The following is a 56941-nucleotide window of genomic DNA, read 5'->3' as shown; positions in this document are numbered from 1 at the left end:
TTTAACTGCACCAAAAGCATGTGTTTTGCCTTTTACCCATTGGTCTGAAAAAGTCAGGGGCGTGTTTTCAGACGGCGTGAGTAAGGCATCGGCATGAACTTGCAAGCCGCTGCCCAATGCGCTGGTCAGTGCCGGACGGCTGAGATAAACAGGAGTATTCATGAATTAGTCTTCTGCAATCGGGCTGACCGTCCAGAAAGTTTGGTCGGGGAAGCCGATGAGGAATTGTTCGGAATGGTGGGCGACACACCACAAATCACGCTCGCGGTAGCTAAATACCGCGCCTTTGCCGTCAGGGCAGAAGCCTTGATGGGAGGTGTTTTGTTGGCGTACTTCAGGGTAAAGCGTGGCGGCGTGTTCGGCGGCCAAAAGCGGCAACAAGGCGGCAAACAGTCGGCGCGAAGCGGCATTGGGCATCACAAAGCCGTCATTTTTCCAGCCTTTGGTGCTGACCGATTGACGCGATACTGGCGCACCCAGTGCATCGGTTTGGACAAAGCGGATGCCATCTGAATGAGGCTCAACTGCCAAGAGATTGGTTTGAACGGTTTGCCCCGCCGCATTAGTCTGCTCAAGTTTGAACCATTGACCTTCTTTGGAAAGCGGCGGCAGCGTTTGCGGATGGGGGAGCGAGGTCGCACATGCGGAGAGCAGCAGTGCGGCAAGCAAAGGGATAAATCGCATAAGGTTTTATCTATCGGTCAAAATATTTAATGGTATGGATGAAGTTTCAGACGGCCTGTTCCGTTTTCAGTCTAGGCCGTCTGAAAGACATTCATCCTTATTCTACCTTCAAATCGCCCACCAATGCGGCAAGTGTGGACAAGCGTTGCTCGGATTTTTCCACGAATGGATTGTTCGTGTCCCAAGCGTAGCCTGCCAGAATAGATGAAATCATGCGGCTGATTTCAGGGCTGCGGTTAGGCGCGTAGATGGCATTTTGGAAGCGGAAATCGTACCAACCGTTTACATAAGTGCGGAATGCGTTCACGCCGATCATCAGTTGGTCGGCAAATTCGGTTTGCCAATCGACGGCTTCGCCTTTGAGCTGTTTGCCCAACAAATCGGCAGCCAGTTTGGCAGAGTGCAGGGCAATGGTCACGCCGGAGGAGAAGACGGGGTCGAGGAATTCGGCGGCGTTGCCCAAAAGGGCGAAATGTTTGCCGTATAAGGTTTTTACGTTGGCGGAGTAGCCTTGGATAGAGCGGAACGGGAAGTCGTTTTCCCAAACGGATTTATCCAAAATTTCCGCCAGCATCGGGCATTCGTACACAAATTTTTTCAACACGGCTTCTGATTCGCCGGCCAGTTTGTCGGGCGTGCCGACAACGCCGATGGAGCAGCGGTTGTCGCCGAAAGGAATCAGCCAAATCCAGACATCGCGATGTTCAGGATGCGTGTTGATCAGGATTTTGTTGCGGTCAAATTTCGGGCTGGTGATGTTGTCGTCGATATGCGTGAAGTGGGCTTGGCGCGGAGGCAGTTCGGACGGACTTTCCAAATCTAAAAGGCGGGGCAGGACACGACCGTAACCGCTGGCATCCAAAACAAATTTGGCAGTCAGTTCATAGTTTTTGCCTGTATCGGTCGCAACGCTCAAACGTGCCACATCGCCACTGTTGTCAAACGCGGTTACGCCATGTCCGAAGCGGACATCGACGCCTTGTTTTGCCGCTTCATCAATCAGGATTTTGTCGAAGATGCCGCGGCGCACTTGATAAATAGTACCGGGGCCGTCTGAAAATTTTTCAGTAAAGTTGAAATCTGTGTAACGGCTGCCCCATGAAAACGCAGCACCGTCTTTAAATTGAAAGCTGGGTTCGGCATGCACTGCATCGGCAAAACCGGCTTCTTCCAACATTTCCATGCAATGCGGCAACAGGCTTTCGCCGATGACAAAGCGCGGGAAATGTTGTTTTTCCAATACGCAAACTTTAAAGCCTTGTTTGTTCAGCAAAGCGGAAGCAACCGAACCTGAAGGGCCTGCGCCGATAACGGCAACGTCAAATTCTACGGACATTTGAAAATACCTTTGATTTTAATGATAAAAAAATGTTTAAACTAGCGTCTGAAGTTTTTCAGACGGCCTCTTACAACGTGACGATAGAAGTTGAAAAAAATATCGCTTCAACTTCAATCGCCTTCATCTTTTGTCTAATTTTTCAACAATGTGCCTGCCAGCCAAATATTGAATGCCACACCGATGGTAACCGTCATGCCGAACGCGGCAACAGCGGGCGTGCTGCTGATGGCGAGCAGGGCAAAGGAAATGGCTGTTGTCGCAGCAGCAAGCAGCATACCGCCTAATTTTGCCGGCGCGCTGTGGTGTGCGGTGGCGGCATAGACGGCATAGTCCACGCCGATGGCTGACACTAAAAGCAGGCCGAACATGGCAAACAGGCTGACGGGAATGCCGGCCAAACCGAGTACGGCAACGGTGCAGATGGCTGCGGCCAGCGGTACGGCAAGGATTTTGCTGCCGCGTTTGAAGCCAAACATTTTCCACAAAAGCAGCCATGCCAACGCATAGGAAGCCAGTTTCAACCATGCGGCCTGATTGCGCGTGTGGTGGAAAAGCTCGTTTAAGTGGGCGCGCTTGTCTGCCCAATGTACGCCGGAGATGTGTTGCGCCACGGCGCGTACGGCGGCTTCATCGGTCATGCCGTTTAAACGCACGACGGCAGCAAAACGGCCTGGTTCCACTTCGCCCAAATACAAGGAACGCCAAGCCTCTGCCAAATCGGTATTCAGGCCGTCTGAAAGCGATAATGGTTGTGTGTCGGCAGCTTGCAGCAGGGCATCGCGTACTGTTTTGCGCGGAATACCGATTTCTGTGAGTGGTTTCCAGCTATCAGGCAATTTGGTCAATTCACGCAGGCGGTTTTGCAGTTTTTGCTGCTCTGTTGTCGGCAGGATGAATTGGTCGGGCGATTGGATGCCGGACAGTTTGCCTTGCGCGATTAAGGGCTGCAGGGCGCGGCCGAGTTCGGCGGTTTTCTTCAACAGGGCATCTTCGCTTTGTGCTTCGGCCACCAAATATTTGCCGCCAAAATCCGTGCCGCTCAACTGGCCGATTTGTTGTACTTCGGCCAACATCGCGGTCGGCATATTGACCCATTGACGGATGTCGTCACGCCAGTCGCTGCGCCACAATCCGACTGCCAGCAAAATTCCGCCCACGATTAACCAGCCGCGTTTGTGCAGGCGGTTTTTCAGACGGCCTGACAAGGAATAGAGCTTTTCGGTTAATGCGGCAAAAGGCACGGTTTTGGCTCGATAGCGGCGAAACAGCGGTGGCAGCCATAAAACGGTGGCACCAAACGCACCAAATAAAGCGAATCCTGAAAATACCGCGGTTTGGCGCAATACAGGCAAAGGGGTGAACCACAGCAGCGCGTAGCCCAAGACAGTAATCGTCAGGCTGATAGCAAAGCTTGGCAAAACATGTTTTATTGCCGATTCAGCCTGCCAAACGGTCTTTTCAGACGGCCCGAATACCGACGGAGCCAGCCAGTGCAACGGGAAATCTACCAACATACCTACCAGGCTGGTGCCAATGACGATGGTCAGGATATGCACTTCGCCGAACACCAATAAAGCAACTGCCAATCCGGTCAACATACCGGCGGCCAGCGGCAAGGACAGCAAAAACACGCGGCCGCTGCGGAAGACCCACAACAGCAGCGCAAAGGTCAGTCCAAGTCCGACCATACTCATCAGCCGACTTTCTTTTTCTGCGGCTGCTTTGGATACGGCGGCGAACAATGCGCCACCTGCACTTAAGGTTTCCGCGCCGTTTTCCGAAGCGATTTGACGGCTTTGCGCCATCAGCGGCAAGAGGGCATCGTTGCCGGAAAATTGATCGCCACCGGCGAGCCGTCCGCGCAAGAACACCCAAGTTTTGCCTTTGTCTTCGGCAAACAGCATGCCGTTGTCCATGTCCCACTGCAAACGGCTTTGCGGATTGGCTTTGTCGGCAACAAAGCGTCCAAAGCCCAGCCAGTCTTGTTCTAAAGACAAAGGCGAGGGGGCGGCAAACGGATTGGCCGCGGCTTCTGCACGCGCTTGAAAATAGGCTTGCGGCTGCTCAAACAGCAGGCGTATTTCGTCTTGCGGCAAAACCGCCAAGCTCAGCTTTTGCATATCCGCCCGCACTTTGTCCAAATTCGGTGTCATGCTGCTGTCAACTTGTTCAAATACGCCGCTTTTGCGCCATGCGTCGGCAATTTGTGAGGCCGTCTGAAAAGCGGTTTCGGCATCGGTACTGCCTGCAAGCAAAATGACTTGCGAATTGAGCTGCGCTTCTGCGGCTTTATCCGCGGCCGTCAATAAGGCATCGGGTTGCTGCTCACTTGGCAACAACGCGGTCAAATCGGTTTGGATGCGCGCTTGTGGAGCAAAGGCATAAACCAAAAACAGGGTAAGAAACAGGATAAGGGCAGTATAGAGGCGGTTTAGGAGGCGAAGATTCATCGTTCAGACGGCCTTTTGCAAATGCTGCTGTTGGTGTGTGGAATAAGTAAAAGTCCAGTAAATTAAATCAGATTATTATTAGTTTGTCAGTTATTAGATAGTTTGCCGGTCGGTTAAATCATTGGATTTGAGCGAACCGAAAAACTGCCATTGCAGCGCGGGGGCTTTTCCCTTCCAAACGCAGGCAAGTACCATCGTATCCGCCAAAATTGCGCTTGAGCCGTACCAATCGGTTTGCTTTCCAGCGCGTAAACCGACGGGTTGCCCTGAATCGAAAACATAGCCGACCGATTTCATGTCCGACGGAAAATCCAAATTCGCCGCTTTAATCAATGCTTCTTTGAAACACCACAATCGGTAAAACGTTTCAGACGGCCAGTTTACTGTTTCTAAGTAGTTTTGTTCTTCTTGCGTGCAGACCAAAGCCGATAGCGCTTTAAAATCGCGCGGGCGGATAAATTCGACATCGACACCGGCTGTTAAGGGCTGAGGCGTACACAATAAAGCGGCAAAGCCTTGGCTGTGGCTCAGCGATACAGTCGGTAAATCGGTTTGCTGTTTTAACGCTCGGCTGACTTGCCAGTCTTGACGCTGCGCCAGTTGCGGCGTGGCAGCCAAACGTTGTGAATCAGCTGCGTTTAGAGAGGCATGGTCGTAGCAGGCGGCAAAAGACGGATCGGCTAGCAGGCAGTGAAGGGTTGTCGTATCCATAAAATAGAAAAATGCCAAACTTCATGTTGAAGTCCGGCATTTTTGACATTGCTTAGTGGAAGCTGCCTTTCAAAACCACACGGCTGTTGAATGTAGCGATGTGGCATTCGTACTCGTTACCGCCTTTGGTTACTTTGTCAAAGTAGCTAACCAGATGAACGGATTTGGCTTTTTTGCGTTGAGCAGTGCTTTGGAAGCGTTTAACTGCGCTCAGGAATGCGCGTTGGCAGGTTTCATCAGGGGTTTTGCCGACTGAGTTGGAGATTTGACGGGAAGTCAAAGTCGCTCCGGATGTGCTGCCGTAGTGAACGCGGATGCTAGGATCCAAAGCGGATTTGGCTTCGGCAGAGTTCAAAGCCACATCGACTTTACACATATAAATGTCGTTTTGACCTTTGCCATTGACTTTATGGCCTTCACCCATGCTGCGGCAGGCAGAGCCGGCGGCAGTTGTTTTTTGAGTAGAAGTTTGAGAGGAGGAAGTAGATGGTTGGGAATTGCCGGATTGTGAGCAGGCGGCAAGCATCAGGGCAGATACGGCAACCAAAGCAGAAAAACGTAACATACGAACTCCTTTGTAATAAGGGGTGTGAAAAAAGGTTTACAGAAAACAGAATCATTTTAACATATATGAAAGAAGTATAAAAATAGGATGATGTAAAAAATATTATATTTTTATTTAAATGATTTCATGGCGTTAAGAAAGTTTGAGGCGGTAATGCTTGACGAAGGAGGGCAGAAAGCGTATATTGCGGTCTTCCTTAGGAGTAATGGCTGAGAGGCTGAAGGCACTTCCCTGCTAAGGAAGCATGTGGGGTCAACCTGCATCGAGGGTTCGAATCCCTCTTACTCCGCCAAATATGAAAGACACCGTTTTATACGGTGTCTTTTTTATTATCCGGAATTTCTTGGAATCTAAGGCCGTCTGAAAGTGTGAAATGAACGATTTGATTATTCTAAACAAGCCTTATGGCGTGATTTGCCAGTTTTCTGCACATGAAAAACATCAGTGCCTTAAGGATTTTGTCGAGAAACCGGGATTTTATCCGGCCGGCCGTTTGGATACGGACAGCGAGGGTTTGCTGCTGCTGACCAATAATGGCCGTTTGCAGGCGCAGATTGCCGACCCGAAATTCAAGCAGGTCAAAACTTATTGGGCGCAGGTGGAGGGTTCTCCTGATGAAGCCAAATTGGATTTGTTGCGCCGTGGCGTAGATTTGGGCGATTTTGTCACCCGTCCGGCCGAGGTCAGGGTATTGGAAGAAGGCGAAGCGGATGTTTTATGGCCGCGCGTGCCGCCGATTCGTGTGCGCAAGTCCGTGCCTGATTTTTGGGTGGAAATCAAAATTTCGGAAGGGAAAAACCGCCAAGTGCGAAGGATGACGGCGAAAGCAGGCTTTCCGTGTTTGCGCTTGGTCCGTGTGGCAATAGGCCGTCTGAATCTGTTTGATTTGAATTTGGAATTGGGACAATGGCAGTTTGCGCCGCATCGTCCTTAAATAGGATGAATAAAGGCCGTCTGAAATATTCAGACGGCCTTTTGTTATGGAAAAATTAATGATGTGAATGGCCGATTTGGAAGGTCAAAGTGGTGTAGTTCGCCTGTTTTTGGCACACGCTTTGATCGGGGAAATCGGCTTTGTGTTCTACGCTGGCTTTCCAGAAACCTTGGCGCAGGGGAATGATGCTGACTTCTCCTTTGTCATCAGTGGTATCGGAGAAGGCTTGGGCTTCGGTTTTATGGGTTTTGCTGCGGTCGCTGGTGTCGAAGCCGTCAAATGTGGCGGTAACGGTGGCGTTAGGCAGCGGCTCGCCATTGAAGAGGACGCGGACTTTGAAGCGTTCGCCGACGTGGACGTTGGCAGGGTTGTCCAAAGGTACGATTTCCAAATGTTGGCCGACTTGCTTGGTGATGATGGCGGTGTCTGCGCTTTCGTGGCCGACATTGACGATGTTTTTACCGAACATACGGGTTTGCTCGCAATAGCTTGCATCAGGCATTTCTTTGATGCTTACCTGCTTCCAGCCCGCGCTGTTTTTTGACCAGAAAGTCGGTTGGTATTCGGCAGTTACCAAGTAGCTGCCGTCTTTGACCGGCAATTTGCTGCGGTATTGGTAATTGTATGTGCCTTTTTGAATCATGTTTTCTTTGCCTTTTTCAGTCACCAGTTGCATGGGTTTGCTGAAAATGTGCAGGCGGTCTTTTGCGATGGGTTCAAGCTCTGGGAATTCGCCATAGCCCAATTCGGCTTCAAGGTATTCGCCGCCATGTGTGTGGGCGGTTTCAACCCAAACGCGGTGGGCATGTGCGGCAGTGCTGAACAGGAAGGCGGATGCGATAAGCAAAGCAGTTTTTTTCAAGATTTCTCTCCGATTTTCGATGTGTAGAAAAGATAGAATAAAGCGTTCGTTATAATATAACAAAATTATTTAAATTTAAAGAGAGGCCGTCTGAAAACTTTCAGACGGCCTTTTAGATGATTGTTTTTTGAGTCGGATTATCGAAACGGTTTAGTCCCCGTCACGACAAACGTCAATCGCTTCCTGCAAACTGCTGACGCCGTAGATTTTCAGGTTTGGAAACTCTTTTGCATGGCGCGGCATATTGGCTTTGGGAACGATGGCACGTTTGAAGCCGAGTTTTTCCGCTTCTTTGAGCCGCTCTTGTCCGCGTGCAACAGGGCGGACTTCGCCGCTTAAGCCGATTTCGCCGAAAACCACGGTTTTTTCGGGTATGGGTCGGTTGCGGAAGCTGGAGAGCATGGCGAGGATGACGGCAAGGTCGGCGGCAGGTTCTCCGATTTTGACGCCACCGACGGCATTGAGGAACACGTCTTGGTCGAAGCAGGCAATGCCGCCGTGGCGGTTGAGGACGGCGAGCAGCATGGCGAGGCGGTTTTGTTCGAGGCCGACGGTAAGGCGTTTGGGGGTAAAACCGTGCGCGTCATCGACCAATGCCTGAATTTCGACCAAAAGCGGGCGGCTGCCTTCCTGTGTGACCAAAACGCACGAACCAGGCGTGTCGTCGCGGTAGCTGGCAAGGAAGATGGCGGACGGGTTGGATACGCCTTTCAAACCGTTTTCGGTCATGGCGAATACGCCCAGTTCGTTTGCCGCACCGAAACGATTTTTGATGGCACGTATCATGCGGTAGTTGGAGTGTTGGTCGCCCTCAAAATACAGCACAGTATCGACCATATGTTCCAATACGCGCGGGCCGGCAATCGCCCCGTCTTTGGTAACGTGTCCGACCAGTATCATGGCAATGCCCATTTGTTTCGCCATGCGCGTCAGTTGGGCGGCGCATTCGCGCACCTGCGACACGGAGCCGGGGGCGGAAGTGATTTGGTCGGAATACATGGTTTGGATGGAGTCGATGACGACGACTTCAGGCTGATGCTGTTTCAACGCTGCTTGAATCGCTTCCATGCGGATTTCGGCAAGCAGGTTCACGCCTTCGGTAGGCAGCTCCAAACGTTGTGCGCGTAGGGCGACTTGTTGGGCGGATTCCTCGCCGGAAACGTACAGCACTTTGCGGCTTTGCGCCATTTTGGCGATGGTTTGCAACAGCAACGTAGATTTGCCGATGCCGGGGTCGCCGCCGAGCAGGATGACCGCGCCATCGACCAAACCGCCGCCCAATACGCGATCAAGCTCGCCCATGCCGGTCGGATTGCGCGGCACTTCGGTAGCAGTGACGGCGGAGAGGGATTGGACGGTCGAGGTATCCGCCGCCCAAGATTGGAAGCGGGCATTTTTCGGCTCGGTCGCGGCAAGGCTTTCCTGAAGCGTGTTCCACTCGCCGCAATGCGGGCATTTGCCCTGCCATTTCGGGGAAGTACCGCCGCATTCGGAACATTGGTAGATGGTTTTGGGGGCTTTTGCCATGGTGTTTTCCCTGTGGAATATTTGATATGTGAAAAGGTCGTCTGAAAACAATCATATCGTTTTCAGACGACCTTGGGATTATGAATACTTTATTTATAATTTCAAGTATTCATCACTTGTTTAATGCAGCGGCATTTGCTGTTTTTTTGCGGCATAATAGGAAAAATTTACATGGAAGTTTTAGAAAAATGATTTTATTTCAAAATAACGATGGTAAGCTTGCCTTGCCTTGCCTTGCCTTGCCTTGCCTTGCCTTGCCTTGCCTTGCCTTGCCTTGCCTTGCCTTGCCTTGCCTTGCCTTGCCTTGCCTTGCCTTGCCTTGCCTTGCCTTGCCTTGCCTTGCCTAGTTCTCTATTAAAATCCCTTCAAGGGTTTTTATCAAATCTATGCATAGGAGTGAAATCCTATGCCATCTAAACAAATCGCAAATTTTAATCCATCTGACAATAAACCCAGAATTCTATCTCTATTTTCAGGATGTGGAGGTTTGGATTTGGGTTTTCACCAAGCTGGTTATGAAACTGTTTGGGCGAACGATTTTTCCCATTGGGCTTGCGAAAGTTTCCGTAAAAATATCGGAGATGTCATCGTAGAAGGTGATATTGAACAAATTGATCCGAATGATCCAACTATTCCCGATTGCGACATCATTTTAGGCGGGTTCCCTTGTCAAGATTTTTCCATGATTTGGAAACAGCCGGGCTTAGAGGGTGAACGTGGCAATCTTTATAAAAGCTTTTTACGTTTTGTAAATGCAAAAAAACCGAAAGTTTTTGTTGCTGAGAATGTGAAAGGTTTGTTGACTGCCAACAAGAAAAAAGCCATCCAGCAAATTATTACCGACTTTGAAAATTGCGGTTATTACGTTCAGGCGAAGCTGTATAACTTTGCTGAATTTGGCGTACCTCAATTTCGTGAACGTGTGCTGATTGTCGGAGTACGTTTGGATACAGGATTTGATTTTCGCCATCCGGAACCGACACACAATGAAACTGGCAAAAATGGCTTAAAACCATATGTAACTGCTGGTCAAGCAATATCTAATATTCCACAAAATGTTAGTAATAATGAATTGTTGAAAATTAGTGAGCAAACCCGTAAACGTTTAGAACTAATCCCAGAGGGAGGAAACTATAGTGATATTCCTAAAGAACATCCTTTATATGTAAAAAGTATGTTAAGCCTTGTTTATCGGCGAATGCACCGTGATAGACCTTCTACAACAATTATTGCTGCGGGTGGCGGTGGTACTTGGGGCTATCACTTCCCTGAACCGCGTGCTTTTACTAATAGAGAACGAGCAAGGCTTCAAAGTTTTCCTGATGATTTTGAGTTTGTCGGATCAACAACTGAAGTACGTCGCCAGATTGGTAATGCTGTTCCTCCTCAAGGTGTAGTTGAGCTAGCAAAGGCTATCTTACCAATTTTTTCAGGCAACTATAAAAAAGTAGATTTACATAAGAAATTGAAAGCAGAGAAGGATGTTTTATTTCATGACCGACTAAGCAAAATTCGAGGGGGAAAACGATGAATACTGTTTTTTCTAATATTGCTAATGCACGAATTACAGATAAGCCATTAAATAAAGTTTGGATGGATTTATTTATGTCCGCCAATGAAATTTTAATGGCAACAGGCTATGTTTCTAATGATGCAGTCAAAGAGTTACATAAAATTTTAGAAGATAGCGAACATAACCAGAAAATCAAATTATTGGTTGGTATGCATTATTTAGAAGGGTTTAGTCGTCCTCAATACAACAGTCTTTGTGAATTAAATTATTTTTTGCAAGATAAGCAACGTGGGGCAGTATACGTTTCTCCACGTGTGAAATTTCATGGAAAAATGTATTCGTTTAAGAATCAGAATGAAACTCATGGATTGATTGGTTCTGCTAATCTTACTTGCTTTTGGGATAATACTGAGCGAACCTATGAAACAATGGTTCATTTGAATGATGTTCAGACGGCATCTAAATTACATAAAAATATAGATCAGGTTATCCAGCAATTGGGTGTGGCTATTAATCAAGTAGCAAAACCAACTGATTTTAAAGAACATAATGTTCATTTGGAGAATTGTCTGGGAGTTGAAAAAGTAAATGATTCTATACTTGAGCAATTTTTTTCACAAATATCGACTTATCACTTTGATTTACCAGTTAAAACTTTCCCAGAAAGCAGTTTAAACCGATTTTTTGCCAAAGGCCGTAAAAATAAACGTGGATTTTATTTACCTAGGCCATGGTATGAAGCAGAGTTGATTGTATCAACAAAATTTTTAGGTGCAGAAGGATACCCAAAACAAAAAGAGTTTACTGTCATCACGGATGATGGTTGGAAATTTGAATGTAATACCACAGGACAAAATGGTAAAAATTTCAGTTCAAAAGGTGATCAAACCATATTTGGTAAATGGGTTAAAGGACGTTTAGAGGCGGCTGATTGTTTAAGAACAGGGGAACCTGTCACAGAAGAGACTCTACATAAATACGGTAACGATCATTTTGAGTTCCGTTCAACCGACAATCCTGATGTTTGGCTGCTCTCATTTAAGGGGAAAAACTAAATGTTGCAAACCTACTTGAATCAATTGACCCCGCCTGAATTAGCTGATTCTGTTAAAAATACCGTTGATGGTTTTATGGGGAAATTATCACAAACCGAACCGAAAATTGCTCAAAATGTTTTATTGCTGGGCAATGTTCAAAGTGGCAAAACGGCACAGGTTTTGGGTGTATTAAGTGCGTTGGCTGATGATGGCGACCACAAAGTTTTTTTGTATCTTACTACTGACAGCGTAGATTTACAGGAACAAACAGTCAGGCGTGCCGAAGCTAATCTGAAAAATTTTATTGTGTTGTCTGAAAATGATGACCGAAGTTTTATGCAGGTAATGAAGGCAAATAATCCCATCTTGGTTGTGATTAAAAAGAATGCCCGTGTATTGAAACGTTGGCGTAATTTGTTTGCCAGTCAAAGTAGCCTGAAAGGCTATCCTTTGGTTATTGTGGACGATGAAGCCGATGCAGCCAGCCTAAATACTAATGCTGATAAGCCGGATAAAGATGTCAGTACTATCAATAAACTGCTAAATGACATTAAGAATTCCTGTTGTCAAAGCTTATTTATTCAGTTGACCGCCACGCCTCAATCGCTTTTATTGCAACATGAAGAATCTGATTGGCAACCTGAATTTATCCATTTCTTTGAAGCTGGTGAAAAATACATCGGTGGCAACTTTGTCTTCTCTGATCCTCCAAGCTATATCGTTCGTTTTATTGACAGTGAATTGGACGATATGAAAGATGCGAGTGGTGAAATTGCCGAAGGGGTAAAACAGGCATTGCACAGTTTTTTGCTTACTTGTGCAGAGTTTGCTTTATGCGGTAAAACCAATTGTAATTTTGCTTTACATCCAAGTTATAAAATCCAAGACCATCAAGCCTTCTCTCAAAAAATCCAAGCCTTTTTGAATGATTTGGTACAAGCGATTAATAGCGGGGAGAATCTTGCAGACAGCTTTAAAGAAGACTATTTGGATTTACAAAAGACTAAGCCTGATATTCATCATTTTGAGGAAATTTATGAAAAACTAACAGAACTTTTAGAAAATAAGCAAATTTATACTCTCGTCGTTAACTCGCAGACAGAATCAGATTTTGATTTAGAAAGAGGCTTTAACATTATTATTGGTGGGAATGTGATTGGACGAGGCTTAACTATTCCAAAACTACAAACGGTTTATTATAGTCGCACTGCCAAAAAACCGAATGCAGATACTTTCTGGCAACATTCGCGTATTTTTGGATATGACCGTGATAAATCATTATTACGGCTTTATATTCCGTTTGATGTCTATTACTTCTTTGTACAACTCAATCAAGCAAATAATCTGATTATTGAGCAGGCAAAAAATTCAGACGGCAATATTCAGGTTATTTATCCGAAAAATATCAATCCGACTCGAAAAAATGTATTGAAATTCGACAGTATCAATCAAATTGTGGGTGGTGTGAATTATTTTCCACTTCACCCAAACGAGGATAATTTGTCGGAGATTAACAAGATTTTGCCTTCTATTTTGAAAGATGAAATTCAATCTGATTTATATCAAATGGATATAGAAGATTTATTCTTGGTTCTAGATAAATTGGGTCATTATGTCCCAGACGACTGGAATAAGGAAAAATTTATTGCTGGTGTAGAAGCATTAAAGGCACAACGTCCAAGTTTTAAAACTTACGTTTTGATCAAAACAGGACGTAAACTTTCTCGAGCAACTGGCACAATGCTTTCGGAAGACGACCGTAAATTAGGAGAAAAATATCCCAATGATTTATTTCTTACACTTTATCAAGTAGTAGGAAATAAAGACAAAGGTTGGCATGGAGAAGATTTTTGGTTGCCTAATATTAAGTTGCCATATAAGGGACTGGTGTATTGGGGAGTGAAATAACATAGAAAAGGTCGTCTGAAAACAATCATATCGTTTTCAGACGACCTTTTCTATTGAGAAATAACAGGTTTATTTTTTGCTGTCTTTATCCGCATCTTTTTTCGGTGCAGGTTTTTTCGCTGCCAAACCCAAAGATTTTTGCCATTCGGCTGGATTTTTCACCAAGTCCAAGGCTTTGCGGAGCTGATCGTCTTTGGCCGGATTGGGAATGCGGCGGCTGGAGATGTCTTCGTCTTTGTCTTTTTTAGACTTGTCTTTATCGGCTTTGGTTTCTGTGTTGGCAGGCGTTTCAGTGCTACTGTTGACGTCTTGGCCGCCCAACGGATTGCCGATATGGCCGACCAAATCGGCTTCGCGGCTTTCAAAGGCGCGGTCTTTGTCTTTGACTTCAACGTCAGGAACAATGCCTTGCGCTTGAATCGAGCGGTCGTTTGGCGTGTAGTAAAGGGCGGTGGTCAATTTGACTGCGCTGCCGCCGGAAAGCGGAATCAGGGTCTGTACTGAGCCTTTGCCGAAACTTTGTGTGCCGACGACGACGGCGCGTTTGTGGTCTTGCAATGCACCGGCAACGATTTCGGAAGCGGAGGCTGAGCCTGCGTTAATCAGGACGGTCATAGGAATGGTTTTCAGCTCGGCAGGCAATCCGGCCAACGGGTCTTTGCCGCTGGTGGTGATGTAGTCTTCGGCAGTTGCTTTGAGAACCATGCCTTCTTTTTTGTTACGGCCTTTGGTGCTGACAACGGTTACGTCAGGTTGCAGGAAGGCTGCGGATACGCCGACTGCGCCGTTGAGTAGGCCGCCCGGGTCGTCGCGCAAGTCGAGGATGATGCCTTTGAGCGGGCCTTTGTTTTCTTTGACAAGGGCTTGTGCGGCTTCGTTGAGCGCGGCAACGGTGCGCTCTTGGAATTGGGAGACGCGGATGTAGCCGTAGTCTTTTTCAAGCAGGTGATGGCGCACGCTTTTGACTTTGATGATGGCGCGGGTCAGGTTGACGACGATGGGTTTGTCGGCATTTTTGCGTGAAAGAGTCAGGGTGATTTTGGTACCCGGTTTGCCGCGCATTTTTTTGACGGCTTCGCTGACGGTCAGGCCGCGGGTAGAGGTATTGTCGATTTTGACGATGAAGTCGCCGCTTTTCACGCCGGCGCGTTCTGCCGGAGTGTCTTCAATCGGGGCAACGACTTTGACGAAGCCGTCTTCTTGTCCGATTTCCATGCCCAGGCCGCCGAATTCGCCGCTGGTGGATTCTTTCATTTCGGCATAGCCTTTTTTGTCCATATACTCGGAATGCGGATCGAGATCGGACACCATGCCTTTCATTGCGCCTTCAAAAAGCTCGGCATCTGGCTTGTCTTGGTAATAGTTGGCTTTGATTTGGCCGTACACTTCTGCCATGGTGCGGATGGTCTGCACGGGCAGGGCCTCGTTGTCTTTTTTGTCTTTTTCGGCGGCAAAACTTTGTACACTCAGACTGAGGGCGATGCCGCTAAATGCGCCGAGAGTGTAGATTGCAACTTTTTTCAAAGTGGATTTTGTTGACATTCGTTTGACTTTCTTTTTGTGTACAGTAAGCAAAGTGTTTTTTGTTTTCTCTGAACCCGTTGACTTTATGTGATTTAAACGCTTGGAACAATAAGTTTAAGGTAAAAGTTTGTTGTTTAATGTGCTGAACAGGCGTGAAAATCGTGTTTTATTGTAGTTTATGATGAAAATTCAGACGGCCTGAAGGGGAAAATTCACTCAGGCCGTCTGAAACATCAGTTAATCCATGAAAGCGGATTCATGACTTGTCCGTTGTAGCGGACTTCAAGGTAAAGGCCGGTTTCGCCCGACGGCAAAGTGCCGCTGGTGCCAATCTTGCTGCCGGCATTGACGGCGTAGTTTTGGGCGATGTCGATTTCGTTCAGGCCGGAGTAAATGCTGACATAGCCGTCGCCGTGGTCGAGGACGACCACTTTGCCGTAGCCTTCAAGCTCGCCGGCAAAAGTAACCGTGCCTGAGGCAATGCTGCTGACCGGAGCAGGAACGGTATTGTAGAACACGCCTTTCCAAACTTCGCCATCGCCGCGGTCTTGACCGAACAGACCTGCCAGTGTGCCGTTGACCGGTTTTTTCAGACGGCCTTGCATACGGCTGAAGCTGTTGGCGTTGCTGACGGTAAAGCCTTGGGTGTTCGGGGCTTGCAGTTTCATGTCTTCGTCAGTCAGCGTGGACATGGCGGCGCGTTCGGCTTCGGCTTTTTGTTGGGCGGCAGCTTGCTCTTTGCGGGCTTTTTCGGCGGCGGCCAAACGGGCTTCGGCGGCTTTTTTACGCGCTTCGGCTTCGGCTTTGCGTTGCTCGGCTTTGCGTTTTTCCAAATCTTTCAAGAGATTGTTGAGGCGCTGCTCGTTTTCTCTGTGGTTGATTTTCTTTTGCGCTTCTTTGGCCATTGCCGCGTTTTGACGGCGGCTTTCGGCTTGTTCGGCGGTATTGGTCACGCCTTGTTGACGCAACGAGGCTTGGATATTGGCTTGCAGTTTTTTCAGGTAAGCTAATTCATTGTTGATTTTTTGCTCTTGCGCCGCCAGCTCTTTTTGTTGTTTTTCCAAGTCTCTCATGACTTGGTCGTTGGCGTTGTTGATATAACGCGTGTAACGCAGGAAGCGGGTTTTTTGACCGGCATCGGCGTTTTTCAGGAAGAGGGCAACCGCGTTGGGCTGGCTGTTTTTATAGTTGCCGGACACAAAACGTGAAATTTGGGCGCGCGTGTTGGAAACTTCGGCTTTCAACTGGTTGGCATCGGCATTAAGTTTTTGGAATTTTTCCCAAGCGTCGCGTTGTTTGCGGTTGATGCCGGAGAGGTTGTTGCGCGTTTGTTGCAGCTGTTTGAGCGTGGCATTAACATGGATAATGAAACCCTCGTTGCGTTTGGCAAAGGATTTCTTGGTTTCAATATCGTTGGCGGCGGCAGTCACGGCTGCTTTGAAATCGTTGTCGGCTGAAGAGACGGCTTTAGGCTCAGCTTTAGGCTCGTCTTTTTTGTTTTGCTCTTTGGCTTTTATGTCTTTTTTAGCGTCTTTTTTGTCTTCAACAGCTTTTTTCGCAGGCTCTTTAGCTTTGGTTTCTTTGGCGTCAGCCTTTTTGTCTTCGACTGCTTTTTTTACTGGTTCTTTGGATTGACGGTCTTTTTTATCCTCAGCCGCTTTTTTAGCAGGCTCTTTGGTTTTGGTTTCTTTAGGTTCTGCTTTTTTTACGGGTTCTTTGGTTTTGCTGTCTTTTTTATCTTCAACAGGTTTTTTGTCTTGTTCTTTGGCTTTGCCGGGTTTTGCGGCTGCGGCTTTTTTGTCTTTGGCTGTTTCTTTAGGCTCTTCGGTTTTGCGGTTGGCCTTTTTATTGTCGGCCGCGGCTTCGGCGGCTTTAGCCGGTTTGTTTTTGGCTGAAGCGCGTTCGTTCTTGTCGGCGGTTTCCTTCTCTTTGGAGGCTTTGGCTTTAACCGCTTTTTTGTCTTCCTCTTTTTCTTTTACTGCTTGTTTTTTTGAGGTTTCTTTTTTTACATCTGCCTTAGCGGCTTCTTTCTCTTTTTTCACGGGCGCAGCCTTTTTGACGGCGGCCGCTTTTTCTTTCGGCGCGTCTTTGGCAGCATAGGTTGGCAGGGAGAAACTGAGCAACAGGGCGAGAATGAGGGGTTTGTAACGCATGGTTCGATCTTGCTATCAAAGTAGGAACAATAGGACGGATTATACTGTCTGTCAGGCCGTCTGAAAATAATATTGGGTTGCAATATGGACGAACGGTCTTATATAGTAACGATAGAGGAGGCGGACGGGGTTTAGTCTGCCTGGAAACTGACAGTCTGCATCGACGGGATATTATGAAAAAATATTTATTAGTAGTGTTGGGTGCCATGGTTTTGGCGGCTTGCGGTGACAATACCGATAAAATCGGACGCGCCAGTACGGTGTTTCATATGCTGGGTAAAAACGACCGTATTGAAGTGGAAGGTTTTGATGATCCTGATGTGCAGGGGGTTGCCTGCTATATTTCGTATGCGAAAAAAGGCGGTTTGAAAGAAACGGTCAATTTGGAAGAAGATGCCAGCGACGCATCGGTTTCCTGTGTACAAAGTGCGGAAGTCATCCGTTATAACGAGGCTGCGGTTTTGAAACCGCGACAAGTGTTCAAACGCAGTGCCAGCATAGCATTTAAGAGCCAACAGATTATCCGCTACTACGATCCGAAACGTAAGTCTTTTGCTTATTTGGTATACAGCGATAAAATCGTTCAAGGTTCGCCGAAAAACTCTTTGAGCGCGGTATCGTGTTTTGCCCATGCGAAAACCGATACGCCGGTACCGGCAGGCGGCGCGGTTTACGGTGCGTGCGTGGTGGACGCGCCGGTTAACGACGGACAAAAATAATAAAATCAGCTTAATAGATTAAGAAGAATATGAATTTAGCCAACCATTTCCTGATTGCCATGCCTCATATGGACGATCCGTTTTTTACGGATACGGTCATTTATGTATGCGAACACGATGAAGAAGGTGCGCTGGGCATCGTCATCAACAAGCCTTCGCCGATTACCATGGACATGATTTTCGCCGCCGCCGACCGCAATATCCCATTGCGCCTGCAACATGAAAACGTGATGATGGGTGGGCCGGTTCAGATTGAGCGCGGCTATGTCGTGCATACGCCGATCGGTCGCTGGCAAAACAGCATGGTGGTAACTGATAATGTGGCGTTGACTTCTTCGCGCGATGTAATTGAAAACTTGTCTAAAGAAGGTGCGGTGGACAAGGCTTTGATCAGTATTGGTTATTCAAAATGGGGCAAAGGGCAGTTGGAGCGCGAGCTGGCAGAAAATGTTTGGTTGACCGTCCCTGCGGACGAGCATATTCTTTTTGATGTGCCATACGAACTTCGTTATGCCGCCGCTTTTGAAAAATTGGGTATCAATCCGAACGCCTTGGTTTCAGGAGTCGGCCATGCCTGATACACCAAAGGGCACGGTTTTGGCCTTTGACTTCGGCGAGGCGCGTATTGGCGTGGCGCAGGGCGATGCCGAGTTGGGTATGACCCATCCACTGGCGACGATAACCGGCAACAGCAATGATGAAAAATTCGAAGCCATTGCCAAGCTGGTCAAAGAATGGCAACCCAAGTATTTTGTGGTCGGACTGCCGACGCATACCGATGGGACGGAGCATGAGCTGACCCGTTTGAGCCGTAAGTTTGGCCGCCGTTTGCACGGACGTTTTAATTTGCCGGTTTATTGGGTGGATGAAAGGATGTCTTCCTTATACGCGGAAAGCCTACTTGCGGAAGCCCAAGTATTTGGCCAAAAACAAAAATCCGTGCTTGACCGAGTAGCGGCGCAGGCGATTTTGCAAGGCTTTTTTGAAGGCGGAGCGGCCGAGTATTTCAATGGCCGCGAAGAATAGCACATGGTTCGTTATAGAGGCCGTCTGAAACTTGATTTCAGACGGCCTTGGTTTTATTACGGCTTTGAGATAAAAGAGGTTTAGTTTGGTTAAGCCTGATTTTTTCCAGCATAAATTTTGCTACACTCCGCTTTCTTTTTTTAGACATAAACACACACAAGGAAAAAGTCATGGCACTCATGGACAATCTTTTGAATGCGGCTACCCAAATGTTGGGTGGCAACAGCGGAAACGGCGCACAAGGTTCTCTGACCGATATGGCGATGGATTTGGTGAAACAGCAAGGCGGCGTAGGCAACCTGATCAACCAACTGCAACAAGGCGGTTTGGGCGATGCTCTGAGCAGCTGGGTTTCCAACCAATCCAGCAACCTGCCTGTGTCCGGCAGCGACCTGCAAAATGCTTTGGGCAGCGATACCGTGAACCAAATCGCGCAAAAATTCGGCGTGGATGCCGGCCAAGCAGGCGATTTGTTGGCAAAAGTATTGCCTGACTTGGTCGATAAAGCCACTCCTAACGGCACGGCTCAAGATGCGGATGGCTTCGGCTTGGACGACATCGCTTCTATGCTGCTGAAAAACTTTATGAAATAATGAGTTGAATCATTTGATAAGGCCGTCTGAATCCGTTCAGACGGCCTTATAACTTTTGGTTCGCGGTAAATAACCAATAAGTCTTTTTCTGATGGAGGAGGATGGCTTATGATGGGCACTTCATTTCACCAGATAAGAAGGTTATACACATGTCCCGCTTGACCATACACACAGTTGAAACCGCTCCTGAAGCTGCTAAACCACGCATTGAAGCCGTACTGAAAAACAACGGCTTTATTCCTAACCTGATCGGCGTTTTGGCCAATGCGCCTGAAGCTTTGGCGTTTTACCAAGAAGTTGGCAAGCTGAATGCGGCCAACAGCCTGACTGACGGCGAAGTTGAAGTTGTTCAAATTATCGCCGCCCGTACCAACGAATGCGGTTTCTGCGTTGCCGGCCACACCAAACTGGCTACCTTGAAAAAACTGCTGTCCGAACAATCCATTAAAGCCGCACGCGCATTGGCTGCAGGCGAGTTTGACGATGCCAAACTGGGTGCTTTGGCAACATTCACCCAAGCCGTTATGGCGAAAAAAGGCGCGGTATCCGACGATGAGTTGAAAGCTTTCTTTGATGCAGGCTACAACCAACAGCAAGCCGTTGAAGTCGTCATGGGCGTTGCTTTGGCAACCTTGTGCAACTACGTCAACAACCTTGCCAAAACTGAAATCAACCCTGAATTGCAGGCATTTGCCTAATCTCATCAAAGGCCGTCTGAAAATTCAGACGGCCTTTTAGTAAAAAGCAAGGATATCCTTGTTGCCAAGAATAATTCATGAGTAGAACCATCTACGCTTCAAACCTTATTCAGAGGAAAAAATCATGACACGCGAAGCTTTACTGAACAATGTTGCCGAACTCGTTAAAAGCAAATTAAAACCATTGGTGGACGACATCGACCGCAAAGGCCTGTACCCGAAAGAATTTATGCTGGAATTGGGCAAAATCGGCGGTTTTGCCGCGACCGGTACGGTTGAAGAAGGCGGTAACGGTTTGGGTTTGGCAACGCAAATCGCCGTATTGCGCGAAATCGGTAAAGAATGCGGCGCGACTTCGTTCAGCGCATGGTGTCAGGCGGCTTGCGCGTGGTATCTGCACCAATCCCCCAACCAAGCGGTTAAAGACAAATATTTGGCCGATATTCTGCAGGGCAAAGTTTGGGCCGGTACGGGTATGTCCAATACCGTCAAACACCTTGCCGGTATCGAAAAACACAATCTGCAAGCCGAACGCGTCGAGGGCGGCTACAAAGTCAACGGCGCTTTGCCTTGGGTATCCAATATCGGCGAAGACCATATTTGGGCGAATACTGCCCAAGTCGGCGACAGCTATGTGATGTTTATTACCGGCGGCCAGTGGGAAGGCGTGACCCTGCAAGATTGCCCTGAATTCTGCGGTTTGGAAGGCACGCGCACTTACAGCCTGAATTTTAAAGATGTGTTTATTCCCGATGAAGATGTGATTGCTTCGCCTGAGCAGTTCCAGTCTTATATCCCGACCATTAAAGCCGGTTTCATCTTGCTGCAAATGGGTATCGGCGCCGGTGTGATTGACGGTGCGCTCGGCATTATCCGCATGGCCAATGTAGTGAACGCTGAAGTGAACGCTTACCTCGACCACAGCTACGATGATTTGAAAGCCGCGTTGGACGGCGCATGGGCGGAAACCGAACGCCTTGCCGATAATGCATGGAACAATAAACCTGATACGCTGGCAACCTTGAAACTGCGTGAAGCCGCTGCTGTATTGGCACTGAACGCCACTCAATCTGCCGCATTGCATGCAGGCGCGAAAGGTTATCTGATGCGCAGTCCGGCGCAACGCCGCGTCCGCGAGGCCATGTTCGTCGCCATCGTAACACCGGCCATCAAACATCTGCGTAAAGAAATCGCCGCTTTGGAAGCAGCGCAATAAATTCAAAATATCAACAATAAAACACACGAAAGGCCGTCTGAAAATACGGTTTCAGACGGCCTTTTAAAATAGAAGGAACACAAAATGGCTCAATATATGTGCGGCCCTTGCGGCTGGATTTATGACGAAGACCTCGGAGACCCCGAGCACGGCCTGCCTGCCGGAACCAAGTTTGAGGATATTCCCGACGACTGGAAATGCCCTGAGTGTGGCGTAGGCAAAGAAGATTTTTATCTGTTGGATTTCGTGATATAACTTGATTGATTTAAAAAGGCCGTCTGAAATTTCAGACGGCCTTTATTTTATCAGCGGTATAAAGCAACCATGGTTTCAGCCGCTTTGACGCAGCTTTCCACATCGGCAACCAAAGCGATGCGGACGTAGCCTTCGCCCGGATTGCCTTGTTCGGTATCGCGGGCGAGGAAGCGGCCGGGCAACACTTGGATAGCGGCTTTCTGCCACAGGTTGCGCGTAAATGCCAAGTCGTCGCCGTCGGGAACTTTCAGCCAAATGTAGAACGACGCGTCAGGCAGTTTGACATCAAACGCCTGTTGCAAAATAGGGATGACGCGGTCGAATTTTTCTTGGTAGAGGCGGCGGTTGTCAATAACGTGTTCTTCATCGTTCCAAGCGGCAATGCTGGCGCGTTGGACGGGAATACTCATCGCGCTGCCGTGGTAGGTGCGGTAGAGCAGGAAGTTTTTGAGCAACTCGGCATCGCCTGCGACAAAACCGGAACGCAAACCGGGGACATTGGAGCGTTTGGACAGACTGGTGAACATCACGATGTTGTGCGTGCCGCGTCCTAATTGCGCCGCAGCCTGCAAGCCGCCGATCGGTTTGTTGCCGTCAAAATAGATTTCGGAATAGCATTCGTCAGAGGCAATAACGAAGCCGTATTTGTCTTGCAAATCAAAAATTTCTTTCCAATCTTCTAATTGCAGGACGCTGCCGCTCGGGTTGTTGGGCGAGCAGACAATCAGGACTTTGGTGCGCTGCCATACGTCTTCGGGCAGGCTGCTCCAATCAGGGTTGAAGCTGGGCGCAGGACAGTTGGCAAAATGGATTTCGCCGCCGCCCAAAATAGTCGCGCCTTCGTAAATTTGATAGAAAGGATTGGGGCTGATAACGACCGGTTTGGGGCCGTCTGAAGCCGGATTTAAAACGGTTTGGATAAAAGAGAACAAAGCTTCCCGGCTGCCCAATACGGGCAGGATTTCATTGTCGGGATTGAGGCTCAAACCATCATAACGGTGAGCAACCCATTCGGCACAGGCTTGGCGCAGTTCGGGCAGGCCTGCGGTCAGCGGATATTTTTCCAGTTCGTGCAGGGAGGCGGTCAGCGCGTCGGTGATGACTTTGGGCGTCGGGTGTTTCGGCTCGCCGATTTGCAGATGAATGGGCGTTACGCCTTCGGGTGCATCAATGCCTTGCATGGCTTCACGCAAGCGGGCGAAAGGATAGGGTTTGAGGTGGTTCAATAATGGATTCATGATGTTTCTGCTGGATAAATTCAGGCGATAATCTTAGCATTTTTTAGATGGATTGGGACAAAAAGGCCGTCTGAAAACAGGGTTTGAATGTTTTTCAGACGGCCTTTTGAGGTTGACGCGTTTATTTGGCAGGGACGGCAGGCAAGGAACCGTTCAAGAGATAATGAATGGTTTCTTGAACCGTACGGATGGCGTTGCCAAACGGCAGCGGGTCTTTACCACGGAAAAACAGGCCTTTATCGACTTCGCCGCGGAATGCCGCGGAAAGTTGGATGTCGATACAGAATTGACCGGCTTTGGCCAAACCGTCGCGCAAGCCGCAGCTGGTCAGGCAGTTCAGGCCTTGGGTGCAGCGGCGCGGATCGTTTTTGGCATTGGCTTGCAATTTGGCCTCGCGTTTGATGTAGTTGTCGAGGAATTTTGTGCGCACGCCGCGTGCAGGCAAACCGGCAACAGACATGAATTCAACCACTTTTTCGGTTTCCGCACCGGCCAGTGTTTTCTTGAAGTTGATGTGGGCATCGCCTTCTTCGGTCACGGCAAACGCGGTACCGATTTGGACGGCGGATGCGCCCCAGTTTTTCAAGGCTGTTTTGACTTTTTCAAAGTTTGCCATGCCGCCGGCGAGTACCAACGGGATTTTTTCGCTTTCCAAGCCCAAGTTTTTGAATACTTCAAATGTTTCTTCAATAACGCGTTTGAACTCGAATTTGGCATCGTTCACGCCGTCAACGGTTGCCGCACCCAAGTGGCCGGCTGCGTGGGCAGGGTGTTCGATAACGATGGCATCGGGCAAGATGCCTTTTTTCATCCAACGTTTCAAAACGATATTGATACCGCGTGACTCTGACAAAATAGGGAAAAGGGCGACATCTTTGTGGTAGCCCTCGGCCATTTCAGGCAGATCCAAAGGCAAACCTGCACCCATCACAATCGCGTCTGCGCCGGATTCGCAGGCCTGACGGACGTAGGCGGCATGGTCTTTTACGGCTTTCATGACGTTGACGGCAATCATGCCTTTGCCTTCTGAATCGGCTTTGGCTTTTTTGATTTCACGGTCAAGCGCGATGCAGTTGAGGCGGGTGTATTTTTCTTCGCTGGAATCGATTTTTGATTCGGCCAGCAAATCTTCGTGCAAGTGGCGCAAATCGACGCTGGCGATGGTACCCACGCCGTTTTCGCGCGCAACCGCGCTGGAGAGTTTTGATGCGGAAACGCCTACACCCATACCGCCTTGTACAACGGGAATCAGTGATTTGCCACGGATAATCAATGGGTCAAAGTTGTTTTGCATGGATGCTCCTTCATAGATTCTGGATGGTGCCGTCTGAAATCCTATGAAATGGATTGGATAACGGACTGATGTGTATATAAATAAGTGTGTTTTTCGCCGCCGTTTTTCAGACGGCATGAGGCGTGTTTTTAAAATTTTAGGAATTATACTCTAAGTTAATGTAAAAATTAGAGTATTAATACAGTTTTTTTGAAGGAAAAATTGAAAAGTCTTGTTAATAAAGGAATAAATTTTATGATGGATTGAATTGAGGAGGAGAAATTGCAAACAAAATCTACAAAGAAAAAGGCCGTCTGAAATTTCAGACGGCCTTAAGTATGGGAATCAGACGGATGTCGGATTACATTTGTTTTTTAGCGGCATCGATGGCGCGTTGGTCAGGGTTGATTAAGATTTCAACGCGGCGGTTTTGTGCACGGCCTTCAACAGTAGCGTTGGAAGCGATTGGTTGGCGGGAACCGTAACCGAAAGTGCTCAAACGGGTGCTGCTTACGCCGCGGGATTGCAGGAAGGTGGCAACAGATTCGGCGCGGTTGCGAGACAATGGCTCGTTGATGGCGTCGTTACCGGTATTGTCGGTGTGGCCGTTGATGGTCAAAGTCGTGTCAGGATATTGAACCAAAGTTTGCGCAGCGGCAGACAGGGCGCTTTGGGCTTGGCCGCTCAGGGCAGCGCTGCCGGTGGCGAAGGTTACGTTTTCAGGCATAACCAGTTTGATTTGGTTACCTTGACGTTCAACTTCGATGTTGGTGTTGGCTAGGCTTTGACGCAGTTTTTTCTCTTGGTAGTCCATGTAACCGCCGATACCGGCACCTACTGCACCACAAGCCAATGCGGAGTTACGCGCGCCTTTGCCGCCGTGGGTCAGCGCACCGACGATGCCGCAAACGGCCGCACCGCCCAAGCCGTACATGGCGGTTTTGCTGGCGGATTGTTGGCCGGTAACAGGATCGGTCACACAGCCGGTGAGCGCCAAAGGAATTGCAGTGGCAATAACGGTCAGGGGTTTCAAGAATTTCATGTCGTATCCTCTTTTTAGATGACGGTCCGGGCCGTCTGAAAAAAATCAATAAAAACCGCGTGGGTCATTACGGATTTATGATACCCAATATCCGAAACGTAAAAGAATGGGTTTAACCCGATATTACGCAAATATTTGCCAGTTAACATAATACTGAAACATTTCTGCATTTTTCTGACAGTTTGGCCGTTTTGCCGCCCGATGAAAAGCAGGTTTCTTTACGATTTCTTCCGTTTTTTCTTTTTACGGCGATACCAGCTGACAAATGCCCATTTCAATCTGACTTTGACATCGTATCCCACCGAGCCTGCGCCCAGTATGAACAAAACGGCGGAAACGGGCAGGGCGAAATGATGGCCGACCAGATGATAACCCCATGCGCCAACCACGCCGCCCAGCAAAAACGACAGCATCAAGCCGCTTAAAAGCCACATTTTCGGTTTGTTGACGCGGACGTGCGGCAGGCGCGGATGGTGTTGTTTGGAATAATAAAGTGCGCGTGAAATTTCAATGCCCAAGTCGGTCGCTGTACCGGTCATGTGGGTGGAGCGGATGGCGCCGCCGGAAAGAAGCGTGATAACCGTATTGTGCATGCCCATAATAAAACACAATAAAAACAATGCTAAAGACGGCATAATAAAATCAGAGCCGCCAAAATCCCATTCCATCGCGGCAATACCGAACCAACCGAATATCAACAGATAAACTGCTTCCAGCCACATGGAAAACCCAAAGCTGCCACGGAAACGCATCTGCTGCGTCCATAAAATCACCCAGCCCGAATGCGCGGCACCGGCAACAAAACACAACACGCTGATGAAAGTCACTGCGGCAGACCACCAGTCTTGGAGATACAGCACATCAGCCAAAAGAGACATGGAGCCGGTTACGTGGGAAATATAACGTGCAAAAGCAAAGAATCCCCCCGCATTAATCGCACCGGCAAGAAAGGCCATGATGTAGCCCAGCCGTCTGAAACGGGCATCGGAAATATTGTGTTCGTGCAGGTACGGACGGTCCGCCTGCCAAAACGGCGGCGTGTGTTGCCTGTGGTGGCGCAATCGGTAGGAGTGGGGCGGTTTGTCAGCGTTCATTGAGTGGGTTTGGAGTTAAACATTCATACAGGGTGTATTTTATATGCAACTGTCTGCTGATAAGAACAAATAATCTAAAGTGTCCCCAAGTTGCCACACTTGCCCATTACACAATGAGGGCGTACATTAATAGCCATACATGAGTATAAGGAAACATCCAATGAATCCTATCCGTCTGACCTTATTGTTTGGCGCCGTTGCATTGCTGGCCGCCTGCGCCACCACGCCCGAGCAAAAAGCCGCACGCGCCCAAGCGCAGAAACGCTATGAACAGGATCTTCAAGTACATCTTGCCGCCCAATGCGATCAGGAAACTGCCGCGCTGATCCGCCGCAAATTTGACGAAGAAGGCAAACTCGGTGCCGCAACTGCGGAACAAAAAGCCTTCCGCCTCAAATATATCGACAAAGTTTCCGATCCGATGTTCCAAGCCTGCTACAAAATGGCATGGCAAAACTATATTTCCCAAGAACAGCTGCGCGAAGCACGCTACTATCGCTATTACGACGATTGGGGCTATCCGTTTGGCCGTTATCCTTGGTGGTGGTAAGGTATTAACAAACTTTAGGGCCGTCTGAAAGCATATATTTATTGGTTTCAGACGGCCTAAGGTTTATTGAAACGGCAATAACGTTTACAATAGCCGCCTATTCAAACACAATACCCACCACCCATGAACATCTGGCTTGGACAGCGACACGCGCCCAAATTTCCGCAAGGAGCCGCCGTAACCATCGGCAACTTTGACGGCGTACACCTCGGGCACAAACATATTCTACAAAAACTCAAACGAGAGGCAGACCAGCGCGGTCTGCCTGTTGTCGTTGTTGTTTTTGAGCCTCAGCCCAAAGAATTTTTTGCGCGCAAAGCCGGGAAAAAGCTGCCTTACCGCATCAGCCCACTGCGTACCAAATTGCGCCTTTTGCGTGAAACCGGCTGTGTGGATGCCGTTTGGGTCTTGCGTTTTAACCAAGCTTTCTCCGATATGAGCGCGCAAGCGTTTATCGACCAGCTTTTGCGCCAAACGCTCAATACGCGTTATTTGTTGATTGGTGACGATTTCCGTTTTGGTGCCGGCCGTGAAGGTTGTTTTGAACTTTTGGCACAGCAGCCCAATATGCAAACCGAGCGCACGCCGTCCGTTATCGTTGAAGATATCCGTACCAGCAGTACCGCCGTCCGCCAAGCCCTTTCAGATGGCAAGTTGGAATACGCCAAAAAACTGTTGGGCCATGATTACGTGTTAAGCGGCAAGGTCAAACACGGGCAAAAACTTGGCCGCACCATCAACGCGCCTACCGCCAATGTTCAGCTTCCCCCGTATCATTATGCGTTAAGCGGCGTATTTGTCGTTGAGGCAGACGGCACATTCGGTACGCGCCGAGGTGTTGCCAGCTTTGGTTTTAACCCTACTGTCAGCAATAACCGCTCGCAAAAGCTGGAAGTCCATCTGTTCGATTTCAACGGCGATTTGTACGGACAACGTATCTTCGTCCGCTTCCTGCACAAACTGCGTGACGAGAAAAAATTTGAGAGTATCGAAGCATTGAAAACCCAAATTTTGCAAGATATGGAAGATGCGAGGGTTTGGGAAGCATAGAAACGCTTCTAGAAGCTTATAAAATCAAGACAATTGGGCTACAATAAGTTCTTTGAATTTTTTCAGACGGCCTGTTCTTTTCAAAATGAGCAATCAGGCCGTCTGAAACCGAAATACCGCAACAATAGAGATCAAAAAATGACCGATTACAGTAAAACCGTAAACCTGCTCGAGAGCCCGTTTCCAATGCGCGGCAATCTTGCCAAGCGCGAGCCTGCATGGCTGAAAAGCTGGTACGAGCAAAAACGCTACCAAAAACTGCGCGAAATCGCCAAAGGCCGTCCGAAATTCATCCTGCACGACGGTCCTCCGTATGCCAACGGCGACATCCACATCGGTCATGCCGTCAATAAAATCCTCAAAGACATCATTATCCGCAGCAAAACCCAAGCCGGTTTTGACGCGCCTTATGTACCGGGTTGGGACTGCCACGGTTTGCCTATCGAAGTGATGGTAGAAAAACTGCACGGCAAAGACATGCCTAAAGCCCGTTTCCGCGAATTGTGCCGCGAATACGCTGCCGAACAGATTGCCCGCCAGAAAAAAGACTTTATCCGCCTGGGCGTGTTGGGTGACTGGGACAATCCTTACCTGACCATGGATTTCAAAACCGAAGCCGATACCGTGCGTATGCTCGGCGAAATCTACAAATCCGGCTATCTCTACCGCGGCGCGAAACCGGTTCAATTCTGCTTGGACTGCGGCTCTTCCTTGGCTGAAGCCGAAGTGGAATATAAAGACAAAGTATCGCCTGCGATTGACGTTGCCTATCCGTTTAAAGACACTGCCGCGCTTGCCGCCGCATTCGGTTTGGCAAGTATCGAAGGCAAAGCGTTTGCCGTTATTTGGACAACCACGCCTTGGACTTTGCCTGCGAGCCAAGCTGTTTCAGCTGGTGCAGACGTGATGTATCAACTGATTGATACGCCTAAAGGCAAATTGGTGTTGGCCAAGGATTTGTCAGAAGATGCGCTCAAACGCTACGGTTTTGCTTCAGACGACCTGAATGTATTGGCAGAAACAACCGGCGACAAGCTGGAAAACCTGCACATGAATCATCCGTTCCTCGAACGCGATATTCCCATGCTCAACGGCGACCATGTGACCACCGATGCCGGTACCGGCTTGGTGCATACTGCGCCTGCGCATGGTCTGGAAGACTACGCCGTCTGCAATAAATACGGCATCGAGCTTTACAACCCTGTTAACGCCGAAGGCAAATACATCAGCGAAACGCCGCGCGTTGCCGGCATGAGCGTTTGGGAAGCCAATCCCGTTATCCTGCAATGGTTGGAAGAAACCGGCAACCTCTTGGCAAGCAGCAAAATCGAACACAGCTACGCACACTGCTGGCGTCACAAAACGCCGTTGATTTACCGTGCGACCGGCCAATGGTTTGTCGGTATGGACAAAGCCGGTGCCGACGGTAAAACCTTACGCGACAAAGCCATCAAGGCCGTTGATGACACCGAATTCTTCCCATCATGGGGTCGTGCGCGTTTGGAAGCCATGATTGAAGGCCGTCCTGACTGGGTGGTTTCACGCCAACGTTACTGGGGCACGCCGATGACTTTCTTTGTTCATAAAGAGACCGGTGAATTGCATCCAAACTCTGCCGAATTGTTGGAAAAAGTTACCCAAAAAATCGAAGGGAAAGGTATCGAAGCATGGTTCTCTCTTGATAAGAGCGAACTCTTGAGCGCGGAAGATTGTGAAAATTACGACAAACTTTCCGATACCATGGACGTATGGTTCGACTCCGGCTCGACCCATTATTCCGTCTTGAAACAACGCGAAGAATTGGAATGGCCGGCTGACTTGTACCTCGAAGGCAGCGACCAACACCGCGGCTGGTTCCAATCTTCCATGCTGACCGGTTGCGCCTCATCAATGGGTCGCGCGCCATACAAACAGCTGCTGACCCACGGTTTTGTGGTTGACCAAAACGGCCGCAAAATGTCGAAATCCATCGGCAACGTCGTTGCACCGCAAGAAGTCTATAATGAGTTCGGCGCCGACATCCTGCGCCTGTGGGCGGCATCCACCGATTACAGCGGCGAATTGGCGATTTCCAAAGAAATCCTCAAACGCGTTACCGAAAGCTACCGCCGTATCCGCAACACCTTGAGCTTCCTGTTTGCCAATCTCAGCGACTTCAATCCTATTGAAGATGCCGTGCAACAGGCAGACATGGTGGAAATCGACCGCTATGCCTTAGTGTTGGCACGTCAGCTGCAAGAGCGTCTGGCGGGCGACTTCTATCCTCGCTACGCCTTCCACTTTGCTGTAAAAGACATTGTTTCTTTCTGCTCGGAAGACTTGGGCGCGTTCTACCTCGACATCCTGAAAGACCGCCTCTATACCACCAAAGCCGACAGCCATGCACGCCGCAGCGCGCAAACTGCCCTGTATCACATCACACGCAGCCTGGTTCTCTTGATTGCACCGATTTTGTGCTTCACCGGCGAAGAAGCGTGGGACATCATCGGCGGCGGCGAAGAAGACAGCGTCCTCTTCCACACATGGCACGAGTTCCCGCCCATCAACGAAAAAGCCGAAGCCGAACTGGTGAAAAAATGGACGGCAATCCGCGAAGCACGCGAAGCAGTAACTGCCGCCATCGAGCCTTTGCGTACAGACAAAACCGTTGGTTCTTCATTGCAAGCAGAAGCCGAAATTACGGCTCCGGAAGAAATTGCCGACTATCTGAACACTTTGGGCGAAGAATTACGTTTTGCTTTGCTGGTGTCTAAAGCCGAAGTGAAAGTCGGTGATGAATTTGCCGTTACTGCCAAAGCCAGCGACGGCGAAAAATGCGAACGCTGCTGGCACTATACTCACGATGTGGGCGCAGTTGCAGGCCATGAAACCATCTGTAAACGTTGTGCAGACAACGTTGACGGTAAAGGCGAAGACAGACATTACGCTTAATGGTTTACTCTAAGATAAAGGCCGTCTGAAAACTTTGGTAATAGGTTTTCAGACGGCCTTTGTTTGACAAGAATGGAGATGAAGATGAAAAAAAGGATACTGCTTTTCACTATAAGCTTATTGTCTGCCTGCAATAATCAGCAACAGCAACCGGTTGAACCGTTACAGGAAACAATCCGAGTGAACAATATTCCGATTAACGTGATTACCCCTCAAAACGGCGTACCGATTGATTTGGAAAAAAAAGAATTTCAAGAAGTAAAAAAATTTTTCGACCAGATTCAGCAAGTAGGGAAGGTTGCGAGGGCATATTATATTTATCCCGAACCATCATGCAATACAAGGGGAAGCGGACGCTACTCTACGAAAGTATGTTCCCCGGGCTTGGTTGAAAAAACATGTTTTTTAGTGAGTATGGAATTACTCAATCCTTCTTTAATAAAACTTCCAAACGAACAGCGGTTATCGGGAAGCCTCAAATATATCGAACATCAGAAAAGAGAACTTAAGAAAAATGCCATGCCTATCGTAACATTCGATATTTTGGATGAAGGGGTAAATTATATTGTCTATGCAAAGAAATTTAGAAAATATGCCCATTCCAAACCAGAAGTTACCGCCAAGCTGGCTTTAAACGGATTATTGTTTGAAGGCGTATGTACGAACAACTCTCCCACGGCAAAATTTACCTCTTGGGAAAGCACCGCAACAGTCGATTGGGTACGGGAACTGATAAAAATTAACCAACAAGCACCCAAGCCCGACCAGTTATAAAATTAAAGGCCGTCTAAAAACCTGAAATCCGGGTTTCAGACGGCCTTTAGCTATTCTATTTTTAAGTAGAAATTAGCGGGCAGAGCAAGAAGTTTCTACTTTGTTGCCGTATGGGTCAGTGAAGCCGAAGAATGCTTCGCTGCCTTTTTGATGCCATTCAGCGCCTTTGCCGAACAGACCTTGGTTGGCAACATAGCGTTCGCCTGAACCTGCAACGGCAGAAGACAGGGTAGCAACTTTGTCATCCAGACGCAGTTCAACTTGGTTGGTGCTCAGGTTGCGGACTTGTACAGACAGGCCGTTTTCGCAGTTGAATGATTGAACACGGCCATGGTTGTGCATGTCATGATGTTGGTGGCCATGTTCGTGTGCATGATTGTGCTCATGACGTTGACCATGGTCATGGCGATGGGCTTCAGGTGCGGCACAGGCAGCGAGGCTCATGGCGGCGGCAATTGCAAGCAGGGCTTTTACTTTCATTTTTGACTCCTATGGTCAGTGTTGAAGGAAGAATGTAGCGGCATGTTATAAATATCTTTATGGCTTCACAATAGGGATAACCATTATTTACTTTTTCTTCCTGTTTTTGGGAGTATGGCAGGATTCGTTGTAGTTTTGATATGAATGATTAATGCCGTTTGAAAAAAAGCCGCACTTGCGCTAGAGGTAAACGAAAGTGCGGAAAATTCAGAGAGTTACATTGAAATATGGGTTGGGCCGCTTAACGTTGGCGTGCTTTAAAGCGGGGGTTGCTCTTGCAAATGACGTACACTTTGCCTTTTCGGCGGACAATTTGGCAGTCGCGGTGTCGTTTTTTTGCAGTTTTTAGGGATGAGAGAACTTGCATCATTTATCCTTTCTGAAGGAAGACATCATGGATTGGTAACGTTGGTTGAACTTGCTGGCGCGGCCTTCGATATTGACATTGCGTTGTTTGCCTGTGTACACGGGGTGGGACGCGGAAGAAGTATCAAGCGAAAAGAGGGGATACTCTATGCCGTCTTTCCAAACCATGGTTTTGCCGTGGGTATTGGCGCATGAACGGATGAGCCATCCTTGGTCTGCGCCGCTGTCGTAAAACAGGACGGTACGATAGTTGTCCGGGTGGATATTAGGTTTCATTTCTTTCTCCAGTAAATGTTATGGTATAACATTATACTCCTAGAAAAAGAGCAGGCAAGTGTTTTTTGTTTTTCTTTATCACGGGATTGTGGCATTTTGATAAAATATGCGGTTTCAGGCGGCCTTTTTTATGAGGCCGTCTGAAACATATTGTTTTCTGATGATAGGAATATGATGTATCTGCATAAGGGTTTCAGATTGGGCGGTGCGGTAAGCAAGGTGATGCCGATTGTCCATGTATTGTCCAAGCTGGGGCTGTTGTTTTCATTACTGTTGGCCGTGCCGACACTGATGTCGTATTTTTATCACGACAGCGCGTTTCTCGTGTTTGCCTATACGGCTTTGACCGTATTGCTGGTGTCGTGTGTAACTTGGGTGCTGACGCTGCGTTTCAACCGTGAATTGCGGCCGCGTGACGGATTTACCCTGGTATTGATGCTGTGGCTGGCCTTTGCCATTGTGGCGGCTATGCCGATTTATTTCTATATGCCGTCCATGAGTTTCACCGATGCGTTTTTTGAAGCGATGTCGGGGCTGACGACAACGGGGGCAACAGTGATTTCCGGCTTGGATACGCTGGATCCGTCGGTGAATTTTTGGCGGCACATGCTCAACTGGCTTGGCGGTATGGGTATTATCGTGCTGGCTGTGGCAATTTTGCCAATGTTGGGCGTGGGGGGAACGCAGCTCTTCAAAGCGGAAATTCCGGGTATGGATAAAGAAAGTAAGATGGCGCCCCGCATTTCGCAAGTGGCCAAACGGCTATGGTTTGCCTATGCGCTGACAACTGCTGCGGCTTTTGTATCCTTACATATTGCCGGTATGGGTTGGTTTGATGCCTTGTGCCATGCGATGTCGGCAGTGGCCTTGGGCGGTTTTTCAACACATGATGATAGCGTTGCCTATTTTGATTCTGTGGCAGTCGAATGGACGTTGATGTTTTTTACTGTCTGGGGCGGTATCAATTTTGCCAGCCACTTTACTGCGCTGGGCAACCGCTCTTGGCGGGTGTATTGGAAGGATGAAGAATGCCGCACCATGCTGCTGGTTTTGTCGGGCAGTATTTTGATTTCGGCATTGTATCTGTGGCAGCAGGACGTGTACCAAAGCCTTGGTGAAGCTTTGCGTTTTGTCAGCTTCAACTTTGTGTCCATCGGATTGGCCAGCGGTTTCTCCAATGCCGACTTTGCACAATGGCCGCTGATTGCGTCGTTGTGGATGTTTTTTCTCTCGAACGTATTGGCAAGTTCAGGCTCTATGGGGGGCGGTATTAAAAACGTGCGTGCGTTGGTGTTGTTTAAATTCAGCTTGCGCGAAATGTTGATTTTGCTGCATCCGCGTGCGGTTCGTACGGTAAAGGTCAACAATCGCTCCATTCCGGATCGTATGGCGCTGACCGTTATGTCGTTCATTTTTATTTACTTTATGACGGTCATCGTATTCAGCTTTTTACTGATGGCCGCAGGCTTGGACTTTTTATCCGCCTTTACGGCAGTCATTGCCTGTATTACCAATGCAGGGCCGGGTTTAGGTGCAGTTGGTCCGTCGCATAATTACGCTGCGCTGAGCGATGTACAGAAGTGGCTGTGTACGGCGGTGATGTTATTGGGACGTTTGGAGATTTTTACCGTTTTAATTTTGTTTACTCCGGCATATTGGAAGAAATAAGTGTAGAAAAAGGCCGTCTGAAATTTCAGACGGCCTTGTTATAATGGCTGTGCTTAAGCGTATTGTTTGATCAATTCTTTGAATTGTTCGCCAGTTTCAGGGTGTTTCAAACCATAAGCCACGGTTGCTTCAAGGTAACCCAATTTGCTGCCGCAGTCGTAGCGTTTGCCATCAAACGCATGAGCCAACACAAACTCATGGTCGAGCAGGCGCGCAATACCGTCTGTCAGTTGGATTTCGTTACCGGCGCCGCGGGGCAGGTTGGTCAACAAGTCAAAAATACGCGGAGTCAGGATGTAGCGGCCGACAACTGCGAGGTTTGAAGGTGCTTCTTCCGGTTTTGGTTTTTCAACAATATTGACTACACGTTGATAGCTTTTCAGTTTTTCAACTTCAACGATACCGTAAGAGCCTGTTTGGGAAGGATCGATGGTTTCAACGCCTAAAACGCTGTTGCCGCTTTGGTTGTACACATCAACCATCTGTTTCAACGCACCTTTAGGCGCATCAATCAAATCGTCTGCCAAAATAACGGCAAAAGGCTCGTTACCAACGGCAGCCTGCGCGCACAATACGGCATGACCCAAACCCAATGCTTCAGTTTGACGGATGTACATGCAGGTAATGTTGGAAGGCAGGATATCGCGAACGTGCGCCAACAGTTTGTCTTTTTGACGCAATTCCAATTCGGTTTCCAACTCGTATGCTTTGTCGAAGTGGTCTTCGATGCTGCGTTTGTTACGGCCGGTGATGAACACCATTTCAGTACAGCCGGCTTCAACCGCTTCTTCAACTGCATATTGAATCAGAGGTTTGTCCACGATAGGCAGCATTTCTTTGGGGCTGGCTTTGGTTGCAGGCAAGAAACGAGTGCCCATACCGGCAACGGGAAAGACGCATTTTTTAATGGGTTTCATATTATTATCCTATTTTAACTGTGGGTTTATACCCAAAAAGTGTAAAGATGTAGTCGTATGTAACAATAATACCACATGATAAAGTATCAGGTGGTTTGAAAAGGAGAATTGGTCATGGATACTGTCTTATCCCAGCAACGACAGTAATTCTTCTTCGGTTAATACGGCCACGCCCAAAGCTTGGGCTTTTTCCAATTTACTGCCTGCAGCTTCTCCGGCGACAACGTAGTCGGTTTTTTTGGATACGCTGCCGGAAACTTTACCGCCTGCAGCCTCAATCATGGCTTGGGCTTGGTCGCGTTTGAGTGTGGGTAAAGTCCCTGTTAATACAAAGGTTTTACCTGCTATGGCCTCATTAATACCGTCTGAAATAGTTTCATCTTGAAGCTTAGACAGCGTTTGAGCAAAGAAAGTTTTCATATTTTCAAGCAGGGCTGCATTTTGCGGTTTGCTGCGCCATGTCTGCCAATCGGCAGGCAACGCTTTGTCAGTTTGCAAACCTTCTATGCTTTGTCCGGCAAGCTCCCACAAGGCCAGTGCTTTGGTTTCGCTGATTTTAAAATCGGGCAGACGGGCAATCCAGCGTTGTGGTTCGGCATGGCGTAACGGCGGGATAGTGACAGCCTGGCTTTGCGGGGCAACACCTACAGCCAGTAGCTCGTCGATCATCGCCTGTTGTGCTTCTTGGGCAAAAAAGTGAGCGATGGAGCGGGCAACCACCGTGCCGATATCGGGCAGGCAGGCGAGGATGGGTTCGGGTGCATGGCGGACATGTTCGAGCGTACCGAATGCCTGTGCCAGTGTTTTGGCGGTGCGTTCGCCGACGTGACGGATGCCGATGGCAAAAAGGAAGCGCGCAAGTTCGGGCGTTTTGCTGGCTTCTATGCCTGCAAGGATGTTTTCCGCCCATTTGGTCGGCTGTTTTTTAATGTTTTTGGCAAGCAGGGTATTGCCGGTCTCGCTTTCAAAGTCTTCAATCTCACTGTTTGATGGTTCTTCCTCATTAGCTGACGCTTTATCCGCTGTTTCCTTCATTTTTTGTAGGGTTGGAATATCGAGGCGGTAGAGGTCGGCGAAATGACGAACCAAATCTTGTGCTACCAGTTGCTCGATTTGTTTTTGTCCAAGTCCGTCAATGTCCATGGCTTTGCGTGAGGCAAAGTGGATTAAACCTTGCACGCGTTGTGCTTGGCAAAGCATACCACCGCTGCATCGGGCAACCGCTTCGCCTTCTTCACGTTCGATTTCGCTGCGGCAGATAGGGCAATGGGTGGGCAGGCGGTAGGGTTTGTGAAGCGGTTCGGATCGGGTTTCAGAAGGTGTTTCGGCAAACAAATCGTCTTGCAGGCCGTCTGAAACGGAAATATTGGTCTCCTGCATTGGACGGCGTTCAAAAATTACGCGCACTACCTCTGGAATCACGTCTCCGGCGCGGCGTACGACAACTGTGTCGCCAACGCGCACGTCTTTTCGAGATACTTCGTCCTGATTGTGCAGGGTGGCATTGGTGACGGTAACGCCGCCGACGAATACAGGTTGCAGGCGGGCGACGGGGGTTACTGCGCCGGTGCGCCCGATTTGTACATCAATGGCTTCGACAATGGTCAATGCTTCTTCGGCAGGAAATTTGTGGGCAATGGCCCAGCGCGGCGCGCGTGAGATGAAACCCAGTTTTTCTTGTTGTGCCAGACTGTTGACTTTGACCACCATACCATCGATTTCGTAAGGCAAAGTAGGGCGTTTTTGCTGCATTTGTTCGTAAAACGCCAATACTTCTTCGATATTTGGGAAGCAGCCGAAATTACCATCAGGCAGGCTGAAGCCAAGCTCTTTACAGTAGCCCAGCTCTTGCAGGTGTTCTTCTGCGATAAAACCGCCTTGTTGTCGGGCGATAGAATAGGGGAAGAAATGCAGTTTGCGTTGTGCGGTAATGCGCGAATCGAGTTGGCGCAGACTGCCGGCGGCGGCATTACGCGGATTGGCGAAAGGTTTTTGTCCGTATTCAGCCTGTCGTTTGTTTAAGGCGGCAAAATCGGCTTTAAGCATCAGTACTTCGCCGCGGATTTCGATAAGCTCGGGAATGTTTTCTCCATGCAGGCGCAGGGGGATGTTGGATACGGTTTTGACGTTTTGGGTAACGTCTTCACCTGTTGTGCCGTCGCCACGGGTTGCCGCTTGAGTCAATACACCGTCGCGGTACAGCAGGCTGATGGCCAGACCGTCAAATTTAGGTTCGATAACGTATTCCGGTTTTTCTCCGTTTAATCCGCCACGAACGCGTTCATCAAAAGCATACATTTCGGCATGGTTGAACACGCCGTTTTCGTCTTGTGGAGAAAAGGCGTTGGTCAGCGACAGCATCGGTACTTCGTGGCGCACTTCGGCAAAGCCTGCCAAAGGCTCGCCACCGACGCGCTGTGTCGGGCTGTCGGGCAGTTTCAACTCAGGGTGATTCAGCTCCAATGCTTCAAGCTCGCGGAACAATTTGTCGTATTCGGCATCGGGTACGCTGGGCGCGTCTAGGGTGTAGTATTCGTAGGCGTAGCGGTTGAGGAGGTCGGTCAGGTATTTGATACGTTGTTCAGTCGGATTCATTGTGTAATCGGAATAGAGTTTTCAGACGGCCTGATGATAGAGAGGCCGTCTGAAAATTGATGAATATTGAAGATGAAGGGATTTTACCTGAAAAAAGCGGATATGCCGTCATTGCATATCCGCTTTTTGATTGGGGAAGTTTAAGAGAACAGGCGCAGGGCTTGTTTGCTGCCGGGTTTGATGCCGACTTTAAGCATTTCTTCCTGACGGGCCAAAACGTAGTTGCGTACGTCTTTGAGCCATTGGGTGGAAACTTCTTCCATTTGGTCGTTAACCAAATCCAAGCTGAGTTGGCCGGAGAGTTTGACTGCCAAGTCCATAAATTTGTCGAAAGTTTTTTCGCCGGCCGGAACATGCGGAATATCCAAAAGCATACTGAAACCGCGGTAGGCTTGGTTATCCAACAGAGGATTGGTAAACGGTTTGTTGTCCAAAGTATGGATGGAGAACAATTGGGGGTTGTTGTTGTCACCGAAGTGGAACGCGCCGTCTTCGCCCAATTTGAAACCGGTCTCTTCCACGGCGGCACGCAATTCTACGCCGCTGATGTTGGAATGGGAAACCAAGTGAATGGCGATGGTTTGGTCAACACGCGCACAGAATTGGTCGAGAGCTTGTGCGACTTCGGTGAACGCATCCAAGTCGGTATGCAAAACTTTGCCGTCCATCAGTTGGGCAAAGGCATCAACCTGTTGATCGAAGTGTTGCAGCTCTTCACGCGCGGCCAAACCGTTGCGGCTGACAGCTTGCAAGCCCATGACGAAGCCTTGGTAGTAAACACCCGGAATCGGCTCGGCAACGCGGAAATGGTCGTCCATGGTGCAACCGATGATTTGGAAGCGGTGTGTACTGGAAAGGCGCGGCAGGGCGTGCAATTCTTGGGCTTGTTTCAGGGAGATGTAGGCCATGTAGTCGAAGCGCGGGTCAAACCAAGGCAACTCGACTTGAGACAATTCATCCAAGCTGATCAATGGTACTTGTGCCACAGGCTCGGCTGTGGTTTCAACCGGAGCAGAAGCGGCTTCGGCTGGGCTTACGGTAATTTCGTTGTTCAAACCGATAACGGTGTGTTGGACTTTTTCTTCTGCGGAAAAGTCGTCTTCCACAGTCAGCTCAACATCGGTTTTAAGTTGGGCAGGGTGAGCCAGTTTGGCTTTTGCCGCGTAGATTTCATCTTGCTCTTGCAGGTTGCGCAATGCCTCTTCGTTTTTTTTGTTTTTCTTGATAAACAAACCTTGTCCGCCAGTTTCTTTGCTGTCGCGGACGTGTTTGGTTTTGCTGGTCAAAAGTGCATCCTTATCGGAATGGCCGAATTGTTCGCGCACTTGTTTGCGGTATTGGTTTTCCTGGTACATGTTGTAACCGATGACCGCCAAAAGGGCGGCGAGGGCTAAGACGATGAAAATCATGGAGTAATCACTTTTTAAAAAGGCAGCATTCCGTCTTTTTCAGGGTGCGGAATCTTGCTGCGTAGGAAGTTCGTTGGAGCCGGACTTTATGCGTCCGAATGAATAGCTGAATTATAACGAAAATAAACGGTTGTGACAGCATTATGTCTGCCAATCATTGTTCAGGCCATCTGAAAGTTATCCGCGCCGGATAGGGAAACCTGCTTTTTGAAGGCGAGGCCAATCGAAGAAATGCCCGGGATCGGTTTTCCTGTCCGGCGCGATGTCCTGATGACCGGTAACGGCCTGAATCGGGTAATGTTCGGAAATAGCGGTCAGCAAGGCTTGCAGGCTGGTGTATTGTGCTTCGGTAAAAGGCTCGAAATCGCAGCCTTCCAATTCGATACCGATGGAGAAGGCATTGCATTTTTCTCTGCCTTGAAACGACGATACGCCGGCATGATAGGCCATGTCGTCGCAGGAAACGAATTGGACGGTTTCGCCCTTACGGCTGATGAAAAAATGGCTGGAGACGCGCAAGGTGTGAATGATGCTGAAAAAAGGGTGCTCGTCAGGGTTGATTTGGTTGGTAAACAATTTTTCCACTGCCCCTGTGTTGTACTCAAAAGGAGGGAGGGAAATATTGTGGAGGACAACCAATGAGACGTTTTCATCCGGTTCGCGCGGGCTGAAATTGGGCGAATGAGTTTGGCGTGCATTCAGCCAACGGCCGTTTTGCCAAGTGTTTTTTGAAGAGGAATTCATGGTTTCAGACGGCCTTTCGGGGTAGGAAAACATACGTTTGGGAAGGTGGCAGGCTTAGTGCGCTTGTTTTCGGTTATACTGTCGCCCGACAAGTTCACAAACCAAGAATCCTACCATGCTGAAAAAATTGTTGAAATGGCTGGCCGTATTTTTGACGGCATTTGCCGCCGTGGTTGCCGCATTGTTATTTGTTCCGAAAGACAACGGCAAACCATACCGTATCACCATTACCAAAAACCAAGGTATTTCTTCCGTCAGCCGCAAACTGGCTCAAGACGGCATCGTTTATAACCGTTATGTGCTGGTAGCCGCCGCATATGTGATGGGCGTACACAACCAACTTAATGCCGGCTCTTACCGCCTATCTTCCAAAGTATCGGCTTGGGACATTTTAAAACGCATTAAAAAAGGCCGTCCTGACTCGGTCAGCGTGCAAATTTTGGAAGGCGCGCGTTTTGCCCAAATGCGCCGTATTATCGACAATACTGCCGATATTGCCCACGACACGCGCGGTTGGAGCGATGAGAAACTGATGGCCGAAGTGGCGCCCGATGCCTTGAGCAGTAATCCTGAAGGACAGTTTTTCCCGGATAGTTACGAAATTGATGCCGGTGGCAGCGATCTTCAAATTTACAAAATCGCCTACCGTAAAATGCGGGAAAACCTACAAGAAGCATGGGACGACCGTCAAAGCGGCCTGCCTTATAAAAATCCGTACGAAATGCTGATTATGGCGAGTTTGATTGAAAAAGAAACCGCACACGAAGACGACCGTGCCCATGTTGCCGCCGTATTCGTCAACCGCCTGAATATCGGCATGCGCCTGCAAACCGACCCGACCGTTATCTATGGCATGGGCGATGCGTATAAAGGCAGAATCCGCAAAGCCGACCTGCAACGCGATACGCCTTACAATACCTACACGCGCAGCGGTTTGACACCGACGCCGATTGCGCTTCCCGGCAAGGCAGCGCTTGAAGCGGCGGGTCATCCGTCTGATGAAAAATATCTGTATTTCGTCTCAAAAATGGATGGTACGGGCTTGAGCGAGTTCAGCCACAATCTTTCTGAACACAACGCTGCTGTACGCAAATATATTTTGAAGAAATAAACCGAATAGGCCGTCTGAAACATTTATAATCCCTGTTTCAGACGGCCTTTAAATTGACGATATCCATATGAAACCTAGATTTATCACCCTTGACGGCATAGACGGCGCAGGCAAGTCCACCAACCTCGCCGTAATGAAAGCATGGTTTGAAAAGCACAAACTACCCGTATTGTTTACGCGCGAACCGGGAGGCACTCCGGCCGGAGAAGCATTGCGTGAAATCCTGCTCAATCCTGCCACCCAAGTCAGCCTGCGTACCGAAACCCTGCTGATGTTTGCCGCCAGACAACAACACTTGGAAACAGTTATTCTGCCTGCCTTAAAAAACGGCACGCATGTCGTTTCCGACCGCTTTACCGATGCAACGTTTGCCTATCAAGGCGGCGGACGAGGCGTTCCCTTGCAAGATATTGCCACGCTTGAGCATTGGGTGCAGGGCGATTTTCGTCCAGATTTAACTTTGCTGTTGGATGTGCCTTTGGAAGTGTCAATGGCGCGCATCAACCAAACGCGTGAGAAGGACCGCTTTGAACAAGAAGAAGCCGAGTTTTTCAATCGGGTGCGCGAAGTGTATCTGCAACGTGCTAACGAACAGCCGGAACGCTATGCCGTCATCGACAGCAGCCAAAGTCTGGACGCGGTAAAAAATCAGATTGAAACCGCGCTAGACAGTCATTTTGGATTGAATGTTTAAGTTTAAATAAAATGCCGTCTGAAAGAAGGGTAGTGTGGCGAAGAAATATTATTACAGAAGTTTTTAGACATAAAACCAAATAAAACGAAATATCAAAACAAATGTAATAAATATCGGTATGCGCCACCAAAAGAACATGATAAAATTACGGTCCCTTACAAAGCCGGACTGTTAACAACCCGACTTTAGAAAATTTAAACGTCTGAAGCAGCCTGTTTCAGACTTGTTCGCTGTAAAATCTCTCTCGCAAACAGGATCGATAAATGGAAAATTCATTAAAAGAAGCCGCCCTGCAGTTCCACGAATTCCCCGTGCCGGGCAAAATCTCCGTTACCCCAACCAAATCTCTGGCCACTTCTAAAGATTTGGCGTTGGCGTACTCTCCGGGCGTAGCCGCTCCTTGTATGGAAATCCATGCCGATCCGCAAACTGCCTACAAATACACTGCCAAAGGCAATTTGGTTGCCGTGATTTCCAACGGTACCGCAGTGTTGGGTTTGGGCAACATCGGCGCATTGGCCGGTAAACCTGTAATGGAAGGCAAAGGCGTATTGTTCAAAAAATTCGCCGGCGTTGACGTATTCGATATCGAAATCGATGAAAAAGACCCACAAAAATTGGTGGACATCATCGCTTCTTTGGAACCGACTTTCGGCGGTATCAACCTCGAAGACATCAAAGCGCCTGAGTGCTTCTACATCGAACGCGAATTGCGCAAACGTTGCAAAATCCCTGTATTCCACGACGACCAACACGGTACTGCCATCATTACCGCTGCCGCTGTATTGAACGCTTTGCGTTATACAGGCCGCAAAATTGAGGAAGCGACTTTGGTGTGCTCCGGCGCAGGTGCCGCAGCGATTGCCTGCTTGAACCAATTGCTGGATTTGGGTTTGAAACGCGAAAACGTGACCGTTTGCGACTCCAAAGGCGTGATTTACAAAACTCGCGAAGACAAAGACCGTATGGACGAGTCCAAACAGTTCTACGCCATTGAAGATAACGGCCAACGCGTATTGGCCGATGCCGTTAAAGGTAAAGATATCTTCTTGGGTCTGTCCGGCGCAAATCTGCTGACGCCTGAAATGCTGAACACCATGAACGAAAAACCAATCGTGTTCGCCATGGCAAACCCGAATCCGGAAATCCTGCCTCCATTGGCAAAAGAAACCCGTCCGGATGTGGTCATCGGTACCGGCCGTTCAGACTTCCCGAACCAAGTAAACAACGTATTGTGCTTCCCATTCATCTTCCGTGGCGCATTGGATGTCGGCGCGACCACAATCAATGAAGAAATGAAACGCGCTTGCGTGTATGCACTGGCAGATTTGGCAATGGAAGAGGTAACTGAAGAAGTGGTTGCCGCTTACGGTAAGAAATTCGAATTCGGTGCGGAATACCTGATTCCTACCCCATTCGATTCCCGCCTGTTGCCTCGCGTTGCTACAGCTACTGCTAAAGCAGCAATGGAAAGCGGCGTGGCTACCCGTCCAATCGCCGATTTGGATGCGTATGCTGCTAAACTGGCCAGTTTGAAATTGTAATCCGGTAAGTAGTATTTGATTGAAAATGCCGTTTGAAAGTTGTATTTCAGACGGCATTTTTGTTTATTGGGTATTTTATAGAGAGTTTAATGAAACGGTTGGAATGATAAACATGGTAAGCTGCCGATTCAAAATGGGCGTGGAAATATGAATTGCTTTCTAAAATAGGTTTCTTATTTTTGAGCCGCTTTGATTTTGCAGAATTGGTATGGGTTTTAAATACAACATTTATGCCAGTCTTTAAAAAAACATCAGGCCGTCTGAAATTGGGTTTTCAGACGGCCTGAGTTAATGAAACAGTTTATTTTTGCCAATAGGTTTTGACGTTGACGAATTCGTACAGTCCGAATTCGGATAGTTCCCGTCCGTAGCCTGAATCTTTGACGCCGCCAAAGGGGAGGCGCAAGTCGCTGCTGGTGTGGCGGTTGATAAAGACAGAGCCTGCTTGGATTTTTTCAGCGTATTGCCATGCGTTTGCCGTGTCGGCTGTGTAGATACAGGCGCCGAGGCCGAAAGGTGTGTCATTGGCAAGCGCAACGGCGTGATCCGGATTGTCGGCGCGTAAGATCATGGCGACCGGGCCGAAGACTTCTTCGTGCCAAACGCGGCAGTTTGGATTGACTCGATCCAAGACGGTAGCCGGGTAAAACCAGCTTTGTCCATCAGGAATATAGCCGCCGCTCAAGCATTGCGCGCCGTGTGCAACTGCATCTTGAACCTGCTCGTGCACGTTTTGGCGCAGGTCTTGGCGGTGAAGTGGGGCAAGGGTGGTGTTCGGGTCTTTGGGGTTGCCGGTTTGCAGTTTGGCGCACTCAGCAAGGAAAAGCGGGATAAACTGTTCGGCAATATCTTGGGTAACGATGATGCGTTTGGCGGCATTGCAGGATTGTCCGGCATCACGGAAACGCGAATAGCAGGCATCGATGGCTGCACGTTGCAGATCGGCATCGGGCAGGATGATAAACGGATTGCTGCCGCCTAGTTCAAGGACAGTTTTTTTCAGATGTCTGCCTGCATGTGCGGCCAGCAAGCGGCCGGTATGGGTCGAACCGGTAAATGCCATGGCATCGGTATCTTCAATGGCTTTAAGCGTGTCTTCATGGCTTAACCATGCGCCGATAAGCGGCAAACCTTTTGGAACAAGACCGAAGAGGGTTTCGCTGACGCGGGCGACACTGGGCGCAGGTTTGACTGCACAAGCATTGCCTGCACAGAGGGCAGGGATGGCAAATCGTAAAATCTGCCAAACAGGATAGTTCCACGGCATGACTGCCAAAACAACGCCCAAAGGCTCGAAGCGGACTTGGCTGAGGCTGGCTTGGGTGGCGATGGTTTTATGGGCTAGCAGTTCGGGTGCGAGGTGGACGTAGTAGCGGATAAGCTCGATGGATTTGCTGATTTCGGCACGACATTCGTGCAGGCAACGGCCGACTTCTTCGCAAACCATTTCGGCGAGGCGTTCTTGGTTTTGGGCGAGGCTGTCGGCAAATTGCTGTAAGAGGGTAGTGCGCTCGGTAATGCTTGATTGGGCGAAGGTTTGCTGAAGGGTTTGGAGGCGGTTTAATTCGTCGGTAAATTCAGTGTAGCTTTGTGCTGGTCGGCGGCAAATGGTTTCACCGGTAAAGACATGGGTACTGTGAAACATGGTTGGCTCCTTTGTTTTTATGTTTTTATGAGGCCGTCTGAAAATGTTTCAGACGGCCTTTTGTTGTGATAATTGTACTTCAAGCGACCAGTTGGGGGAAAATGGATTTTAAGCCGGCAACAATAATCTCTACGGAAATGGCGGCAAGCATCATGCCCATAATGCGGTTGAGGATGGTCAGGCCGGTCGTGCCCAAGCGTTTGCTGATGCGTCCGGCAACGATCAGGATGAGATAGCAAATCAGGCTGACCAGAAAGCCGGAGATGATAATTAGGGCAATATCGCTGTAATTTTTGGCGGCAGAGGAGTAAATGATGACGGTAGAGATACCGCCGGGGCCGATGGTAATCGGAATGGCAATGGGTACGACGGCAATGGCTTTTTCATTGCGGCGGACTTGTTGCGCACTTTGATGTTCTTCTGAATGGGGATCAATTTGGGGTTTGGCAGGATTGTCGTTGCCGTTCATTAAGGATATGGCAATCAGCAAAACCAGAATACCGCCGCCGACTTGGAAGGAGCCGACGCTGATGCCGAGTACTTTCAACAAGATACCGCCGCCCAGTGCAAAGACGACAATCACGATGAAAACGGCTAGTGCGGCAGTACGCGCAATTCTGCGTTTTTCTTTGGTGCTGTGGTCTTGCGTCAGGTCAAGATAAATCGAGAGTGCGCTGAAGGGGTTGATCAGTACAAGAAGTGCAACGAGAAGTTTGCCGATTTCTACACCTAATTCCATATTATTCCTTGCTTGAAGTCAGGTCGTCGTTGTCTATATTACGACGACGGAGGTTTTTGTGTTCATTGGCAATACCCATCAACAGGGCGAGCACCACCATGATGGAAAGCGTAGCCGTACCGCCGTAGCTGACCAAGGGGAGGGGGACGCCGACAACGGGCAAAATACCGCTGACCATGCCCATGTTTACAAAGGCATAGCAGAAAAAGGTCATGGTCAACGCGCCTGCCAGAGTACGGCTGTAAAGGGATTGCGCTTGCGCGGCAATCCACAATCCGCGTGCCAAAATGATAAGGTAAACCAGCAGCAAAAGGATATTGCCGATCAGGCCGAACTCTTCGCCGAATACCGCGAAAATAAAGTCAGTCGTTGATTCGGGAATATAGTCCAAATGGGTTTGCGTACCGTTGAGCCAGCCTTTGCCCCATACACCGCCCGAGCCGATGGCAATCATGGATTGGATGATGTGGTAGCCTGCGCCCAACGGGTCTTTGGTTGGGTCGAGCAGGGTGAGAACACGGGTTTTCTGGTAGTCGTGCATGCCGTAGTTCCATAAGAGCGGCATGGCGGCCACAAAGGCAATAATAGCGGCAAAAATAGCTTTCCAAGGCAATCCGGCAAAGAAAATAACAAAAATGCCCGAAGCCATAATCAGCGCGGCTGTACCGAGGTCGGGCTGTTTCAAAATCAGGGCGACAGGAACAAGAATCAGCACGAGGGCGACAATATAATGTATCCATTTCAGACGGCCTTCATAGCGTTGGAAATACCACGCGACAGTCATGGGAATGCCGATTTTCATGATTTCGGAAGGCTGGATACGGGTAAAGCCGAGACTCAGCCAACGGGTCGAGCCGTTGACGGTAACGCCGGCGACTTCGACGCCAATCAACAGTAATACGCCGACAATGTAAACAGGTAGGGCAACTTTGGCAGCCGTTTGCGGCTTGAATACGGCGATAATCCATAACAGGGCAAAGCCCAAAACGGTATGGATGGTTTTGTTTTCCAATTGGCCGAACTCTTGCCCGTCTGCAGAATAGAGCAGGAACAGGCTCATGATGTAGATGGCGAGCATGGCAAAAAACAGCCAAGGGTCAATCGGGGCTGCAATGGTGGATTTGAAATTTTTCCACGCTGATGTGTTATTCATGATGAACCTCCGGCTGTGAGGCAGGGCTTGTCGGAGTCAGTCCGTAGGCAGATTGGAAAATGCTGGTAATAGGCTGATGCTTGTCCGTTGTTTCAGTTTTGGCCGAATCTGACTCAAGGCCGTCTGAAAACTGTTGCGGCTTGACGTGAAGCATATAAAAATCAGTCATTTCACGGGCCAATGGCGCGGCATACGCACCCCAGCCGCCGTTTTCCAAAATAACGGCAATGGCGATTTCAGGTTTTTCCAATGGCGCAAACGAGATAAACCATGCGTGGTCGCGGTGTTGTTCGCGCAGGGCTGCGGCATTGTAGCGGCCGCCTTGTTTAATTTGTACGACTTGGGCCGTACCGGTTTTGCCGCCCATTGTGTAAGAGAGTCCGCCACCGATACGGTGCGCCGTACCGCCCGGTTTTAATACCTTCTCCATTGCGCGTTTGACGTATTCGAAGTTGTCGGCTTTGAACGGAATTTGACGTTCGGGATTAGGATTGATACGGGTAATTTTGCGCGCGCCGAAATCCAATATTTCTTTGACCAAATGCGGCTGATGGACAACACCGTTGTTGGCTAAAGATGCTGTCGCATGTGCCATTTGCAAAGGCGTATAGGCATTGTAGCCTTGGCCGATACTGACGGAAACCATTTCGCCGGCGCGCCATTCTTTGGCAGTCGGGTCGGAAGATTTGGCAAAGCGTTTGGCTTTCCATTCGCGGCTGGGCAAAACGCCTGTGTATTCGCTGGGCAGATCAATGCCGGTTTTCTGGCCGAAACCGAATTGCGCCAGATACGGAGAGGTTTTATCGATACCCATTTCATAGCCGAGACGATAGAAGAAAGTATCTGAGGATACTTGAATGGCTTTGCTCAAGTTGGCCGAGCCGTGACCGCTGCGGACGGAGTCGCGGAAGATATGGCGGCTGCCGGGTATGCTCCATGCGCCGGGAGCGGGGACGATGGTGTTTTGAGTGATTTTGCCGCTTTCCAACAAGGCCATGCCCATAAAGGGTTTGAATGTAGAACCCGGCGGATAAAGGCCTTGGGTAACGCGGTTGATCAAAGGCTTTTTCCAATCGTCATTCAGCATTTTCCAAGTATCACTGTCGATGCCGTCAATAAAGAGGTTGGGATCAAAAGAAGGTTTGGAAACAAATGCCAAAACAGTGCCGTCTTGCGGATTGATGGCCACCAATGCGCCACGGCGGTCGCCTAAAATGCGGTCGGCTTCCTGCTGCATACGAATATCCATGCCCAGGCGCAAGGTTTGCCCCATTTTGGACGGGACATTTTTCAATACGCGGACGATATTGCCGTAAGCGTCTTTTTCGACTTCCTGATAGCCTGGAATGCCATGAAGCTGGTGTTCGTAATATTTTTCCAAGCCGGATTTGCCGATGTGCGTACTGCCGCGGTAGAGGGCGGTCAGGCCTTCTTCTTCCAGCATTTCTTTGTCTTTGTCGCTAATACGGCCGATGTAGCCTAAGAAATGGGAGGTCAGTTTGCCGTAAGGATATTCGCGGAATGTGCGTGAGTTGACCTCTACGCCTTTGAATTCACGCAAATGTACGGACAAACGGGCTGCCTCTTCATCGGTCAGCCTGAGCTTGAGCGGAATATTTTCAAATTTTCGATAGCTTTCGCGGTATTTTTTAAAGCGTTTTAAATCTGTCGGCGTGATATCGACGTATTTTTTCAATGCTTCAATGACATCTTCCATCTTGCCTTCAATGCGGCTGGGAATAACTTCGAGTGAAAAGACAGGATAGTTTTTGGCCAAAGGAACGCCGTTGATATCGACAATTTCGCCGCGTACGGGCGGCGTTGGAATCAGGGTAATGCGGTTGCTTGATGCTTGACCGGAAAATTCATTGTGTTGAGTTACTTGCAGGTAAAAGAACCGCGCCAGCAAAATGGAAAAGAAGATGACAATCAGGATAAAGGCAACGAGCAGGCGCAACAAAGCATCGGCTTGTGCTGCCTGAGCAGAAGGTTTTTTGGTATGTTGACCACCGGAAAGACGGCGTGGAAGAATCGGTTTCATCTTTTCAGTGGGAGCGGTAAATACGGGTCACAATCAGCATCAGTTGGCTGAGTATCGGCCAAAGCAGTACGCCGACAAATGGGGCAACAAAGCCTTGCAAAGTGATGACCTGATGATTAAGGAACAAACGGGCAACAGTTAAGACGGCCTGATTGAGAAGCAGCGCAGCCAAGACAGCGGCCAATTGCATAATGTGGCCGTAAAGCATGATCTGGCGGCGGCGGTTTAAAATGAAATAAGTCATCACGACGTAAGACAGGGCATGTAAACCCAAAGTCGCGGCGGTTGCTGCATCGACAATCAGACCGATGGCAAAAGCCAGTCCCATGCCTGCGCGTTGCGGTTGGTGCAATGTCCAATACAGCAACATCAGTGCCGTCATTTCAGGCAGCCAGAAGAATCCGTCAAAGGAAAACGGCATAAAGTCCAGTATCATCATCACAATGAGACTGGCCGCCATGATGTGCAGCGGTACTGCACGGTAAGAATCGTCAAAATCGTTCATGAAATCAGCGTGGGGAAGAAGGGCCGGAAGAAAGTACCAAGACAAAACGGCTGCTGCGTAAAGCGGCCAAAGGCGTCAGTTGCGTATCGTAATAAGGTGTTCCCGATGCGCGGACAACCTTGCTGACGGTTGCAACGGGAATCCCCGCCGGATAAGTACCATCCAGGCCGGAAGTCAGCAGAATATCGCCGGGTTTCAAGTCTGAGCCGGTTGGAAAATAGCGCAAATCCAAACCGTTGCCATTGCCGTATGCCAAATTGCGTTCACCGGTGCGGCTGACGGCTACGGGGACAATGCTTTGTCCACTTGAGATCAGTTCAATTTCCGCGCTTTGTGTGTGAACTTGTGTCAACAGGCCGATCAAACCGCTTTGATCGATGACTGCATCGCCAACTTTCAAACCGTCTTGGCTGCCCTTGCCGATAATCAGTCTTTCGGAAAGCGGATCTTTGCCATTGGAAATGACTTCCGCACCGATAACGTTGTGAATGCCTTTTTGTTGCAAACCGTATAGTTTTTTTAATTCGCGCAATTCATCAGTATTGACTTTATCTCGCTGCAAATCAATTTTCAGACGGCCATTTTCTTCCAGAAGTTGGCGGTTTTGTTCCAAGAGCTCGGATTTGGACTGGGAGAGGTCGGCAAAATATTGATAAAGTTGAACAGGTTGATTTGCCAGCCATTGAACAGGATAGAGCATGGGCATTACTGCAGCACGTACAGGCTGCATCAATGAAAAGCGGTAATCTGCCACCATCAGGCCGGCAGCCAGAGCGATATAAACGACAAAACGAGGCAACAGCTTAGAGCCTTTTGCCTCGTCAAAGCGCAAAGAAGAGCGTTCCATAACCATCTACCTTATGGGTTTTCCGTAAACACGGTATCCCATTTGCCAATATAGTCCAAAGCCTTACCGGCACCATAGGCGACGCAGTTCAGAGGCTGGTCGGCAATACCGACGGGCAGGCCGGTTGCGTCGGCCAAGACGGTATCGATACCGTGCAGAAGCGCGCCGCCGCCGGTCAGCATAATACCGCGGTCGGCGATGTCGCCGGCCAGTTCGGGCGGAGCCTGTTCCAAAGCCAGACGGACGGCACGGATGATTTGATTCACCGTTTCACTCAATGCTTCACGGATTTCATCTGAAGTAACTGCCAAGGATTTAGGCGTACCTTCGGCCAGATCGCGGCCTTTAATACGCATGGCTGTTTCGGTTTCAAAGCCCGAGGCAGAGCCGATTTGTTTCTTCAATTCTTCGGCTGTAGCTTCGCCAATTAAGACACCGCGATGGCGGCGCAGGTAATGGATGATGCTTTTATCGAATTCATCGCCGGCTGCGCGGACAGAAGCAGAATAGGCCATACCGCCCAGTGAAAGAATACCGATTTCAGTCGTACCGCCGCCAATATCGACAATCATCGAACCTGCCGCATCTTCAATCGGCAAGCCCGCGCCCAAAGCGGCGGCCATCGGTTCTTCAATCAAATGCACGCTTGCCGCGCCGGCAGCAAACGCTGAATCCAAAATCGCTTTACGTTCCACTTGGGTAGAGCCGCCCGGAACACAGATAACCACACGAGGCGGAACCAAAGACCGTCCTTCGGTGGCTTTTTTAATCAACATACCCAGCATACGCTCGGTAATCACAAAATCAGCAATCACGCCGTCCCTCATCGGGCGGACGATTTCAATATTGCGCGGCGCACGGCCCTGCATTTTTTTTGCTTCCGTGCCCACGGCCATAATTTTACTTTTATTGCCTGCGCCGGATTGAATCGCAACCATGGACGGCTCATCCAAAACAATCCCTTTGCCGCGTACAAAAATCAGCGTGTTGGCCGTGCCCAAGTCGATGGCAATATCATTGGAGAGGAAACGAGATAAAAGACGAAACATTAGGATTCCTGAAATTCCGGCCCAGCCCGGATGTGTTTAGCGTTATTTAAAATAAGAAAAACAGGTACACGGTTTTAGACGGATAAATGCGACTTTAAAAGGCCGTCTGAATTAAAACACCATGCCAACCTGTTTGGTTTTCGGTTATAATTCTTCGCTTCATAGAAGACGAAATGCAATGATACCCCAAACCTAAGAGGCATTGCTATCAGACAAGGATTTTTTATGGCTTTAAGCTTAAATGATGTGGAAAAAATCGCAAAACTCTCGCGCCTCACTTTAACGGACGAAGAAAAAAACAAAATGCTTGCCGAGTTGAACGACATTTTCGCCATGGTTGAAAACATGCAAAGCGTCAATACCGACGGCATCGAACCCATGGCGCATCCGCACGAAGCCGCTTTGCGCCTGCGCGAAGATAAAGTGACTGAAACCGATCACGCTGCCGAATATCAAGCTGTTGCCCCCGAAGTGCGCAACCGCCTGTATATCGTTCCTCAAGTAATTGAAGAATAAGGTTTCAGACGGCCTTTGCTTATCGGCAAGCCCCTATTGCAAGGCCGTCTGAAAGGATACTTTGTTCAGACGGCCCGATTTATTGATTTAAACGGATGTTTTCAATATCTGTTTTGAAAGCAAAAACTGTTTTATAGAAAGTACGGCACAATGACCGCTTACACGCTCAAACAAGCCAGCAGCCTGCTGCAATCCAAACAAATTTCCGCAGTCGAATTGGCGACCGAATATTTGGCCGCTATTGCTGCGAAAAACCCTGCCATCAACGGCTACGTTACCATCGATCAAGATAAGACCCTTGCTGAAGCCAAAGCAGCCGATGCGCGTATCGCGGCCGGTAATGCAACGGCTTTGACCGGTGTGCCAGTTGCTTACAAAGATATTTTCTGCCAAACAGGTTGGCGCAGTGCATGCAGCTCCAAAATGTTGGATAACTTTGTTTCTCCTTATACTGCCACTGTGGTGCAAAACCTGTTGGATGCCGGCATGGTTACTCTTGGCCGTACCAATATGGATGAATTTGCCATGGGTTCGACCAATGAGACTTCATTCTACGGCGCAACCAAAAACCCGTGGAATCTTGAACATGTTCCCGGCGGTTCGTCAGGCGGTTCGGCTGCCGTGATTGCGGCGCGTTTGGCACCGGTTGCGTTGGGTTCGGATACCGGCGGTTCTATCCGTCAGCCTGCATCGCATTGCGGTATTACCGGCATTAAGCCGACTTACGGTACGGTTTCACGCTTCGGTATGGTTGCCTATGCTTCCAGCTTTGACCAAGCCGGCCCTATGGCGCAAACGGCCGAAGACTGCGCGATTTTGTTGAACGCCATGGCCAGCTTTGACGAGCGCGATTCCACCAGTTTGGAACGCGACAAAGAAGACTATACCCGTGATTTGGACAAGCCGCTCAAAGGTTTGAAAATCGGTTTGCCTAAAGAATATTTCGGCGAAGGCGCGGATGCCGATGTTCAGACGGCCTTGCAAAGCGTTATTGATTTGCTCAAAGCACAAGGCGCGGAGACTGTTGAGGTTTCCCTGCCGCAAACATCATTGTCGATTCCTGCTTATTACGTTCTCGCCTCTGCTGAAGCAAGTACCAACTTATCCCGTTTCGACGGCGTACGTTATGGCCACCGTGCAGCGCAATTTGGCGATTTGGAAGAAATGTACAGCAACACTCGTGCCGAAGGTTTCGGCAGCGAGGTCAAACGCCGTATCATGATCGGTACTTATGTATTGAGCCATGGTTACTACGATGCTTACTACCTGAAAGCGCAAAAATTGCGCCGTCTGGTTGCCAATGATTTTCAGACGGCCTTTGGTCAATGTGATTTCATTTTGGCGCCGACTGCGCCGACTGCCGCGCCGAAACTTGGCAGCGACATCCACGACCCTGTCCAAATGTACTTGTCCGATATTTACACCATCGCCGTGAACCTTGCCGGTTTGCCTGCACTGACTCTGCCTGCCGGTTTCGGCGCAAACGGCCTGCCGATTGGTGTGCAATTTATCGGCAACTATTTCTCCGAAGCCAAAATTTTTGGTGCCGCACATCAAGTTCAGCTGAGCAGCGATTGGCATACTAAAGCACCGGAGTAAGTGCAGGGAGTCTATATGCCTGAAAAGTTTTCTTTTCCAGGATTTAAAACTGTTTATCAGAATGCGCCAAAGTTTAAAACGCAGCATTTAAAATTTACATTGAGGACATTGTGGTATCGTAAAGAAATTAAGGCATTTGAGCAGTTTGTAAATACTTCGAAAATATGCCAAAGTTTTTTTAGTCAAATGCCTCAAGATGCCTATCCTTTGATACATGAATTTGTTGATAAACAATTTAGTGGTGCCGATAGATTAAAAATTATGCAGTCAGATTTTGAGGCTGCAGAAAAGCTTTTTGGAAAAGAAAGAGTAATGGGTATGAAAACCCGTTCCTTTCATATTGTTTTGGCAAAACCTTCAGACGGCCTTGAGATTTGGCTTAACCGAAATGACAATTGTGTCGATGAGGGAATGTGGTCTCTTTCTTTGCGGGAAGACGGTGGAAAACGGCTGTATATGGCAACTTTTGCCTTTGTAAATAATATGCTGCTTGCCGCCTCTCTTCAGGGGCCTGCAGGAGAAGAGGCGAAAGATATAGTCCGGAGCTTAACTAAGAGGCTGCATGGATTGCGTCCTCAGCAACTGATGGTGCATGCATTGCAATATTTTGCTATTGCACTAAAGCTGGATGGTGTGATTGGTATTACACAAGATAGGCAAGTTAAGCTACGTTGGCGCTTAAAGAAACGTGTCAAAATGAATTATGACCAATTTTGGCAAGAGCATGGTGCCCAAAAAGGTGTTGATGGATTATGGCATCTGCCAAAAGAGCCGATACGTAAGGACTTTGAGGAAATTGAAAGCAAAAAACGGTCTATGTATCGTAAGCGTTATCAGATGTTAGATGAAATAGAAATGCAAATAAGAAATGTTTTAGCATCTACAAATTAAACTATCATCTGACGAGTAATACATGTTATGAATACAACCGACTTCATCCAAATCATTGGGACAGCCGCATTTGCTATTTCCGGCTATTTGGTCGGCTACAACAAGCGATTGGATGTGCTCGGTGTCGTCATTACCGCGTTACTGACGGCTGTCGGCGGCGGCATGATACGCGATGGTTTGGTCGGCCGGATTCCGCAAGTGTTTTTGCAAACCGATGCGCTGATAGTCGTGTTTGCCACGCTTGCCATTGCATGGTTGATAAGGGTGCAACGTTATCGCAGCACCTATTTGGCCGCTGCTTTTATTATTGCCGATGCTATCGGTTTGGCAGCGTTCAGCATTACCGGTGCACAAATCGGTATGGCCTTGCAGCTCAATCTGTTCGGCGTTATTTCTTTGGCTTTTGTGACTGCCGTCGGCGGCGGTATTGCGCGCGATATTTTGGTTAATGATGTGCCGATGATTTTGCGCACCGACCTTTACGGCAGCGTAGCCATTTTGATTGGCGGGCTGATTTATCTGTTCGGGCATTTGGGCTGGATTAATATTTTTACGTTAAACCTGCTCTTTGCCGGCGGATTGTTGTTTCGCTTGACTGCATACCGTTTCCATTGGCAACTGCCTGGTTTCCAACGCCGCAGGAAATAAACTTATCTTGTCAGACGGCCTGTTATGGTTTCTTATTCAGGCCGTCTGAAAAACGAATCACTCATTTAACCGATTAACTTTTTTTCGACAGAAAGACCCTTATGACTTGGGAAACCGTAATCGGACTGGAAATCCACGTCCAACTCAACACCCAATCCAAAATCTTCAGCGGCGCATCCACTGCATTCGGTGCCGAGCCTAATGCCCACGCCAGCGTGGTTGAGTGTGCGTTGCCGGGCGTATTGCCGGTAATGAACCGCGAAGTCGTCGAAAAAGCCATCAAACTCGGTTTGGCTTTGGATGCGAAAATCAATCAGAAAAACGTGTTCGACCGTAAAAACTATTTTTATCCTGATTTGCCGAAAGGCTATCAAATCAGCCAGTTGGATTTGCCGATTGTTGAACACGGCAAACTGGAAATCGTGGTGGGCGATGAGGTTAAAACCATCAATGTTACCCGTGCGCACATGGAAGAAGATGCGGGTAAATCCGTGCACGAGGGTTTAAACGGTGCCACCGGTATTGACTTGAACCGTGCCGGTACGCCTTTGTTGGAAGTTGTCTCCGAGCCTGAAATGCGTTCTGCAGCCGAAGCCGTGGCATACGCTAAAGCGTTGCACGGTTTGGTGACTTGGCTGGATATTTGTGACGGTAATATGGCGGAAGGCTCGTTCCGTGTTGATGCCAACGTTTCTGTACGTCCAAAAGGCCAGGCCGAGTTCGGTACACGCCGTGAAATCAAAAACCTCAACTCTTTCCGCTTCTTGGAACAAGCCATCAATTATGAAGTGGAAGCGCAAATCGAAATCTTGGAAGATGGCGGTAAAGTACAGCAGGCAACCATGTTGTTTGACCCTGAAAAAGGTGAAACCCGTGTGATGCGTTTGAAAGAAGATGCGCACGATTACCGCTATTTCCCAGATCCAGATTTGCTGCCGGTCATTATTTCAGACGGCCAGTTGCAAAAAGCCAAAGAGCAAATGCCTGAATTGCCGCATGAAATGGCGGCGCGTTTTGTTGCCGACTACGGTGTGTCTGACTATGATGCGCGCCTGTTAACTGCCAGCCGTGCTCAAGCTGCCTATTTTGAAGAAGCGGCCAAAGCCTGCAGCCAAGGTAAATTGACGGCGAACTGGATGAACGGCGAGCTTGCCGCCACCTTGAATAAAGAAGGTTTGGAATTGGCTGAAAGCCCGATTACAGCTCCACGCCTTGCTGAGTTGGTTGCTAAAGTTGCAGATGGAACATTAAGCAGCAAATTGGCGAAAAAAGCTTTTGAAGCAATGTGGGCCGAGCCTGAAGCAGGTATTGCTGAAATCATCGAAAAACATGGTTTGCAACAAATTACCGACACTGGCGCAATTGAAGCGATGGTGGATGAAGTGTTGGCAAATAATGCGAAAGCCATTGAGCAATTCCGTTCCGGTAATGAGAAAGCCCTGAATGCGATTGTCGGTCAAGTGATGAAAGCAAGTAAAGGCAAGGCCAATCCGGCTCAGGTTCAAGAGCTAATTAAAGCTAAATTAGCTTGATAGATAGGACAGGCCGTCTGAAAAATAGGTCTTATTTTTCAGACGGCCTTTGTTTTTGATAATAAATTTATTCTAAATACCATGACACATACCATTACCTTACCAGATCAAACTACATTTACGGCGAATGAGGACGAAACTGTTCTTGCTGCCGCAACCCGTCAGAATTTAAATTTGCCTCATTCTTGCAAAAGCGGTGCTTGCGGGCAGTGTAAGGCCGAGTTGATTAGTGGCGAATTTGAAATGGGCAAGCATATTGATAAAGCCATCAGTGAAGAAGAAAAAGCGCAGGGTAAAGTGTTATTG

At 48.8% G+C, this 56941-nt stretch carries 54 protein-coding genes and 1 tRNA gene (2 of these 55 running past the window's edge); 27 read left to right on the top strand and 28 right to left on the bottom strand.

Translation table 11 applies throughout. The features are described from left to right. The 6 genes from ACTHTY_RS06955 to ACTHTY_RS06930 form a co-directional block, all read right to left on the bottom strand. Positions 1-162, bottom strand: partial view of a beta-ketoacyl-ACP synthase gene (locus ACTHTY_RS06955; protein WP_440366975.1) — the beginning only. Its footprint begins 1041 nt before the window's first position; only the first 162 of its 1203 coding nucleotides appear in the window; it begins with the start codon at positions 160-162; its stop codon lies beyond the left edge, outside the window. A gap of 3 nt (positions 163-165) precedes the next feature. Next, a complete protein-coding gene (locus ACTHTY_RS06950) occupies positions 166-684 on the bottom strand; it encodes a hypothetical protein (RefSeq protein ID WP_440366974.1) in 519 nt (172 codons plus the stop codon). Between the two features lie 97 nt (positions 685-781). Further along, positions 782-2020, bottom strand: coding sequence for an NAD(P)/FAD-dependent oxidoreductase (locus ACTHTY_RS06945; protein WP_440366972.1), 1239 nt, complete (start codon positions 2018-2020; stop codon positions 782-784). A 134-nt stretch (positions 2021-2154) separates the two neighbouring features. Beyond that, positions 2155-4473 carry an MMPL family transporter gene (locus ACTHTY_RS06940; RefSeq protein ID WP_440366971.1) on the bottom strand — a complete coding sequence of 773 codons (2319 nt, stop codon included), beginning with the start codon at positions 4471-4473 and terminating at the stop codon, positions 2155-2157. Between the two features lie 93 nt (positions 4474-4566). Then, a complete protein-coding gene (locus ACTHTY_RS06935) occupies positions 4567-5184 on the bottom strand; it encodes a 4'-phosphopantetheinyl transferase family protein (RefSeq protein ID WP_440366969.1) in 618 nt (205 codons plus the stop codon). Between the two features lie 52 nt (positions 5185-5236). After that, positions 5237-5749, bottom strand: coding sequence for a hypothetical protein (locus ACTHTY_RS06930; protein WP_254324686.1), 513 nt, complete (start codon positions 5747-5749; stop codon positions 5237-5239). 199 nt (positions 5750-5948) lie between these two features. On the opposite strand from ACTHTY_RS06930, the gene ACTHTY_RS06925 reads away from it, so the two are divergent. Together ACTHTY_RS06925 and ACTHTY_RS06920 are read left to right on the top strand one after the other, a co-directional pair. Continuing rightward, positions 5949-6041, top strand: a tRNA-Ser gene (locus ACTHTY_RS06925). A gap of 81 nt (positions 6042-6122) precedes the next feature. Then, the gene (locus tag ACTHTY_RS06920; RefSeq protein WP_049332414.1) at positions 6123-6683 is read left to right on the top strand and encodes a pseudouridine synthase; all 561 of its coding nucleotides are present in this window, start codon (positions 6123-6125) and stop codon (positions 6681-6683) included. 55 nt (positions 6684-6738) lie between these two features. Here the strand turns inward: ACTHTY_RS06920 and ACTHTY_RS06915 are convergent, their stop codons facing one another. Continuing rightward, positions 6739-7545 (bottom strand): DUF4198 domain-containing protein, encoded by an 807-nt coding sequence (locus tag ACTHTY_RS06915; protein WP_440366967.1) that lies wholly within the window; start codon positions 7543-7545, stop codon positions 6739-6741. Positions 7546-7695: 150 nt separating this feature from the next. After that, positions 7696-9072 (bottom strand): DNA repair protein RadA, encoded by a 1377-nt coding sequence (radA, locus tag ACTHTY_RS06910; RefSeq protein WP_440366966.1) that lies wholly within the window; start codon positions 9070-9072, stop codon positions 7696-7698. 80 nt (positions 9073-9152) lie between these two features. On the opposite strand from radA, the gene ACTHTY_RS06905 reads away from it, so the two are divergent. The 4 genes from ACTHTY_RS06905 to ACTHTY_RS06890 are packed head-to-tail and all read left to right on the top strand — an operon-like array spanning position 9153 to position 13530. After that, positions 9153-9419 (top strand): hypothetical protein, encoded by a 267-nt coding sequence (locus ACTHTY_RS06905; protein ID WP_440366965.1) that lies wholly within the window; start codon positions 9153-9155, stop codon positions 9417-9419. A 59-nt stretch (positions 9420-9478) separates the two neighbouring features. Beyond that, entirely contained in the window at positions 9479-10603 is a 1125-nt protein-coding gene (locus tag ACTHTY_RS06900; protein ID WP_440366964.1) for a DNA cytosine methyltransferase, read from the top strand. Beyond that, positions 10600-11640 (top strand): restriction endonuclease PLD domain-containing protein, encoded by a 1041-nt coding sequence (locus tag ACTHTY_RS06895; protein ID WP_440366963.1) that lies wholly within the window; start codon positions 10600-10602, stop codon positions 11638-11640. The genes ACTHTY_RS06900 and ACTHTY_RS06895 overlap by 4 nt, the downstream gene beginning before the upstream one ends. Next, positions 11641-13530 (top strand): Z1 domain-containing protein, encoded by a 1890-nt coding sequence (locus ACTHTY_RS06890; protein WP_440366962.1) that lies wholly within the window; start codon positions 11641-11643, stop codon positions 13528-13530. A gap of 69 nt (positions 13531-13599) precedes the next feature. On the opposite strand, the gene ACTHTY_RS06885 is transcribed toward ACTHTY_RS06890, so the two are convergent. Continuing rightward, a complete protein-coding gene (locus ACTHTY_RS06885; RefSeq protein ID WP_049351441.1) occupies positions 13600-15072 on the bottom strand; it encodes a S41 family peptidase in 1473 nt (490 codons plus the stop codon). 215 nt (positions 15073-15287) lie between these two features. Next, positions 15288-17207, bottom strand: a complete 1920-nt coding sequence (locus tag ACTHTY_RS06880; protein ID WP_440366960.1) for a peptidoglycan DD-metalloendopeptidase family protein — start codon at positions 17205-17207, stop codon at positions 15288-15290. Positions 17208-17380: 173 nt separating this feature from the next. On the opposite strand from ACTHTY_RS06880, the gene ACTHTY_RS06875 reads away from it, so the two are divergent. The 7 genes from ACTHTY_RS06875 to ACTHTY_RS06845 all read left to right on the top strand — a co-directional run bounded on the left by ACTHTY_RS06875 (position 17381) and on the right by ACTHTY_RS06845 (position 21714). After that, complete coding sequence (locus tag ACTHTY_RS06875; RefSeq protein ID WP_440366959.1) at positions 17381-17926, top strand: CreA family protein; 546 nt, start codon at positions 17381-17383, stop codon at positions 17924-17926. A 29-nt stretch (positions 17927-17955) separates the two neighbouring features. After that, complete coding sequence (locus ACTHTY_RS06870; RefSeq protein ID WP_250589732.1) at positions 17956-18504, top strand: YqgE/AlgH family protein; 549 nt, start codon at positions 17956-17958, stop codon at positions 18502-18504. Beyond that, positions 18497-18952, top strand: coding sequence for a Holliday junction resolvase RuvX (ruvX, locus tag ACTHTY_RS06865; RefSeq protein ID WP_440366957.1), 456 nt, complete (start codon positions 18497-18499; stop codon positions 18950-18952). The genes ACTHTY_RS06870 and ruvX overlap by 8 nt, the downstream gene beginning before the upstream one ends. 170 nt (positions 18953-19122) lie before the next feature. After that, the gene (locus ACTHTY_RS06860; protein WP_049343994.1) at positions 19123-19545 is read left to right on the top strand and encodes a YidB family protein; all 423 of its coding nucleotides are present in this window, start codon (positions 19123-19125) and stop codon (positions 19543-19545) included. 149 nt (positions 19546-19694) lie between these two features. Beyond that, positions 19695-20243, top strand: coding sequence for a carboxymuconolactone decarboxylase family protein (locus tag ACTHTY_RS06855; RefSeq protein ID WP_003685141.1), 549 nt, complete (start codon positions 19695-19697; stop codon positions 20241-20243). 124 nt (positions 20244-20367) lie between these two features. After that, positions 20368-21459 (top strand): acyl-CoA dehydrogenase family protein, encoded by a 1092-nt coding sequence (locus ACTHTY_RS06850; RefSeq protein ID WP_440366955.1) that lies wholly within the window; start codon positions 20368-20370, stop codon positions 21457-21459. Between the two features lie 84 nt (positions 21460-21543). Further along, positions 21544-21714 carry a rubredoxin gene (locus tag ACTHTY_RS06845; RefSeq protein WP_003680460.1) on the top strand — a complete coding sequence of 57 codons (171 nt, stop codon included), beginning with the start codon at positions 21544-21546 and terminating at the stop codon, positions 21712-21714. A gap of 50 nt (positions 21715-21764) precedes the next feature. On the opposite strand, the gene dapC is transcribed toward ACTHTY_RS06845, so the two are convergent. The 4 genes from dapC to ACTHTY_RS06825 all read right to left on the bottom strand — a co-directional run bounded on the left by dapC (position 21765) and on the right by ACTHTY_RS06825 (position 26361). Continuing rightward, positions 21765-22952: a succinyldiaminopimelate transaminase gene (gene dapC / locus ACTHTY_RS06840; protein WP_440366954.1), complete on the bottom strand. Its 1188-nt coding sequence runs from the start codon at positions 22950-22952 to the stop codon at positions 21765-21767. Between the two features lie 121 nt (positions 22953-23073). Further along, positions 23074-24246, bottom strand: a complete 1173-nt coding sequence (locus ACTHTY_RS06835) for an NAD(P)H-dependent flavin oxidoreductase (protein WP_070590780.1) — start codon at positions 24244-24246, stop codon at positions 23074-23076. A 340-nt stretch (positions 24247-24586) separates the two neighbouring features. Further along, positions 24587-25267, bottom strand: coding sequence for an OmpA family protein (locus tag ACTHTY_RS06830; protein ID WP_003747310.1), 681 nt, complete (start codon positions 25265-25267; stop codon positions 24587-24589). Positions 25268-25485: 218 nt separating this feature from the next. Beyond that, positions 25486-26361: a YoaK family protein gene (locus ACTHTY_RS06825; protein ID WP_440366953.1), complete on the bottom strand. Its 876-nt coding sequence runs from the start codon at positions 26359-26361 to the stop codon at positions 25486-25488. Between the two features lie 160 nt (positions 26362-26521). Here ACTHTY_RS06825 and ACTHTY_RS06820 point away from each other — a divergent pair, with 160 nt between their 5' ends. From ACTHTY_RS06820 to ACTHTY_RS06805, 4 genes are all read left to right on the top strand, one after another. Then, positions 26522-26911 (top strand): hypothetical protein, encoded by a 390-nt coding sequence (locus ACTHTY_RS06820; RefSeq protein ID WP_107737619.1) that lies wholly within the window; start codon positions 26522-26524, stop codon positions 26909-26911. Between the two features lie 123 nt (positions 26912-27034). After that, positions 27035-27961, top strand: coding sequence for a bifunctional riboflavin kinase/FAD synthetase (gene ribF / locus ACTHTY_RS06815; protein WP_440366951.1), 927 nt, complete (start codon positions 27035-27037; stop codon positions 27959-27961). Positions 27962-28099: 138 nt separating this feature from the next. Next, the gene (ileS, locus tag ACTHTY_RS06810) at positions 28100-30892 is read left to right on the top strand and encodes an isoleucine--tRNA ligase (RefSeq protein WP_440366950.1); all 2793 of its coding nucleotides are present in this window, start codon (positions 28100-28102) and stop codon (positions 30890-30892) included. 78 nt (positions 30893-30970) lie between these two features. Beyond that, the gene (locus ACTHTY_RS06805) at positions 30971-31666 is read left to right on the top strand and encodes a hypothetical protein (protein WP_440366948.1); all 696 of its coding nucleotides are present in this window, start codon (positions 30971-30973) and stop codon (positions 31664-31666) included. A gap of 72 nt (positions 31667-31738) precedes the next feature. Here ACTHTY_RS06805 and ACTHTY_RS06800 read toward each other — a convergent pair whose 3' ends face one another. The 3 genes from ACTHTY_RS06800 to ACTHTY_RS06790 form a co-directional block, all read right to left on the bottom strand. Next, positions 31739-32146 carry an MliC family protein gene (locus tag ACTHTY_RS06800; RefSeq protein WP_063068834.1) on the bottom strand — a complete coding sequence of 136 codons (408 nt, stop codon included), beginning with the start codon at positions 32144-32146 and terminating at the stop codon, positions 31739-31741. Between the two features lie 241 nt (positions 32147-32387). Then, positions 32388-32513 (bottom strand): type B 50S ribosomal protein L36, encoded by a 126-nt coding sequence (gene ykgO, locus ACTHTY_RS06795; RefSeq protein WP_003685279.1) that lies wholly within the window; start codon positions 32511-32513, stop codon positions 32388-32390. Further along, positions 32513-32788 carry a type B 50S ribosomal protein L31 gene (locus ACTHTY_RS06790; RefSeq protein WP_128581140.1) on the bottom strand — a complete coding sequence of 92 codons (276 nt, stop codon included), beginning with the start codon at positions 32786-32788 and terminating at the stop codon, positions 32513-32515. Before ACTHTY_RS06790 ends, ykgO begins: the two co-directional genes overlap by 1 nt. 171 nt (positions 32789-32959) lie before the next feature. On the opposite strand from ACTHTY_RS06790, the gene ACTHTY_RS06785 reads away from it, so the two are divergent. Beyond that, positions 32960-34456: a TrkH family potassium uptake protein gene (locus tag ACTHTY_RS06785; protein ID WP_440366945.1), complete on the top strand. Its 1497-nt coding sequence runs from the start codon at positions 32960-32962 to the stop codon at positions 34454-34456. 53 nt (positions 34457-34509) lie between these two features. Here ACTHTY_RS06785 and galU read toward each other — a convergent pair whose 3' ends face one another. The 4 genes from galU to ampD form a co-directional block, all read right to left on the bottom strand. Beyond that, positions 34510-35373: a UTP--glucose-1-phosphate uridylyltransferase GalU gene (galU, locus tag ACTHTY_RS06780; RefSeq protein WP_070608142.1), complete on the bottom strand. Its 864-nt coding sequence runs from the start codon at positions 35371-35373 to the stop codon at positions 34510-34512. Between the two features lie 126 nt (positions 35374-35499). After that, positions 35500-37968 carry an NAD-dependent DNA ligase LigA gene (gene ligA / locus ACTHTY_RS06775; protein WP_440366943.1) on the bottom strand — a complete coding sequence of 823 codons (2469 nt, stop codon included), beginning with the start codon at positions 37966-37968 and terminating at the stop codon, positions 35500-35502. A 140-nt stretch (positions 37969-38108) separates the two neighbouring features. Then, positions 38109-39377 (bottom strand): cell division protein ZipA C-terminal FtsZ-binding domain-containing protein, encoded by a 1269-nt coding sequence (locus tag ACTHTY_RS06770; RefSeq protein ID WP_440366941.1) that lies wholly within the window; start codon positions 39375-39377, stop codon positions 38109-38111. A gap of 177 nt (positions 39378-39554) precedes the next feature. Beyond that, positions 39555-40121, bottom strand: coding sequence for a 1,6-anhydro-N-acetylmuramyl-L-alanine amidase AmpD (gene ampD / locus ACTHTY_RS06765; RefSeq protein ID WP_440366939.1), 567 nt, complete (start codon positions 40119-40121; stop codon positions 39555-39557). Positions 40122-40236: 115 nt separating this feature from the next. Between ampD and mltG the strand changes: the two genes are divergently transcribed. From mltG to ACTHTY_RS06750, 3 genes are all read left to right on the top strand, one after another. Further along, on the top strand, positions 40237-41232 hold the full coding sequence (gene mltG, locus ACTHTY_RS06760) for an endolytic transglycosylase MltG (protein ID WP_293192752.1): 996 nt from the start codon (positions 40237-40239) through the stop codon (positions 41230-41232). Positions 41233-41299: 67 nt separating this feature from the next. Continuing rightward, on the top strand, positions 41300-41926 hold the full coding sequence (gene tmk / locus ACTHTY_RS06755; protein ID WP_311475708.1) for a dTMP kinase: 627 nt from the start codon (positions 41300-41302) through the stop codon (positions 41924-41926). Positions 41927-42189: 263 nt separating this feature from the next. Continuing rightward, entirely contained in the window at positions 42190-43470 is a 1281-nt protein-coding gene (locus ACTHTY_RS06750) for a malic enzyme-like NAD(P)-binding protein (RefSeq protein WP_440366937.1), read from the top strand. A gap of 301 nt (positions 43471-43771) precedes the next feature. Here the strand turns inward: ACTHTY_RS06750 and ACTHTY_RS06745 are convergent, their stop codons facing one another. The 7 genes from ACTHTY_RS06745 to ACTHTY_RS06715 all read right to left on the bottom strand — a co-directional run bounded on the left by ACTHTY_RS06745 (position 43772) and on the right by ACTHTY_RS06715 (position 51449). Next, the gene (locus ACTHTY_RS06745; RefSeq protein ID WP_440366935.1) at positions 43772-45115 is read right to left on the bottom strand and encodes an aldehyde dehydrogenase family protein; all 1344 of its coding nucleotides are present in this window, start codon (positions 45113-45115) and stop codon (positions 43772-43774) included. Positions 45116-45194: 79 nt separating this feature from the next. Further along, complete coding sequence (locus tag ACTHTY_RS06740) at positions 45195-45854, bottom strand: MarC family protein (RefSeq protein WP_440366933.1); 660 nt, start codon at positions 45852-45854, stop codon at positions 45195-45197. Between the two features lies 1 nt (position 45855). Next, positions 45856-47007 carry a rod shape-determining protein RodA gene (rodA, locus tag ACTHTY_RS06735; protein ID WP_440366931.1) on the bottom strand — a complete coding sequence of 384 codons (1152 nt, stop codon included), beginning with the start codon at positions 47005-47007 and terminating at the stop codon, positions 45856-45858. Next, positions 47000-49048 (bottom strand): penicillin-binding protein 2, encoded by a 2049-nt coding sequence (gene mrdA, locus ACTHTY_RS06730; RefSeq protein WP_440366930.1) that lies wholly within the window; start codon positions 49046-49048, stop codon positions 47000-47002. The genes rodA and mrdA overlap by 8 nt, the downstream gene beginning before the upstream one ends. A gap of 4 nt (positions 49049-49052) precedes the next feature. Then, positions 49053-49553, bottom strand: a complete 501-nt coding sequence (gene mreD, locus ACTHTY_RS06725) for a rod shape-determining protein MreD (RefSeq protein WP_188209836.1) — start codon at positions 49551-49553, stop codon at positions 49053-49055. 4 nt (positions 49554-49557) lie between these two features. Next, positions 49558-50400: a rod shape-determining protein MreC gene (gene mreC / locus ACTHTY_RS06720; RefSeq protein ID WP_440366927.1), complete on the bottom strand. Its 843-nt coding sequence runs from the start codon at positions 50398-50400 to the stop codon at positions 49558-49560. Between the two features lie 11 nt (positions 50401-50411). Next, positions 50412-51449 (bottom strand): rod shape-determining protein, encoded by a 1038-nt coding sequence (locus ACTHTY_RS06715; RefSeq protein ID WP_070459838.1) that lies wholly within the window; start codon positions 51447-51449, stop codon positions 50412-50414. A 225-nt stretch (positions 51450-51674) separates the two neighbouring features. On the opposite strand from ACTHTY_RS06715, the gene gatC reads away from it, so the two are divergent. The 6 genes from gatC to ACTHTY_RS06685 all read left to right on the top strand — a co-directional run. Next, positions 51675-51965: an Asp-tRNA(Asn)/Glu-tRNA(Gln) amidotransferase subunit GatC gene (gene gatC, locus ACTHTY_RS06710; RefSeq protein WP_070646789.1), complete on the top strand. Its 291-nt coding sequence runs from the start codon at positions 51675-51677 to the stop codon at positions 51963-51965. Between the two features lie 150 nt (positions 51966-52115). Next, entirely contained in the window at positions 52116-53564 is a 1449-nt protein-coding gene (gatA, locus tag ACTHTY_RS06705) for an Asp-tRNA(Asn)/Glu-tRNA(Gln) amidotransferase subunit GatA (RefSeq protein WP_440366925.1), read from the top strand. Positions 53565-53579: 15 nt separating this feature from the next. Further along, positions 53580-54455 (top strand): VirK/YbjX family protein, encoded by an 876-nt coding sequence (locus ACTHTY_RS06700; protein ID WP_440366923.1) that lies wholly within the window; start codon positions 53580-53582, stop codon positions 54453-54455. Positions 54456-54482: 27 nt separating this feature from the next. Beyond that, the gene (locus tag ACTHTY_RS06695) at positions 54483-55103 is read left to right on the top strand and encodes a trimeric intracellular cation channel family protein (protein WP_128581776.1); all 621 of its coding nucleotides are present in this window, start codon (positions 54483-54485) and stop codon (positions 55101-55103) included. 101 nt (positions 55104-55204) lie between these two features. Then, positions 55205-56635, top strand: a complete 1431-nt coding sequence (gatB, locus tag ACTHTY_RS06690) for an Asp-tRNA(Asn)/Glu-tRNA(Gln) amidotransferase subunit GatB (RefSeq protein WP_440366920.1) — start codon at positions 55205-55207, stop codon at positions 56633-56635. 81 nt (positions 56636-56716) lie between these two features. Continuing rightward, positions 56717-56941, top strand: partial view of an FAD-binding oxidoreductase gene (locus ACTHTY_RS06685; protein WP_440366918.1) — the start only. It continues 780 nt past the right edge of the window; the window shows 225 of its 1005 coding nt (coding positions 1-225); it begins with the start codon at positions 56717-56719; the stop codon falls past the right edge of the window.

It is taken from the genome of Neisseria sp. P0019.S002 (assembly GCF_051957155.1).
In the GTDB taxonomy this organism is placed as follows: Bacteria; Pseudomonadota; Gammaproteobacteria; order Burkholderiales; family Neisseriaceae; genus Neisseria; species Neisseria perflava.
The sequence above is the reverse complement of the archived record's forward strand: the minus strand, read 5'-3'. Positions and strand labels throughout refer to the sequence as shown.

Bases quoted from the DNA above. Each gene is read 5' to 3' on its own strand.
- ACTHTY_RS06950 (WP_440366974.1), bottom strand. From the start codon at position 684: ATGCGATTTATCCCTTTGCTTGCCGCACTGCTGCTCTCCGCATGTGCG.
- ACTHTY_RS06945 (WP_440366972.1), bottom strand. From the start codon at position 2,020: ATGTCCGTAGAATTTGACGTTGCCGTTATCGGCGCAGGCCCTTCAGGT.
- ACTHTY_RS06940 (WP_440366971.1), bottom strand. From the start codon at position 4,473: ATGAATCTTCGCCTCCTAAACCGCCTCTATACTGCCCTTATCCTGTTT.
- ACTHTY_RS06935 (WP_440366969.1), bottom strand. From the start codon at position 5,184: ATGGATACGACAACCCTTCACTGCCTGCTAGCCGATCCGTCTTTTGCC.
- ACTHTY_RS06930 (WP_254324686.1), bottom strand. From the start codon at position 5,749: ATGTTACGTTTTTCTGCTTTGGTTGCCGTATCTGCCCTGATGCTTGCC.
- ACTHTY_RS06920 (WP_049332414.1), top strand. From the start codon at position 6,123: ATGAACGATTTGATTATTCTAAACAAGCCTTATGGCGTGATTTGCCAG.
- radA (WP_440366966.1), bottom strand. From the start codon at position 9,072: ATGGCAAAAGCCCCCAAAACCATCTACCAATGTTCCGAATGCGGCGGT.
- ACTHTY_RS06905 (WP_440366965.1), top strand. From the start codon at position 9,153: ATGAATACTTTATTTATAATTTCAAGTATTCATCACTTGTTTAATGCA.
- ACTHTY_RS06900 (WP_440366964.1), top strand. From the start codon at position 9,479: ATGCCATCTAAACAAATCGCAAATTTTAATCCATCTGACAATAAACCC.
- ACTHTY_RS06895 (WP_440366963.1), top strand. From the start codon at position 10,600: ATGAATACTGTTTTTTCTAATATTGCTAATGCACGAATTACAGATAAG.
- ACTHTY_RS06890 (WP_440366962.1), top strand. From the start codon at position 11,641: ATGTTGCAAACCTACTTGAATCAATTGACCCCGCCTGAATTAGCTGAT.
- ACTHTY_RS06885 (WP_049351441.1), bottom strand. From the start codon at position 15,072: ATGTCAACAAAATCCACTTTGAAAAAAGTTGCAATCTACACTCTCGGC.
- ACTHTY_RS06880 (WP_440366960.1), bottom strand. From the start codon at position 17,207: ATGCGTTACAAACCCCTCATTCTCGCCCTGTTGCTCAGTTTCTCCCTG.
- ACTHTY_RS06875 (WP_440366959.1), top strand. From the start codon at position 17,381: ATGAAAAAATATTTATTAGTAGTGTTGGGTGCCATGGTTTTGGCGGCT.
- ACTHTY_RS06870 (WP_250589732.1), top strand. From the start codon at position 17,956: ATGAATTTAGCCAACCATTTCCTGATTGCCATGCCTCATATGGACGAT.
- ruvX (WP_440366957.1), top strand. From the start codon at position 18,497: ATGCCTGATACACCAAAGGGCACGGTTTTGGCCTTTGACTTCGGCGAG.
- ACTHTY_RS06860 (WP_049343994.1), top strand. From the start codon at position 19,123: ATGGCACTCATGGACAATCTTTTGAATGCGGCTACCCAAATGTTGGGT.
- ACTHTY_RS06855 (WP_003685141.1), top strand. From the start codon at position 19,695: ATGTCCCGCTTGACCATACACACAGTTGAAACCGCTCCTGAAGCTGCT.
- ACTHTY_RS06850 (WP_440366955.1), top strand. From the start codon at position 20,368: ATGACACGCGAAGCTTTACTGAACAATGTTGCCGAACTCGTTAAAAGC.
- ACTHTY_RS06845 (WP_003680460.1), top strand. From the start codon at position 21,544: ATGGCTCAATATATGTGCGGCCCTTGCGGCTGGATTTATGACGAAGAC.
- dapC (WP_440366954.1), bottom strand. From the start codon at position 22,952: ATGAATCCATTATTGAACCACCTCAAACCCTATCCTTTCGCCCGCTTG.
- ACTHTY_RS06835 (WP_070590780.1), bottom strand. From the start codon at position 24,246: ATGCAAAACAACTTTGACCCATTGATTATCCGTGGCAAATCACTGATT.
- ACTHTY_RS06830 (WP_003747310.1), bottom strand. From the start codon at position 25,267: ATGAAATTCTTGAAACCCCTGACCGTTATTGCCACTGCAATTCCTTTG.
- ACTHTY_RS06825 (WP_440366953.1), bottom strand. From the start codon at position 26,361: ATGAACGCTGACAAACCGCCCCACTCCTACCGATTGCGCCACCACAGG.
- ACTHTY_RS06820 (WP_107737619.1), top strand. From the start codon at position 26,522: ATGAATCCTATCCGTCTGACCTTATTGTTTGGCGCCGTTGCATTGCTG.
- ribF (WP_440366951.1), top strand. From the start codon at position 27,035: ATGAACATCTGGCTTGGACAGCGACACGCGCCCAAATTTCCGCAAGGA.
- ileS (WP_440366950.1), top strand. From the start codon at position 28,100: ATGACCGATTACAGTAAAACCGTAAACCTGCTCGAGAGCCCGTTTCCA.
- ACTHTY_RS06805 (WP_440366948.1), top strand. From the start codon at position 30,971: ATGAAGATGAAAAAAAGGATACTGCTTTTCACTATAAGCTTATTGTCT.
- ACTHTY_RS06800 (WP_063068834.1), bottom strand. From the start codon at position 32,146: ATGAAAGTAAAAGCCCTGCTTGCAATTGCCGCCGCCATGAGCCTCGCT.
- ykgO (WP_003685279.1), bottom strand. From the start codon at position 32,513: ATGCAAGTTCTCTCATCCCTAAAAACTGCAAAAAAACGACACCGCGAC.
- ACTHTY_RS06790 (WP_128581140.1), bottom strand. From the start codon at position 32,788: ATGAAACCTAATATCCACCCGGACAACTATCGTACCGTCCTGTTTTAC.
- ACTHTY_RS06785 (WP_440366945.1), top strand. From the start codon at position 32,960: ATGATGTATCTGCATAAGGGTTTCAGATTGGGCGGTGCGGTAAGCAAG.
- galU (WP_070608142.1), bottom strand. From the start codon at position 35,373: ATGAAACCCATTAAAAAATGCGTCTTTCCCGTTGCCGGTATGGGCACT.
- ligA (WP_440366943.1), bottom strand. From the start codon at position 37,968: ATGAATCCGACTGAACAACGTATCAAATACCTGACCGACCTCCTCAAC.
- ACTHTY_RS06770 (WP_440366941.1), bottom strand. From the start codon at position 39,377: ATGATTTTCATCGTCTTAGCCCTCGCCGCCCTTTTGGCGGTCATCGGT.
- ampD (WP_440366939.1), bottom strand. From the start codon at position 40,121: ATGAATTCCTCTTCAAAAAACACTTGGCAAAACGGCCGTTGGCTGAAT.
- mltG (WP_293192752.1), top strand. From the start codon at position 40,237: ATGCTGAAAAAATTGTTGAAATGGCTGGCCGTATTTTTGACGGCATTT.
- tmk (WP_311475708.1), top strand. From the start codon at position 41,300: ATGAAACCTAGATTTATCACCCTTGACGGCATAGACGGCGCAGGCAAG.
- ACTHTY_RS06750 (WP_440366937.1), top strand. From the start codon at position 42,190: ATGGAAAATTCATTAAAAGAAGCCGCCCTGCAGTTCCACGAATTCCCC.
- ACTHTY_RS06745 (WP_440366935.1), bottom strand. From the start codon at position 45,115: ATGTTTCACAGTACCCATGTCTTTACCGGTGAAACCATTTGCCGCCGA.
- ACTHTY_RS06740 (WP_440366933.1), bottom strand. From the start codon at position 45,854: ATGGAATTAGGTGTAGAAATCGGCAAACTTCTCGTTGCACTTCTTGTA.
- rodA (WP_440366931.1), bottom strand. From the start codon at position 47,007: ATGAATAACACATCAGCGTGGAAAAATTTCAAATCCACCATTGCAGCC.
- mrdA (WP_440366930.1), bottom strand. From the start codon at position 49,048: ATGAAACCGATTCTTCCACGCCGTCTTTCCGGTGGTCAACATACCAAA.
- mreD (WP_188209836.1), bottom strand. From the start codon at position 49,553: ATGAACGATTTTGACGATTCTTACCGTGCAGTACCGCTGCACATCATG.
- mreC (WP_440366927.1), bottom strand. From the start codon at position 50,400: ATGGAACGCTCTTCTTTGCGCTTTGACGAGGCAAAAGGCTCTAAGCTG.
- ACTHTY_RS06715 (WP_070459838.1), bottom strand. From the start codon at position 51,449: ATGTTTCGTCTTTTATCTCGTTTCCTCTCCAATGATATTGCCATCGAC.
- gatC (WP_070646789.1), top strand. From the start codon at position 51,675: ATGGCTTTAAGCTTAAATGATGTGGAAAAAATCGCAAAACTCTCGCGC.
- gatA (WP_440366925.1), top strand. From the start codon at position 52,116: ATGACCGCTTACACGCTCAAACAAGCCAGCAGCCTGCTGCAATCCAAA.
- ACTHTY_RS06700 (WP_440366923.1), top strand. From the start codon at position 53,580: ATGCCTGAAAAGTTTTCTTTTCCAGGATTTAAAACTGTTTATCAGAAT.
- ACTHTY_RS06695 (WP_128581776.1), top strand. From the start codon at position 54,483: ATGAATACAACCGACTTCATCCAAATCATTGGGACAGCCGCATTTGCT.
- gatB (WP_440366920.1), top strand. From the start codon at position 55,205: ATGACTTGGGAAACCGTAATCGGACTGGAAATCCACGTCCAACTCAAC.